Annotated in this window: 61 protein-coding genes (2 of these 61 cut by a window edge); 28 read left to right on the top strand and 33 right to left on the bottom strand. The window is 66.5% G+C overall.

Annotated features, from left to right (window positions below; all coding sequences use genetic code 11):
- The 3 genes from BLR57_RS11005 to BLR57_RS11015 all read right to left on the bottom strand — a co-directional run.
- Window positions 1–38: the 5' portion of a hypothetical protein gene (locus BLR57_RS11005; protein WP_089697557.1), read on the bottom strand. 880 nt of this gene lie to the left of the window's left edge; 38 of the gene's 918 nt are visible here — the first part of the coding sequence; its start codon is at window positions 36–38; its stop codon lies beyond the left edge, outside the window.
- A gap of 45 nt (window positions 39–83) precedes the next feature.
- Window positions 84–1220: a site-2 protease family protein gene (locus BLR57_RS11010; protein WP_089697558.1), complete on the bottom strand. Its 1137-nt coding sequence runs from the start codon at window positions 1218–1220 to the stop codon at window positions 84–86.
- 82 nt (window positions 1221–1302) lie between these two features.
- Entirely contained in the window at window positions 1303–1989 is a 687-nt protein-coding gene (locus BLR57_RS11015) for a YqjF family protein (RefSeq protein WP_089697559.1), read from the bottom strand.
- 148 nt (window positions 1990–2137) lie between these two features.
- On the opposite strand from BLR57_RS11015, the gene BLR57_RS11020 reads away from it, so the two are divergent.
- Window positions 2138–2947, top strand: a complete 810-nt coding sequence (locus tag BLR57_RS11020; protein WP_211603240.1) for a ZIP family metal transporter — start codon at window positions 2138–2140, stop codon at window positions 2945–2947.
- Window positions 2948–3044: 97 nt separating this feature from the next.
- Window positions 3045–3794 carry a UTP--glucose-1-phosphate uridylyltransferase AglF gene (gene aglF, locus BLR57_RS11025; RefSeq protein WP_089697561.1) on the top strand — a complete coding sequence of 250 codons (750 nt, stop codon included), beginning with the start codon at window positions 3045–3047 and terminating at the stop codon, window positions 3792–3794.
- A gap of 361 nt (window positions 3795–4155) precedes the next feature.
- Here aglF and glmM read toward each other — a convergent pair whose 3' ends face one another.
- Entirely contained in the window at window positions 4156–5472 is a 1317-nt protein-coding gene (gene glmM / locus BLR57_RS11030; protein WP_089697562.1) for a phosphoglucosamine mutase, read from the bottom strand.
- Window positions 5473–5549: 77 nt separating this feature from the next.
- Entirely contained in the window at window positions 5550–5879 is a 330-nt protein-coding gene (locus BLR57_RS11035; protein WP_089697563.1) for a DdfA family disk-determining factor, read from the bottom strand.
- A gap of 294 nt (window positions 5880–6173) precedes the next feature.
- On the opposite strand from BLR57_RS11035, the gene BLR57_RS19395 reads away from it, so the two are divergent.
- Window positions 6174–6335, top strand: a complete 162-nt coding sequence (locus BLR57_RS19395; RefSeq protein WP_170830614.1) for a hypothetical protein — start codon at window positions 6174–6176, stop codon at window positions 6333–6335.
- A gap of 4 nt (window positions 6336–6339) precedes the next feature.
- On the opposite strand, the gene aglM is transcribed toward BLR57_RS19395, so the two are convergent.
- Window positions 6340–7632, bottom strand: a complete 1293-nt coding sequence (gene aglM / locus BLR57_RS11040) for a UDP-glucose 6-dehydrogenase AglM (RefSeq protein ID WP_089697564.1) — start codon at window positions 7630–7632, stop codon at window positions 6340–6342.
- A 148-nt stretch (window positions 7633–7780) separates the two neighbouring features.
- Here aglM and BLR57_RS19400 point away from each other — a divergent pair, with 148 nt between their 5' ends.
- Window positions 7781–7942, top strand: coding sequence for a hypothetical protein (locus BLR57_RS19400; RefSeq protein ID WP_170830615.1), 162 nt, complete (start codon window positions 7781–7783; stop codon window positions 7940–7942).
- Window positions 7939–8160: a hypothetical protein gene (locus BLR57_RS19405; protein ID WP_089697565.1), complete on the top strand. Its 222-nt coding sequence runs from the start codon at window positions 7939–7941 to the stop codon at window positions 8158–8160. The genes BLR57_RS19400 and BLR57_RS19405 overlap by 4 nt, the downstream gene beginning before the upstream one ends.
- Here BLR57_RS19405 and BLR57_RS11050 read toward each other — a convergent pair.
- Entirely contained in the window at window positions 8147–9226 is a 1080-nt protein-coding gene (locus BLR57_RS11050) for a guanosine monophosphate reductase (protein WP_089697566.1), read from the bottom strand. The genes BLR57_RS19405 and BLR57_RS11050 overlap by 14 nt on opposite strands.
- Window positions 9227–9386: 160 nt before the next feature.
- Here BLR57_RS11050 and hpt point away from each other — a divergent pair, with 160 nt between their 5' ends.
- On the top strand, window positions 9387–9959 hold the full coding sequence (gene hpt / locus BLR57_RS11055; protein ID WP_089697567.1) for a hypoxanthine/guanine phosphoribosyltransferase: 573 nt from the start codon (window positions 9387–9389) through the stop codon (window positions 9957–9959).
- Between the two features lie 99 nt (window positions 9960–10058).
- Here the strand turns inward: hpt and BLR57_RS11060 are convergent, their stop codons facing one another.
- Window positions 10059–10580 carry a fasciclin domain-containing protein gene (locus tag BLR57_RS11060; RefSeq protein ID WP_244509986.1) on the bottom strand — a complete coding sequence of 174 codons (522 nt, stop codon included), beginning with the start codon at window positions 10578–10580 and terminating at the stop codon, window positions 10059–10061.
- A gap of 207 nt (window positions 10581–10787) precedes the next feature.
- On the opposite strand from BLR57_RS11060, the gene BLR57_RS11065 reads away from it, so the two are divergent.
- The 3 genes from BLR57_RS11065 to BLR57_RS11075 all read left to right on the top strand — a co-directional run bounded on the left by BLR57_RS11065 (window position 10788) and on the right by BLR57_RS11075 (window position 13671).
- Window positions 10788–12377 (top strand): bacterio-opsin activator domain-containing protein, encoded by a 1590-nt coding sequence (locus tag BLR57_RS11065; RefSeq protein WP_089697568.1) that lies wholly within the window; start codon window positions 10788–10790, stop codon window positions 12375–12377.
- A 97-nt stretch (window positions 12378–12474) separates the two neighbouring features.
- On the top strand, window positions 12475–12654 hold the full coding sequence (locus BLR57_RS20035) for a DUF7563 family protein (protein ID WP_089697569.1): 180 nt from the start codon (window positions 12475–12477) through the stop codon (window positions 12652–12654).
- A gap of 132 nt (window positions 12655–12786) precedes the next feature.
- The gene (locus BLR57_RS11075; RefSeq protein ID WP_089697570.1) at window positions 12787–13671 is read left to right on the top strand and encodes a universal stress protein; all 885 of its coding nucleotides are present in this window, start codon (window positions 12787–12789) and stop codon (window positions 13669–13671) included.
- 358 nt (window positions 13672–14029) lie between these two features.
- Here the strand turns inward: BLR57_RS11075 and BLR57_RS11080 are convergent, their stop codons facing one another.
- The 8 genes from BLR57_RS11080 to BLR57_RS11115 all read right to left on the bottom strand — a co-directional run bounded on the left by BLR57_RS11080 (window position 14030) and on the right by BLR57_RS11115 (window position 22339).
- Window positions 14030–14764 carry a DUF4386 family protein gene (locus BLR57_RS11080; RefSeq protein WP_089697571.1) on the bottom strand — a complete coding sequence of 245 codons (735 nt, stop codon included), beginning with the start codon at window positions 14762–14764 and terminating at the stop codon, window positions 14030–14032.
- 166 nt (window positions 14765–14930) lie between these two features.
- A complete protein-coding gene (locus BLR57_RS11085; RefSeq protein ID WP_170830616.1) occupies window positions 14931–15509 on the bottom strand; it encodes a cupin domain-containing protein in 579 nt (192 codons plus the stop codon).
- A 158-nt stretch (window positions 15510–15667) separates the two neighbouring features.
- Window positions 15668–18538, bottom strand: coding sequence for a cation-translocating P-type ATPase (locus BLR57_RS11090; RefSeq protein WP_089697573.1), 2871 nt, complete (start codon window positions 18536–18538; stop codon window positions 15668–15670).
- Between the two features lie 68 nt (window positions 18539–18606).
- Window positions 18607–19350, bottom strand: a complete 744-nt coding sequence (locus BLR57_RS11095) for a beta-ketoacyl-ACP reductase (protein WP_089697574.1) — start codon at window positions 19348–19350, stop codon at window positions 18607–18609.
- A gap of 154 nt (window positions 19351–19504) precedes the next feature.
- The gene (gene phaC, locus BLR57_RS11100) at window positions 19505–20959 is read right to left on the bottom strand and encodes a class III poly(R)-hydroxyalkanoic acid synthase subunit PhaC (protein WP_211603242.1); all 1455 of its coding nucleotides are present in this window, start codon (window positions 20957–20959) and stop codon (window positions 19505–19507) included.
- 2 nt (window positions 20960–20961) lie between these two features.
- Window positions 20962–21513 (bottom strand): poly(R)-hydroxyalkanoic acid synthase subunit PhaE, encoded by a 552-nt coding sequence (locus tag BLR57_RS11105; RefSeq protein WP_089697576.1) that lies wholly within the window; start codon window positions 21511–21513, stop codon window positions 20962–20964.
- Window positions 21514–21555: 42 nt separating this feature from the next.
- Window positions 21556–22020, bottom strand: a complete 465-nt coding sequence (locus BLR57_RS11110; RefSeq protein ID WP_139173333.1) for a hypothetical protein — start codon at window positions 22018–22020, stop codon at window positions 21556–21558.
- On the bottom strand, window positions 22013–22339 hold the full coding sequence (locus tag BLR57_RS11115) for an AbrB/MazE/SpoVT family DNA-binding domain-containing protein (protein ID WP_089697578.1): 327 nt from the start codon (window positions 22337–22339) through the stop codon (window positions 22013–22015). Before BLR57_RS11115 ends, BLR57_RS11110 begins: the two co-directional genes overlap by 8 nt.
- A 195-nt stretch (window positions 22340–22534) precedes the next feature.
- Here BLR57_RS11115 and BLR57_RS11120 point away from each other — a divergent pair, with 195 nt between their 5' ends.
- The 3 genes from BLR57_RS11120 (at window position 22535) to BLR57_RS11130 (ending at window position 24518) form a co-directional block, all read left to right on the top strand.
- The gene (locus BLR57_RS11120; protein ID WP_244509987.1) at window positions 22535–23164 is read left to right on the top strand and encodes a MaoC family dehydratase; all 630 of its coding nucleotides are present in this window, start codon (window positions 22535–22537) and stop codon (window positions 23162–23164) included.
- A gap of 314 nt (window positions 23165–23478) precedes the next feature.
- Complete coding sequence (locus tag BLR57_RS11125; protein WP_089697580.1) at window positions 23479–23748, top strand: TrmB family transcriptional regulator; 270 nt, start codon at window positions 23479–23481, stop codon at window positions 23746–23748.
- A gap of 152 nt (window positions 23749–23900) precedes the next feature.
- Complete coding sequence (locus BLR57_RS11130) at window positions 23901–24518, top strand: DUF6517 family protein (RefSeq protein ID WP_089697581.1); 618 nt, start codon at window positions 23901–23903, stop codon at window positions 24516–24518.
- A gap of 8 nt (window positions 24519–24526) precedes the next feature.
- On the opposite strand, the gene BLR57_RS11135 is transcribed toward BLR57_RS11130, so the two are convergent.
- On the bottom strand, window positions 24527–25480 hold the full coding sequence (locus BLR57_RS11135; protein WP_089697582.1) for an L-lactate dehydrogenase: 954 nt from the start codon (window positions 25478–25480) through the stop codon (window positions 24527–24529).
- A 108-nt stretch (window positions 25481–25588) separates the two neighbouring features.
- Here BLR57_RS11135 and BLR57_RS11140 point away from each other — a divergent pair, with 108 nt between their 5' ends.
- Together BLR57_RS11140 and BLR57_RS11145 are read left to right on the top strand one after the other, a co-directional pair.
- Complete coding sequence (locus tag BLR57_RS11140) at window positions 25589–25873, top strand: hypothetical protein (protein ID WP_089697583.1); 285 nt, start codon at window positions 25589–25591, stop codon at window positions 25871–25873.
- Window positions 25874–25877: 4 nt separating this feature from the next.
- A complete protein-coding gene (locus BLR57_RS11145; protein ID WP_089697584.1) occupies window positions 25878–26072 on the top strand; it encodes a hypothetical protein in 195 nt (64 codons plus the stop codon).
- A gap of 109 nt (window positions 26073–26181) precedes the next feature.
- Here BLR57_RS11145 and BLR57_RS11150 read toward each other — a convergent pair whose 3' ends face one another.
- On the bottom strand, window positions 26182–28326 hold the full coding sequence (locus BLR57_RS11150; protein WP_139173334.1) for a histidine kinase N-terminal 7TM domain-containing protein: 2145 nt from the start codon (window positions 28324–28326) through the stop codon (window positions 26182–26184).
- Between the two features lie 210 nt (window positions 28327–28536).
- Between BLR57_RS11150 and BLR57_RS11155 the strand changes: the two genes are divergently transcribed.
- Window positions 28537–29772 (top strand): ABC transporter substrate-binding protein, encoded by a 1236-nt coding sequence (locus BLR57_RS11155; RefSeq protein ID WP_089697586.1) that lies wholly within the window; start codon window positions 28537–28539, stop codon window positions 29770–29772.
- 29 nt (window positions 29773–29801) lie between these two features.
- The gene (locus BLR57_RS19615) at window positions 29802–30080 is read left to right on the top strand and encodes a hypothetical protein (RefSeq protein ID WP_211603220.1); all 279 of its coding nucleotides are present in this window, start codon (window positions 29802–29804) and stop codon (window positions 30078–30080) included.
- An 18-nt stretch (window positions 30081–30098) separates the two neighbouring features.
- Here BLR57_RS19615 and wecB read toward each other — a convergent pair whose 3' ends face one another.
- From wecB to BLR57_RS11185, 6 genes are all read right to left on the bottom strand, one after another.
- A complete protein-coding gene (wecB, locus tag BLR57_RS11160; RefSeq protein WP_089697587.1) occupies window positions 30099–31157 on the bottom strand; it encodes a non-hydrolyzing UDP-N-acetylglucosamine 2-epimerase in 1059 nt (352 codons plus the stop codon).
- Window positions 31154–32563: a nucleotide sugar dehydrogenase gene (locus BLR57_RS11165; RefSeq protein WP_244509988.1), complete on the bottom strand. Its 1410-nt coding sequence runs from the start codon at window positions 32561–32563 to the stop codon at window positions 31154–31156. The genes wecB and BLR57_RS11165 overlap by 4 nt, the downstream gene beginning before the upstream one ends.
- A complete protein-coding gene (locus BLR57_RS11170) occupies window positions 32560–33555 on the bottom strand; it encodes a Gfo/Idh/MocA family protein (protein WP_089697588.1) in 996 nt (331 codons plus the stop codon). The genes BLR57_RS11165 and BLR57_RS11170 overlap by 4 nt, the downstream gene beginning before the upstream one ends.
- Entirely contained in the window at window positions 33552–34727 is a 1176-nt protein-coding gene (locus BLR57_RS11175; RefSeq protein WP_089697589.1) for a DegT/DnrJ/EryC1/StrS family aminotransferase, read from the bottom strand. The genes BLR57_RS11170 and BLR57_RS11175 overlap by 4 nt, the downstream gene beginning before the upstream one ends.
- Window positions 34724–35308 carry an acyltransferase gene (locus BLR57_RS11180; RefSeq protein WP_089697590.1) on the bottom strand — a complete coding sequence of 195 codons (585 nt, stop codon included), beginning with the start codon at window positions 35306–35308 and terminating at the stop codon, window positions 34724–34726. The genes BLR57_RS11175 and BLR57_RS11180 overlap by 4 nt, the downstream gene beginning before the upstream one ends.
- A gap of 493 nt (window positions 35309–35801) precedes the next feature.
- Window positions 35802–36077 carry a PadR family transcriptional regulator gene (locus tag BLR57_RS11185; RefSeq protein WP_089697663.1) on the bottom strand — a complete coding sequence of 92 codons (276 nt, stop codon included), beginning with the start codon at window positions 36075–36077 and terminating at the stop codon, window positions 35802–35804.
- A gap of 295 nt (window positions 36078–36372) precedes the next feature.
- Between BLR57_RS11185 and BLR57_RS11190 the strand changes: the two genes are divergently transcribed.
- From BLR57_RS11190 to BLR57_RS11230, 9 genes are all read left to right on the top strand, one after another.
- Window positions 36373–36906, top strand: a complete 534-nt coding sequence (locus tag BLR57_RS11190) for a DUF7344 domain-containing protein (protein WP_089697591.1) — start codon at window positions 36373–36375, stop codon at window positions 36904–36906.
- A gap of 218 nt (window positions 36907–37124) precedes the next feature.
- On the top strand, window positions 37125–37547 hold the full coding sequence (locus BLR57_RS11195) for an NUDIX hydrolase (protein ID WP_089697592.1): 423 nt from the start codon (window positions 37125–37127) through the stop codon (window positions 37545–37547).
- A 316-nt stretch (window positions 37548–37863) separates the two neighbouring features.
- Complete coding sequence (locus BLR57_RS11200; RefSeq protein ID WP_089697593.1) at window positions 37864–38415, top strand: DUF7344 domain-containing protein; 552 nt, start codon at window positions 37864–37866, stop codon at window positions 38413–38415.
- A 318-nt stretch (window positions 38416–38733) separates the two neighbouring features.
- Complete coding sequence (locus BLR57_RS11205) at window positions 38734–39909, top strand: sugar phosphate nucleotidyltransferase (protein ID WP_089697594.1); 1176 nt, start codon at window positions 38734–38736, stop codon at window positions 39907–39909.
- A complete protein-coding gene (gene glmS, locus BLR57_RS11210; protein ID WP_089697664.1) occupies window positions 39909–41726 on the top strand; it encodes a glutamine--fructose-6-phosphate transaminase (isomerizing) in 1818 nt (605 codons plus the stop codon). The genes BLR57_RS11205 and glmS overlap by 1 nt, the downstream gene beginning before the upstream one ends.
- Window positions 41727–42023: 297 nt before the next feature.
- On the top strand, window positions 42024–42503 hold the full coding sequence (locus BLR57_RS11215) for an ArsR/SmtB family transcription factor (RefSeq protein ID WP_089697595.1): 480 nt from the start codon (window positions 42024–42026) through the stop codon (window positions 42501–42503).
- 54 nt (window positions 42504–42557) lie between these two features.
- Complete coding sequence (locus BLR57_RS11220) at window positions 42558–42809, top strand: hypothetical protein (RefSeq protein ID WP_089697596.1); 252 nt, start codon at window positions 42558–42560, stop codon at window positions 42807–42809.
- Between the two features lie 143 nt (window positions 42810–42952).
- On the top strand, window positions 42953–43885 hold the full coding sequence (locus BLR57_RS11225; RefSeq protein ID WP_089697597.1) for a calcium/sodium antiporter: 933 nt from the start codon (window positions 42953–42955) through the stop codon (window positions 43883–43885).
- A 126-nt stretch (window positions 43886–44011) separates the two neighbouring features.
- Window positions 44012–44722, top strand: coding sequence for a DUF998 domain-containing protein (locus BLR57_RS11230; protein WP_089697598.1), 711 nt, complete (start codon window positions 44012–44014; stop codon window positions 44720–44722).
- Between the two features lie 25 nt (window positions 44723–44747).
- Here BLR57_RS11230 and BLR57_RS11235 read toward each other — a convergent pair whose 3' ends face one another.
- The 6 genes from BLR57_RS11235 to BLR57_RS11260 all read right to left on the bottom strand — a co-directional run bounded on the left by BLR57_RS11235 (window position 44748) and on the right by BLR57_RS11260 (window position 50218).
- Window positions 44748–45206: a CopD family protein gene (locus tag BLR57_RS11235; RefSeq protein ID WP_089697599.1), complete on the bottom strand. Its 459-nt coding sequence runs from the start codon at window positions 45204–45206 to the stop codon at window positions 44748–44750.
- Window positions 45207–45320: 114 nt separating this feature from the next.
- Window positions 45321–46511 (bottom strand): bifunctional sugar-1-phosphate nucleotidylyltransferase/acetyltransferase, encoded by a 1191-nt coding sequence (gene glmU / locus BLR57_RS11240; RefSeq protein ID WP_089697600.1) that lies wholly within the window; start codon window positions 46509–46511, stop codon window positions 45321–45323.
- Window positions 46512–46576: 65 nt separating this feature from the next.
- A complete protein-coding gene (locus tag BLR57_RS11245; protein ID WP_089697601.1) occupies window positions 46577–48763 on the bottom strand; it encodes an alpha-L-rhamnosidase-related protein in 2187 nt (728 codons plus the stop codon).
- A gap of 273 nt (window positions 48764–49036) precedes the next feature.
- Complete coding sequence (locus BLR57_RS11250; RefSeq protein WP_211603222.1) at window positions 49037–49384, bottom strand: DUF1801 domain-containing protein; 348 nt, start codon at window positions 49382–49384, stop codon at window positions 49037–49039.
- 4 nt (window positions 49385–49388) lie between these two features.
- On the bottom strand, window positions 49389–49883 hold the full coding sequence (locus tag BLR57_RS11255) for an SRPBCC domain-containing protein (protein WP_170830617.1): 495 nt from the start codon (window positions 49881–49883) through the stop codon (window positions 49389–49391).
- The gene (locus BLR57_RS11260; RefSeq protein WP_089697603.1) at window positions 49880–50218 is read right to left on the bottom strand and encodes an ArsR/SmtB family transcription factor; all 339 of its coding nucleotides are present in this window, start codon (window positions 50216–50218) and stop codon (window positions 49880–49882) included. Before BLR57_RS11260 ends, BLR57_RS11255 begins: the two co-directional genes overlap by 4 nt.
- A gap of 361 nt (window positions 50219–50579) precedes the next feature.
- Between BLR57_RS11260 and lonB the strand changes: the two genes are divergently transcribed.
- Window positions 50580–52658, top strand: a complete 2079-nt coding sequence (lonB, locus tag BLR57_RS11265) for an ATP-dependent protease LonB (RefSeq protein WP_089697604.1) — start codon at window positions 50580–50582, stop codon at window positions 52656–52658.
- Between the two features lie 68 nt (window positions 52659–52726).
- Here lonB and BLR57_RS11270 read toward each other — a convergent pair whose 3' ends face one another.
- Window positions 52727–53296: a cupin domain-containing protein gene (locus BLR57_RS11270; protein ID WP_244509989.1), complete on the bottom strand. Its 570-nt coding sequence runs from the start codon at window positions 53294–53296 to the stop codon at window positions 52727–52729.
- A 160-nt stretch (window positions 53297–53456) separates the two neighbouring features.
- On the opposite strand from BLR57_RS11270, the gene BLR57_RS11275 reads away from it, so the two are divergent.
- A complete protein-coding gene (locus tag BLR57_RS11275) occupies window positions 53457–53798 on the top strand; it encodes a DUF7563 family protein (RefSeq protein WP_139173335.1) in 342 nt (113 codons plus the stop codon).
- A 53-nt stretch (window positions 53799–53851) separates the two neighbouring features.
- Here the strand turns inward: BLR57_RS11275 and BLR57_RS11280 are convergent, their stop codons facing one another.
- Window positions 53852–54715, bottom strand: coding sequence for a phosphatase PAP2 family protein (locus BLR57_RS11280; protein WP_089697607.1), 864 nt, complete (start codon window positions 54713–54715; stop codon window positions 53852–53854).
- A gap of 66 nt (window positions 54716–54781) precedes the next feature.
- Window positions 54782–55003: a hypothetical protein gene (locus BLR57_RS11285; protein WP_089697608.1), complete on the bottom strand. Its 222-nt coding sequence runs from the start codon at window positions 55001–55003 to the stop codon at window positions 54782–54784.
- A gap of 43 nt (window positions 55004–55046) precedes the next feature.
- On the opposite strand from BLR57_RS11285, the gene BLR57_RS11290 reads away from it, so the two are divergent.
- Window positions 55047–55152: the beginning of a toprim domain-containing protein gene (locus BLR57_RS11290; protein WP_244509990.1), read on the top strand. It continues 383 nt past the right edge of the window; 106 of the gene's 489 nt are visible here — the first part of the coding sequence; the start codon lies at window positions 55047–55049; the stop codon falls past the right edge of the window.

Here is a 55152-nt window from a genome sequence, read left to right on the forward strand (position 1 = left end):
GCCACGACACCGACCAGCCACTTGGTCGAACGGTTCATAGCCGTAGTGACGCTTCAAGAACACAAAAGCGGCACCGTCGTGGGTCACACCGACCGACGGAGTTCGCGCTGAATCTCGATTGCGGCGAAGAACGAGCCTTGCGAGACGGTGCCGACGACCTCGCCCCCCGACTCGACGAGCGCGTCGTCGACACCGCGCTGCCCGAGGTCGACGAGCGTCTCGAAGGCGTCGGCCGCGGCGTCGACGCGGACGGGGGGTTCGGCGACGACGAGGTCGTCGAGGCGGGTCGTCTCGTACGCGTCCCGCGGCAGGTCCCGGAGGTCCTCGAGGCGGACGACGCCGACGACCCCCGTGTCGTCGACGACTGGCACCGAGAGTCGGTGGCGGCTGAGCATCGTCGTCACGAGCGTCGCCACCGTGTCGTCGGGACCGAGCGTCGTCGTCACGGGGTCCATCACGTCGGCGACGGACAGCCCGTCGAGCAGGTCGTCGAGGACGGTCACCCGCGCCTCGCTCTTGGCCGCGCTGTAGACGAACAGCGCGACGAGGATGAGCACCGGATTGAACAGGAGGACGCCGAGGACGGCGAAGACGAGCGCGAAGGTGACGCCGAGGCTGGCGGCGATGCGGGTGGCGACGCCGTAGGGGCGGTTCCGGGCGAGGAGTGCCCGCAGCACCCGCCCGCCGTCCATCGGAAACGCGGGCAGGAGGTTGAACAGCGCGAGCGTCACGTTGACGACGGCGAGCCAGCCCGCGACGAAGACGGCCACCGGAAACCGCCCGGGGACGACCTGGACGAGACCGGCGCAAGCGACACCCACGAGGACGCTCGTGGCCGGGCCGGCCAGTGCGATCCAGAACTCGCGGTCCCACTCGCGGGGGATGCGGTCGAAGCGGGCCAACCCCCCGAATATCCAGAGCGTGATCGACTCGGTGTGGAGACCGTAGCGACGCGCGACCAGCGCGTGGCCGAGTTCGTGGACCGTGACGCCCGCGAAGAGACCGAGCGCGGCGAGCGAGCCGACGAGCCACGGTGTCCAGCCGACAGTGAGTGCCGCGACGTCGACGGGCTGGGGGGCGAACCGGTCGATGACACTCGCATAGAGGGCGATCTGCCCGCCACTGCCGACGAGCCACGCGAGGACCGGGAGGAAGACGACGAGCGAGAGGTTGACCCGGATGGGGATCCCCCACAGCCGCACGACCGTGAAACTCCGCATAGTCGACATAGGTACTCAGGGGAGATAACGGCAGAGGCGGTCGGCGGGCCTCTCGGGAGTGGTCAGGACCCCGAGACAGCCGCTACAGCCGCTTGCTCCGCGAGGTAACCACGTCGAGACCGGGGCTGTAGTGGTAGACCGGGTCGGCGTCCGGCGTGCGAAAGCCGTGGGAGGCGAGCAGCGTGTCCGTCGTCACGTCGGCGGCTGCCAGATACAGCGTCCACGGCTCGTGGTCGACGTCGGTGTACCGCATCGAACCGTCCTGTGCCTCCGTGTAGAAGCGGTAGCGTTCGACGAGAAACTCGGTGAAGGGGTCGTCGGGGGCGGCGACCGGCGCGCCTGTCGGCCAGTAGGTCGCCTCGTAGTGGGCGGGCCGCGAGCCGGGGTGGAGCCGTCGGCTGCGGAACCGGACGCGGTCCGCTTCGACTTGCAATGAGATGCGGGCGTAGTAGTACGGCAGATGGTGGAACAGCCGCGCGCCGACGACGCTCGACACGCCCTGGGCGTCGAGACTGAAGAAGTAGACGCTGGGGACGCCGTCGCGGGTGACGTACGTCCGGACGTTGAGTTCGGGGAGCCGGATACCGAACGCCTCGGGGACGCCCTTCGGCCGGACGGCGACGTTGGTGAAGGGGACGACCGAGAGCCACGCCGACCCGTCGTACGTGTCGGCGTCGAGTCCCGGCGGGAGATGGGCGTCCATCACGTCGGGGTCGACCGGCCAATTCTCGAACAGGAGGTGTCGCCACCCCATCTCCAGCGGGACCATGCAGAGGCTCCGTCGGTGAGCGGCAAAGCCCTTTGGTCGGTGTGGGAGGTCGCCAACTCAACATTGATACGGCTGGGTAGTGTCGGGATTCTGTACGACAGATGAGACGTGACCAGACGAGGTGGCTTCGGTGGTAGTCGAGGAGTTCATGCGACTGTTCGGCTCGAACCCGGTCGTCCACGGACTGGTCGGTGGGGTCGTCATCGCGCTGCTCAACCTCCTGGGCGCGTCGCTGGTCTTCGTCTGGCGGAATCCCTCGGCGCGGGCGATGGACGGGACGCTCGGCTTCGCCGCCGGGGTGATGCTCGCCGCGAGCTTCACGAGCCTCATCATCCCCGGCATCGAGACGTACTCCAACGGCAACCCGCTCCCGGTCCTCTTCGGGGTCGCACTCGGCGCGCTCTTCTTGGACCGCTCGGACAAGCTCGTGCCGCACGCGCACTATCTGCTCTCGGGACGGCGTCGGGCGGACGCCGCGAACCCCGATACCGACCTCCCGGTCGACGACGAGCGGCTCGCCGGCGTCGTGCTGTTCATCCTCGCCATCACGCTCCACAACATGCCCGAAGGGCTGGCCGTCGGCGTCGGCTTCGGCAGCGGCGACCTGGAGACGGCCATCCCGCTCATGCTCGCCATCGGTATCCAGAACATCCCTGAGGGATTGGCCGTCTCGGTGGCGGCCATCAACGCCGGACTGGACAAGCGGTTCTACGCCGCGTTCGCGGGCATCCGGTCGGGCGTCGTCGAGATTCCGCTCGCCGTGCTCGGCGCGTACGCGGTCCAGACCGTGTCGGCACTCCTGCCCTACGCGATGGGGTTCGCCGCGGGCGCGATGCTGTTCGTCATCAGCGACGAGATCGTCCCCGAGACCCACGCGAAGGGCCACGAACGCGTCGCGACGCTCGGGACCATCTTCGGCGTCATCGTGATGCTCTATCTCGACATCTCGCTCGGCTAATACCCGACGAGTGTCGCGACGAGGACGCTGCGGACGACCCGTTCGGCGGTTATCCACCGTGTAACGAAACCCGTGTCTCGCGTCCGCTAGGGCATCTATGAAAGCCGTCGTGCTCGCAGCAGGAGAGGGAACCCGACTCCGACCCCTGACAGAAGACAGACCGAAGGCACTCGTCGAAGTCGACGGCGACCCGCTTCTCACCCACTGTTTCGAGGAGCTTCGGGCACTCGGTGCCGAGGAGTTCGTCGTCGTCGTCGGCTACCGCGCCGAACAGATCATCGAACACTACGGTGACGAGTTCAGGGGAATCCCCATCACCTACACCCACCAGCGCGAGCAACTCGGTCTCGCGCACGCCCTGTTGACCGTCGAACCCCACATCGACGATGAGTTCATGCTGATGCTCGGCGACAACGTCTTCCGGGCGAACCTCGACGCCGTCGTCGCGGTCCAGACGGAGTCGGACGTCGACGCCGCCTTCCTCGTCGAGGAGGTCCCGTTCTCGGAGGCCTCGCGCTACGGCGTCTGCGTCACCAACGACGCGGGCGAAATCGTCGACGTGGTCGAGAAGCCCGAGGAGCCGCCGTCGAATCTCGTGATGACGGGGTTCTACACCTTCTCACCGGCTATCTTCCACGCCTGCCATCTCGTCCAGCCCTCCGACCGCGGCGAGTACGAACTGCCGGACGCCATCGACCTCCTGATTCGCAGTGGTCGGTCGATCCGCGCCATCCCGCTGGACGGCTGGCGGATCGACGTGGGCTACCCCGAGAACCGTGACGAGGCCGAACGCCGGGTTCGTGCCGAACGGCCCACAACGCGGCAGGCCGAAGCGATAGAGGACTGACGACGCCTGCGGGACAGCTGCTGCGACGACCCGACTCCTTCTCTCCCCACTAGTACGGTGGATTCGTATTTCTACGTGCGAGACCCGCTGCGTCCCCACGCACGAGACACAGTGGTCCCACACACGAGACACGCAGCATTCCCACGCACGAAGCACCCACACACGCCGCACAGGCCACGCTATCCGGGATACCCTTCTGGTGTCTCCGCTGTCCGGGGCACTAACGACAGCCGTGGCTCTGCGAGAAGTAAGGGTTCCGGGGTGACTGCCGTTCGTTATGGCACGCGAACCGGTCAGTCGCGGGGCCCGGAACAAGTAAGATTACCCATCGAAAGAATATAAAGTCTCTCCCGTCAGGGGGTTAGACTCGGACCCGCGCCGTGCTGACGAGCGAGCGCGCCTCCTCTAAGAGTTCCGTCGCCCGCTCCGGGTCTTGAGCCTCCGCAGTCAGTCGAATCAACGGCTCCGTCCCGCTGGCGCGGACGAGGAACCAGCCGTCGTCGGTGTCGACGCGGACGCCGTCGGTCGCCGTCACCGTGTCGTACTCCGAGAGCACGCGGCCGACGACGCCGTCCATCACACGGTCGGGGTTGTCGAGGCGGAGGTTCTCACGTTTCGTCGTGTAGCCGTCGAAGCCCGCCAGGAGCCCGGAGAGCGACCCCTCACAGGAGACGAGACTGGCGAGCTTGCAGGCCGCGTAGTGGCCGTCGGGGCAGAGCGTCTCGTGGGGCCAGATCCACGCGCCGCTGGGTTCGCCGCCGAAGACGACGTCCGGGTCGGTCGCACGCGCGGCGATGTGGACATCGCCGACGGGCGTGTAGACGACCTCGCCGCCGACGCCGCTGACGATGTCGCTGACGAGCAGGCTGGTGTCGATGGGGACGGCGACGAGGTCGCCCTCCGAGACCGCCTCGCGGCCGAACAGCGCGAGGAGCGCGTCGCCGGGGACGAACGTGCCGTCGTCGGTCACGGCGACCATCCGGTCGGAGTCGCCGTCGTGGGCGATGCCGAAGAGGGCGTCGGTGGCGGCGACTGTCTCGCGGAGCCGGTGGCAGGTCTCGGCGGTCGGCTCGCTCCTGCGGGAGGGGAACCGGCCGTCGGGCTGGGCGTTCAGCGTGTCGACGGTGCAGCCGAGTTCGTACAGCGCGTCGACCGTGACGCGGCCCGTGCCGTTACCGAGGTCGACGACCACTGGCACGTCCATCGGCTCGAAGCTGTCGACGAGATGGGCGACGTGGCGGTCGGCGGCGTCGTCGACGACGCGTTCGGTGCCGAAGGCGTCCCAGTCGGCGACGCGGTGGCCGTTTCCGATGACGTCGGTGACGATCTTTCGACTCTGTGCCCGGTCGAACGCCTGCCCGGAGGGGTTCCAGAACTTCAGCCCGTTGTCGGGCGCGGGGTTGTGCGAGGCGGTGACGGCGATGCCGAGGTCCGCGTCCAGCCAGCCGACGCTGCGGGCGATAGTGGGCGTGGAGGCGACACCGAGTCGAATCACGTCGACGCCGCACTCCCGCAGGCCGACGCTGACGGCGTCGGCGAGGAGGCCGCCGCTCGTCCGGACGTCCTGGCCGATGACGACGGTATCAGCACCGTTGGCGACGGCGCGGCCGATACGGAGGGCTAGCTCAGCGGTGACGGTCGTTCCGACGGGACCCCTGATCCCGCTCGTTCCAAACATGGCTCACGTAGCCGGGCAGAAGCGATTAGTATAGGCGGCATAACCGGACTGTCCGGGTCAGTCCGAGTCAATCCGGGTTAGTCCGTGTGGGCCACGCCCCGTACTTCTTCGACGAGTGTGATCGAGAGGCAGCCGTCGCCGCCGACGGTCACCGTACAGCCCGCATACCGGAAAGTCAGCAGACGGGGCGTCGTCCCGTCCGGCGGTGACCCGAAGAGCGCGTCAAGTGCGTCCGTCTCGATACAGTCCGCCAGCGGGGGCAGGGCGGTCGGTTGACGGCCCGTGACGGCCGCGACCGCGTCGACGACGGCGAGGCTCACCGACTCGCTCCACTCGTACGCCGTTTCGTGCGTTGAGCGGCTGCTCGTCGCGTCACCGTCGTCCCAGTCGTCGCTGAATCCTCCCATGAGTTCGTCTCGTCACCCCTCCGAGAGATGTCGCGATATCGACCGACGGAGGGTTGTAGGCATAAGTACGGGGTACCACGTTATCGTTCGGCACTCCCTATGATATAGCGTCTCCCCCGTCTCTCGGTTTTCACCGAACGTATATCCGGACGGTCGTGCCGAGAAACAGATCGCCGAAACCCGCAGACGAGAGCCAGTGCCGCGGGGAAACGTCGCGATGCGTCACCGGGAGGGTGTGGCTGCCGTCGTGAACGATCTCCCACTGGTATATCCTCTCGCTACGTGTAGTGCACAATGAGTACCGGCATCCGTGTTCCGCGACAGCCTCCCCGCCGGCAGTCGCTCTCGACTGTCTTTCCGGGGTTCGCCCCGAACGCCCCGAAGCGGAACGTTCTCGTCCTCCTCGGCTACCTCTTCGGCCTCTTGCTCGCCGTGAACCTCCTCGCGCTCTTGTAGCGGCTTACCAGGTCAACCCCTCGTACGTCAGTCCCTCGCGACGCCCGACAACGTGGCGGCCGTCGACGACCACGGGTCGCGCCATGGTGTCGAACTCCTCGTCCAACGCCGCGAACTCGTCCCAGTCGGTGACGACGACGGCCCCGTGGGCGTCCCGCAACGCCTCGGCCGCGCTGTCGGCGTACGTGATGTCGGGGAACCGCTCGCGCATCCGGTCGGCCGCGACGGGGTCGTAGCCGACGACGTCGGCACCGCGGTCGAGCAGTCCCTGGATGACCGGGATGGCTCGCGACTCGCGGATGTCGTCGGTGCCGGGCTTGAACGACAGGCCGAGCACCGCCACGCGCTGCCCCGCGACGTCGCCATGGTCGTCGAGCAGGGAGAGGAGCCGCTCGGGCTGGCGGTCGTTGACGGCGACGGCGGCCTTCAGCAGTTGGGCGTCGTAGCCGACCTCGTCTGCGGCGGCGATCAGTGCCGCGACGTCCTTCGGGAAGCACGACCCGCCCCAGCCCACACCGGAGTTCAGGAACTGCGAGCCGATGCGGTCGTCGAGTCCGATGGCGTCGGCGACCTCGTAGGCGTCGATGCCGTACTCCTTGCAGATGTTGCCCAACTCGTTCATCAGGCTGATCTTCGCCGCGAGGAAGGCGTTGTTGGCGTATTTGATGATCTCCGCTTCGTTCAAGCCTGTTTCGACGACGTGAGTGTCCGTCGTCTCCGTCAGCGGGCGGTAGAGTTCTCGGAGCGTGGCGAACGCCGCCTCGCGCTCCGCCCCGAAGACGATCTTGTCGGGATCGAGGAAGTCAGAGACGGCGTGGCCCTCTCGCAGAAATTCGGGGTTCATCGCGACATCGATTCCCTCGCCCAACTGCTTGCCGCTGGCTTCGACCAGGACGGGCGCGACCCGCTCGGCGGTCGTTCCGGGGACGACGGTACTCTTGACGACGACGAGATGTTCGCCGTCCTTCTCGCGGAGTGCCTCCCCGAGCGACTCCGTCCCCATCTCGACGAGGCTCGTGTCGATGCTGCCGTCCTTGCGGGAGGGCGTCGGCAGCGCGATGAACGTCACGTCGGTGTCGCGGACGGCCGCGTAGTCCGTCGTCGCGCGGAGCCGGTTGCCCGCGTGTTCGGCGACGAGGTCGGCGAGACCGGGTTCGTGGATGGGGGCCTCGCCGGCGTTGATTCGGTCGACGACCGACTCGTCGACGTCGATTGCGGTGACCGTGTGGCCGAGGTCCGCCAGACACGCCGCGAGCGTCGTGCCGACGTAGCCACTGCCGATGATGCTGACCTTCACTGTCGGAGAATGACACCGTCCGCTCGGTTGAAGCTTTCGTCAGTTCGGCGTCGCCGGCGGGCGGTAGTCACCGAATAACCCCCGACCACCGGCTTCTTTACCTCGCCGACCGCCGAGTGAACCGACGCGTCGGCGACACGAATCCACCATGAACCTCCTCGACCGCTACCCCGTCTTCCTCGCGACCGTCCTCGCGGGGGTGCTCTACGGTCTCGGCCAGCTGGCCGCCCGCGAGCTGGGGCTGGACCCGGTCGTCGGCTTCGTTCTGGCTGGACTCGCCATCCTCGTCGCGTGGCAGGTCAGCCAGTGACGTCGGCGCGCTTGAACAGTACCGCCTTCGTGGCCGTCGTCGCCAGCGTGACGTTCGAGGCGTTCGGGGTGTTCGAGGCGTTCGAAGCGTTCGGGGCGTTCGAGGCGTTCGGGGCGTTCGGAGGGGCTGATGGTGAATTCGACAGTAGGTGGCTGGCGAACCGCACACTCCCCCGTCAGGGGGAAGCAGGCGTCCGAGAGCGACTTACTGCAGAATAGGTGCTTCTTCTTGCTCGTCTGTCTCGACATCGTCGCCGCCGAGGAAGACCTGGTGTGCGCCCTCGCGTTCTTGGGCACTCGCGGCGACGCGGATGAACTCTGCCTTCTCGCGGGCCTCGGCGACCGTGTGGCCGCCGCAGTAGCTGACGCCCGAGCGGATGCCAGCGAGGAACTCCTCGACGAGCGGCGCGACGGGACCCTTGTACGGCGTCAGGCCTTCGACGCCCTCGTCGGCGTCGGGGGTGAGGTCCTTGTCCGTCCGGTTCTCGTTGGCCGCCGTGGAGGCCATGCCGCGCGAGTGCTTGAACTGCTCTTCGCCCACGTCGACGACCGCGCCGGGTGCCTCGTCGGTGCCGGCGAAGAAACTGCCCATCATCACGGTGTCGGCACCGGCCATCAGTGCCTTCGCGGCGTCGCCGGAGGTCCGAATCCCGCCGTCGGCGACGACGGTGATTCCGAGGTCGTGAGCGGTGGTCGAACAGTCGTCGACCGCCGTGAGTTGGGGCGTGCCCGCGCCAGCGACCTGCCGGGTCGTGCAGTGCGAGCCGGGACCGACGCCGACCTTGACGGCGTCAGCACCCGCCGCGTAGAGGTCTTCGACCGCCTGCGGTGTGACGACGTTGCCGACGACGAGATCCGTCGAAAACTCGCTGTCGAGCGTCTCGACGGCGTCGAGACAGGCCTCCATGTGGCCGTGGGCGACGTCGACGGTGAGCGCGTCGACACCCGCGTCGACGAGCGCGGCGGCTCGCTCGCGGTAGTCCTCGTTGATGCCGACGGCCGCGGTGACCTGCTCGCCCGCTTGCTCGACGCGACGGACCTGCGCGGCCTGTTCTTCGATGCTCAGAAAGCGGTGGATAGTGCCGATGCCGCCGAGTTCCGAGAGCGTGGTTGCCAACTCGGCCTCGGTCACGGTGTCCATCGCCGCGCTCACGAGCGGCGTGTCGAGTTCGACGCTCGGCGTGAGCTGGCTCGTCAGATCCACGTCGCTCCGGCTGTCGACCGGGGAGCGTTGCGGTATCAACAGTACGTCGCCGTACGAGAGTCCGGTTCTTACGTCCATGATGACCCCTTCTCTCGAAACTGGAGCGGAGACTTATCGCTACCGATTCGTTCCGACGCCACCGCGTCCCGTCTCTCGCGCTCGGTGTCTCGTTCTCCGTGGGCGGTGTTCGAAGCGACGGACGACCCCACGACGTTTTACTCACTCCTCGTGAACGGCCCACATGGAACGTCTCCGCCAGTCGTTCGCCGACGCGCCGGTCATCGAGAAGGCCGACGGCTACCAGTACGTCGTCCATCCGATGAGCAACGGCGTGCCGATGCTCGAACCCCAACTGTTGCGCGAGGTCGCCGTCGGCATCACGCGCGTCGCGGAGTTGGAGACCGTCGACAAGATCGTCACGCCGGAAGCGATGGGTATCCACATCTCCACGGCCGTCTCGCTCGTGACAGACATCCCGCTCGTCGTCGTCCGAAAACGCCAGTACGGTCTCGACGGCGAGGTGTCGCTCCACCAGGAGACGGGCTACTCCGAGTCCGAGATGTACATCAACGACGTCGAGGCGGGCGACCGCGTCCTCGTCCTCGACGACCTGCTGTCGACCGGCGGGACGCTCGCGGCCATCACCGAGGCACTGGACGCCATCGGTGCCGAGGTCGTCGACGTGGTTGTCGCGATTCGGAAGGCTGCGACCGACAGCGCGATGGACGAGTCGCCGCACGACGTGCAGTCGCTTGTCGACATCGAGATGCGCGACGGCGAGGTCGTCGTGGTCGGCGAGTACGGCGAGCAGTAGCTGACGAGAGCGCTCGCTGTTCGCTCGGAGTTCACGTTAAAATCGAAATCGGGTCGGGTCGGTTCGGAGAGACACAATCCGCTCTCCGGTCGGATATCCCTACGGGAGCAACACGCCGTTGATGACGTGGACGACGCCGTTCGACGCCTCGATGTCCACGAGGTCGAGGTCGAACAAGGTGGCCTGACCGCCGTTCAGGGAGGTCCCGTCGACGTCGACGAACTGGCCGTTCAACATGCGGATTTTCGGGGCGTTCACGACGGACGGCGAGTAGCGTCGCCCGGGCGTCACGTGGTAGAGGAGGACGTCGAGGAGGAACTCGTCGTCCAGCTCGTCGACGTTGTCGACGGTGATGCCTGCCTCGTTGAACGCCTCGTCCGTCGGTGCGAAGACGGTGAACTGTCTGTTACCGCTGAGCGTCTCGACGAGTCCTGCCTCGGTCACTGCAGCGGCAAGCACGTTGAAGCCGTTCGCGATGGCGATGTCGACGATGGTCATGTCGCCGGACGCTCCCGTATTCTTTCCTTCGCGGGCCGACGCCGTGCCGACGCCACCGACTGCCAGAATCGCGCCTGCTGCACCCGCAGTCCGTAAGAATTTCCGCCGCTGCTGGTCGATCATTGGATAACTCCGATATATTAGAAGAACGGTACAGTCATAGCCAGATTACCTTACCAGTCCGGTCGCCGTGGAACGCCTCGGGCTGCTGACCGTCCTGTTGACTGTCGCGAGGTGTAGCATTCGTGAGTCATCCCGCGACGTCGGGCGCAGGAGGACGTCAATCGGAGTCGGAGATATATAGCAGCCACTCGTCCTACTACCCGACTCATGGGCGAATCCGAGGGAGAACCCGGGGTGGACTTCGAGCTCAAGGAGCGTGCGATGGACAAGGCACCCGTCGGAATCACCATCTCCGATCCCAGCCGCGAAGACAACCCGATGATCTACGCCAACGAGGCCTTCGAACGGCTGACCGGCTACCCACGGACAGAGGTCCTCGGCCGCAACTGTCGGTTTCTCCAGGGTGCGGCGTCCGCACCAGAGGCCATCCGACAGATGTCCGAAGCGATTGCCGCGGACGAGGAGACGACGGCCGAGTTGGTGAACTACCGGGCGAACGGTGAGGCCTTCTGGAACGAGGTGACGATCGCTCCACTTCGTGACGAGGATGGGACGGTGACCCACTACGTCGGCTTCCAGAACGACGTCACGGCTCGCAAAGAGGCAGAGTTCGAGGTCATCCAACGCACCGAAGACCTCGAACATCTCGTCCGTCGCATCAACGGTCTGATGAAGGACGTCACGGAGCGGTTGATGCAATCGACCTCCACGGAGGAGGACCTACGGAAGGTGACCGAACGGATTGCTGCGGCCGACCCGTACGTGTTCGCCTGGTTCGGTGAGCCGGACCTGCTCTCGGAGACGGTCGTGCCGTCCTCGTGGGCGGGCGAGGGCGACTCACTCGAGGGTATCGAGGTCGCAATCACCGACGACGACCCGACAGCCCGAGCCTTCGACACGCGGTCGGTCCAGACCGCCCCCGTCGACGGGACGGTCTGCTCGGACTCGCTTCCCAGCGCACGGTCGCTGGCTGCCGTTCCAGTCACCTACCGGGAGACCGTCTACGGTGTTCTGACCGTCTACTCCGACACGGACGACGTGTTCGACGAGCGCGAGACGGTCGTCCTCGAGGCACTCGGTCGGACGATTGGGACGGCCATCAACGCCAGAGAGAGTCGACGGATTCTCACGGCCGACAACATCGTCGTCCTGGAGTTCGAGGTGAGCGACCCGGCACTGTTCGTCGTCGACCTCTCGGCCCGAGAGGACTGTCGACTCGAATATCACGGGTCGATCGACCCCGAGAACGACGCACTGTCGATGTTCTTCTCTACGGATGCACCGCGCACGAGACTCGTCGACCTCGCCGAGGAGGCCGCCGAGGTCGACCGTGCGACGGTAATCAGCGGCGACGACGAGGCGAACCTCGTCGAATTCCGGATGGCAGAGACCTCGGTCGTTGCCGAGCTGGCGGAACGCGGCGTCATCACACGTTCGATTGTGGCGGCCGACGGGCGGGCCCACATCACTCTGGAACTCCCGTCGGCGGTCGACGCGCGAACGATTGCGACACTACTCCGGGACCGCTATACCGGGACCGAACTCGTCGCGTCACGGACACGCGACCGCCCGGCGACGACGAAACAGGAGTTCATCGCCGGTGTGGAGGCGCAACTCACCGACCGTCAGGTGACGGCCCTTCAGAAGGCATATCTCAGTGGGTACTACGCCCCGAACCGTTCCACGACTGGCGACGAACTGGCCGAGTCGATGGGCATCTCGCGCGCAACGTTCCACCAACATCTCCGAGCGGCGGAACAGAAACTGATGGCAGAGTTCTTCGACGCGAGAACCTGACCAGTAAGGTATCGCCGTTTGGGCAGTGGGTCTCGTCGGTGTATGTACAAGGTCGCACTCACGGAGCAGAGAGAGTCGACGACCGACGAGAGAAAACATGACAGAGTGTAATTACTGTGGAAGTAACGTTTCGCACGACTTTGCCCGTGTCTTCGCCGATACGAACGGACGCATCCTCGCGTGTCCTTCCTGTTCGGCGAATGCAGGCATTGCGGATGTGGCGGTGCAGAGAGCCGAGCAGTTGGCGCAGGCAGGTCAGGAGCCGGCCGAACTGTAACTCGCACGTCCCACACAGGGGAGACAGCCACGAATCCGACCGACAGCCACTCCACCGCGAATCGACCTCGGACGAACAGGAGTCGAACGTTTCAGGCAAGCTGTCAAGCAGGTTGACTGCGTTCTAGGAGGTATGTACGACCGAATCCTGGTACCCACAGACGGCAGCGACTGGGCGATGGCAGCCGCGAACCACGCCTTCGCGCTGGCCAAATTGGGTGATGCGACGGTCCACGCGCTGTCGGTCGTCGACCTCAGGCATTTCGAGGACGACGTGGTCGGCTCGGCCAGCGAAGACCTCTCTATCGCCGAACAGGCCGCCAAGGCTGCCGTCGAGCGCGTCCAGCAGGTCGGCGAGGAGAGTGGCTGTCGCGTCCGGACCCACGTCGAACGTGGAATCCCCCACGAGACGGTGCTCCGGTTCGTCGCCGACCACGACGTCGACCTCGTCGTCATGGGCACCCACGGCCGGACGGGGCTGGAGCGGTTCCTGCTCGGCAGCGTCACCGAGCGCGTCCTCCGCGGGTCGCCCGTGCCGGTGCTCACTACGCATCTCGACGGCGACGGCGGGACGCTGCCGACCTACGAACATCTGCTCGTCCCGACCGACGGCAGCGAGGGCGCGCGCGACGCGCTGGACCGCGCCGTCGCGGTCGCCACGGCTGCCGGGGCACGGCTGACGGTGCTCTCGGTCGTCGATTCGCGGGCGTTCACCGGCGGCTTCGAAACCGGCCCGACGCTGCCGAACATCCGCGAACAGCTCCAGCAGTACGCCGAGGACGCCGCGGACGCACTCGTCAGGCGGGCGGCGGACGCTGGCGTCGACGCCGACAGCGTCGTCACGGTCGGGCTTCCGGCGACCGAGATCACGGCGTACGCCGAGAGCAACGACGTCGACCTCGTCGTCATGGGCACCCACGGCCGCAGTGGGCTGGAACGGCTCATCCTGGGGAGTGTCACCGAGCGAGTGGTCCGCACGTCGGAGACACCCGTCTTGGCCGTCACGCCGACCGAATAACCCCGTCCGGTGTGGTGGGATGGTCGATTTCTGATACGTGTGGCGTGCTGAATTTAGAGGGTGCGTTCACCATTCCCTCAGCCGTCGATAGTGCAATGAAGTTCCGGTTTCTCTGGTATCAATACGAGCGAAGAGCAGGCACGTGCTCTCGGCATCCTTGGCATCCTCTTGTCCGTTCTGACGTTGAGCGATACCGTTCTCTGGTTCGCTGGAATCGTTTGAACTCTCTGACCGACTCGCGCACTATATCCAGCACGACACTGAAACCCCACGACTCACTGTCAGGAGTCGCGTGTGGGACTTAGAGGATGTCTGTAGCACCCTCGTCCCGGTCTCGTCTATTCTGTCGTTCGCGGAGTCACTCGCCGTGAAGAGGGGCGGATGCCTTGCGGCGACTTGCGCGTAACAGGAGGATTCCGAGAGCGACGAACCAGACGATCTGGGTAAGGCCGAAGATACCACCGCCGATCTCACCGAACGCTGGAACGGCCGAGAGGATACCTGCCGCTCCCACGACGAATCCAAGGTAGTTGACTAATCTGTGGAGTGCCCCTGCACGGAGGGCTACTACACTCACAAGCAGCGTCCAGAGCCCACCGACGACCTCGTTGCCGCCGCCCAGTCCATCGACGACCGGACTGATGGCCAGCCAGACCGTCGTCGCCTGCGCCGGGTCGGTGTTGTAGAGGTCGACGACCACGCCCGTCGCGAGCGTGGCGACCATCCCGCTGGCGATGACGAGGCCAGCCCAGATCAGCCCGAAGGCAGTTGTCGCCCGCATCAACATCGGTGCGTCGGTCGCAAGCCGCTCGTGGAGTGCCAGCACGAGTCCCACCAGCACGATGCCGAACACCACGTAGATGAGCAGATACATCGCCGACAGACTGGCCTCGTTCGCGACGAACAGCTCGACCTGCTGGAGTGCCCCGCTGACGCTCGCGAAGTCGAGAATGACGAGGAAATAGACGATGCCAGCCACGTAGATAGCCGCCTCCGTCAGCGCGGCGAGTCCACCGACCAGCAGATAGTTCCAGTACCCCGTCGTGGGCGACTGCTCGATATCATCCACTGCTTGTCCGGTCGTTGTTGCCATACGGGATCAACCCACATACCTTGACGGCTGAGGAAATAATCGTTTCTAGAACGGCGTTATTCGGCCTCTAGATGTCGATATTCGGCTTTTGTGGAAATTACCTGCCGCTGTCCTCGGTGGCGGTAAGCGGATGTTTCACTGTAGCTGTGGCGCGACGAGACGGCGACTACTTGAGGGGGTCCCGACCCAGCCTCCTCGCGATGCCAGCGAGTGCGCGTAGGAGGGGCCGCTGAACTAACCACGGGAGGCCCGAGAGACGGATGTCTGCCCGAAACTGAAAGAGCACCGCCGCCACTGCGAGAACGTCCGGCCGTCCCCCTGCACCGGCTGCATAGAGTGCCCGAGTCGCGGCTTCGAACTCGCCGGGCGGGCGCAACGTCGTCCGAATACGTAGCGTGTCGTCGCCACCGTTCCGGATGCTGTGAGCCTCGCCGGCAGCGATGGTCAGCGAGTCGCCGGGACGCACGACACGGCGTTCACCACGAACCGTCACCTCGGCCTGGCCCGCGATCACCTCCGAGCGTGCTTCCGCCTGCGGGTGAAGCCGGGCGGGGCCACTGTTGATTCCGACCGGGAGGACACCGTCCATCAGCAGGTACGCACCTTGCTCGTCAACACCGCGTTCGAGGAATGTGATGGACGCCCCTGTTGACAGGTCTTCGATAGTGTTCGGGTAGCCACGTGTGTCGCCTCTCGGGGAGTGTCCCGCTCCCGTCGACAGACGCTCGTCCGGACCAGTATCCATTCGCGCCAGAAGCCTTCGAGTGACCATAACCATTCTGCACATCTTGTCCACGGTTGGACAAGAACGCAGCTCCCCCGGTCGCTTCGACGTTCGACATCTCGCTACGCTCCCTCAAAATCATCAACACCGCGAGGTCAAACGGAGCCTCGTCTCACCGTTCAGTGGGTGGCCGACCGTGGTGCGACCCGTCGGACGACGGCCGACAGCGTGAGGCTCAGGACGACGAACACGGCCGTCGCCGCGGCGAGGAGCCCCCAGTCAGCGAGGTCGAGCGCGACGACGCGGAAGACCGCCGCGAGCGGCGTGTAGAGCACCGCAAGCTGGAGTGCGAACGACGTGGCGACCGCGCCAGCCAGCCAGCGGTTCGAGGTGACCCGGAGACCGTGGTGGCGACGGACGAGATACGCCCGCGCCAGCTCCGCAAGCACGAGGAACGTAAAGAGGAGCGTCTGGGCGAACGGGAGACTGCCCGTCCGGTCCAGTGCCCCGAAGAAGAGCCACAGCCCGACGACGGTCATGAAGATACCCGTCGCCAGCACCGAGCCGACGAGTCGGGCGTCGATGACGGCGGCGTCGCGGTCCCGCGGCGGCCGGTCCAGCACGTCGTCGCGCTTGGGGTCGACACCGAGCGCGAGCGCGGGCAGGCCGTCGGTGACGAGGTTCATCCAGAGGATCATCGCCGGGGTGAGCACGAGCGCTTCTTCGGTCCCCGCGAAGGTCTCGGGGAAGAGCAGCGTCCCCAGCAGGACTCCGGCGAAGACGACGAGGACTTCTCCCATGTTCGCCGACAGCAGGAAGTTGACGAAGGTACGGATGTTGTCGAAGATGCCCCGACCCTCGGCGACGGCGTCGCGGATGGTCGCGAAGTTGTCGTCGCGGAGCACCATGTCGGAGGCCTGCTGGGCGACCTGCGTCCCCCTGATGCCCATCGAGACACCGACGTCGGCGTTTCTGAGCGCGGGCGCGTCGTTGACGCCGTCCCCGGTCATCGCGACGATGTTGCCGCGCGCCTGCAGAGCCTGGAGGACCGCGACCTTGTGGGCGGGGTCGACGCGGGCGAACACCTCCACGTCGGCGACGCTGTCTCGGAGTTCCTCGTCGCCCATCGCCGCCACGTCCGCCCCGGTCAGGACCTCGTCGGTGGCGAAGCCCAACTGCTCGCCGATTGCGGCCGCCGTCTTCGGGTTGTCGCCGGTCGCCATCACGACGCGAATCCCCGCTCGCCGACAGTCGGCCAGCGCGCCTTCGACCTCCGGCCGCGGCGGGTCGAGCATCCCCTGGAGACCGAGAAAGACCATCCCCGACTCGATCTCGTCCTCGTCGGCCTCGGCGGAGACGGCCTCGCGACGGGCAAAGCCCAGGACGCGGAGCGCGTCGGCCGCGAAGGCGTCGACCCGGTCGGCGAGTTCCGCACGCCGCTCGTCGGTCATTTCGACGACCTCGCCGTCGAGCAGGAGGCGGTCACAGCGGTCCAAGACGACTCGCGGCGCGCCCTTCATGTACGCCGTCGGTCCGTCGCCGCTGCTGCCGTCGACGTCGGCGTCGGTGGCAGAGCCGCTGTCGACGTCGCTCCCCACTGCCGCCTCGGCGTCAGCGACGCCGTCGACGACGACGGTCATCCGCTTGCGCTCGGCGTCGAAGGGAAGCTCGCGCAGCCGCTCTCCCGTCGGTTCGACCCCAGCCCGTCGGGCCGCGCGGAGGAGCGCCACCTCGGTCGGGTCGCCGCGGAAGCCGTCCTCGGTCTCTGTGTCCAACTCGGCGTTGTTGCAAAAGACCCCGCAGGTGAGCAGTGCCTCGACGGCCGCCCGGTCCGGTGTTCCCCGCTCCCCGCCGTCACTGGCCCCTTCGCCGTCACTCGACCCCTCACTGCCACTCCCCCCTTCACTGCCACTCGCTCCCTCGCCGTCGGCGACGAGGCTCTCCGCGTCGGCTGCGTCGGTCGCGTCGGCCCCGTCGCTCTCCATCTCGTGGACACGGCCACCGGCGAGGAGCCGCGTCACCGTCATGCGGTTCTCCGTGAGCGTGCCGGTCTTGTCGGTGACGATGGTGTCGACGGAGCCGAGGCTCTCGACGACCGGCAGCGTCCGCACGAGCGCGTTGCGCGCGAGCATCCGCTGGGAGCCGAGCGCGAGCGTCAGCGTCACGACCGCGGGCAACCCCTCGGGGACGGCGGCGACCGCGAGCGTGACGGCCACGAGAACCACGAGCGTCGGCGGGGTGGCGGTGAGGGCCAACTGGGCCGCCGCGACGACGGCGATGAGCACGACGATACCCAGCCCGACGCGCTTGCCGAGGCGACCGACCTCGCGCTGGAAGGGCGTGTCGGGCGACGTCCCCGTCGCCAGCTGGGTGGCGATGGCTCCGACTTCCGTGTCCATCCCGGTCTCGACGACGACGGCTCTGGCCCGTCCGCGGACGACCGTCGTGTTCATGAAGACCATGTTGTCCCGCTCGGCGAGCGGCGTCTCCGGGTCGAGTGGGTCGACCGACTTCGTGGCACTCACACTCTCGCCGGTCAGCGCCGACTCGTCGGTCTCGAAGCTGGCCGTCTCCAACAGCCGGGCGTCGGCGGGCACCGCGTCACCCGCTTCCAGTTCGACGATGTCGCCGGGGACGACCTCGGTGGAGGAGATTTCGACCGTCTTGCCGTCCCGGTGGACCGCGGCCGTCGGCGTCGCGAGCGACCGCAGAGCCTCGATGGAGCGTTCGGCGCGGTAGTCCTGGACGAAGCCGAAGACGCCGTTGGCGAGTAGGATTGCCAGGATGAGCGTCGCGTCGAGATACTCGGGTTCGCGCCCCGGCAGGAAGCCCACCGCGAGCGAGAGTGCCGCCGCGAAGACGAGTAAGTAGATGAGTGCGTCCTGAAACTGCGAGACGAAGAGCGTGAGCGGCGAGACGCTTCCGTCGCGTTCGAGCTCGTTCGGACCCTGCTCGTCGAGCCGACGGGCTGCCTCGGCCGCCGACAGCCCCGAACGGTCCGTCTCGAGGTCGTCGACGACCGCCTCGGCCGACTCGCTGTGCCAGTTCATGTTCGATGACCTACGACTTCGGGGGTCTTAGGCGTGCTCTCGGCTGCGGCCACCGAACGGCCGCCGTCTCACCACTCCATGCCGCCGTTGACGCCGAGGATCTGGCCGGTCATGTAGGCCGACTCCTCGCTGGCGACGAACCGGACGATGCCGGAGATGTCCTCGACGGTGGCGAAGCGGTCCAACGGGATGCGGCTGAGAATCTTCTCTTGGACGCGCTCGGGAACCTTTTCGAGCATGTCGGTCTTGACGAAGCCGGGCGAGACACAGTTGGCCGTGGTGTTGTGCCGCGCGAGTTCGAGCGCGACCGTCCGGGTGAAGCCGAAGAGACCGCTCTTGGTGGTGGCGTAGTTGGCCTGACCGTAGTTGCCCTGTTGGCCGACGACGCTGGAGATGTTGATGAGCCGACCGTGGTCGGCGTCCTTCAGGTCGTCGAAGAAGGCGTGCGTGCAGTTGTAGACGCCGCCGAGGTTGACGTCCATGACCTGATCCCAGTCCTCGCGGCTCATGTTCTCGAACTTCTTGTCGACAGTGATGCCCGCGTTGTTGACCAACACGTCCGTGCCCCCGAAGGCGTCGGCGACGCGGTCGGCCATCGCTTCGACCTCGTCCTCGTCGCAGACGTCGGCCTGGACGGCGATTGCCGTTCCACCGTCCTCCTCGATGGCGTCGACGACCTCGTGGGCCTCACCCTCCGAGGAGCGGTAGTTGACGACGACGTTCGCGCCGTGTGCGCCGAGGTCCTCTGCGATTCCGCGACCGATACCACGCGACGAGCCTGTAACGACACAGGTGCGATCTTGGAGATTCATTGGTTGGGGCTGGCCCACGGCGGATGCAACCGGGGAACCGACTGCCCGCTCCGGGTCCTGCTGGGCCAATTACATCTAGAAGCTCACGAATCCCTAATGAACGTTTCTCCGGAAATCTGCCACGACGGTGTCGGCCGACCGTCAGGATATCCAACTACTCCGAGAGCAGGTCGCGGGCCTGTGCTATCCAGTCCTCGACGCGCTCGGGCGAGACGTCGATGGCCTCAGCGACCGCCTCGACGTCGGCGTCGGCGAGGTCCGCGAGGCTGTCGATACCGCTCTCGTGCAGCCGCTCGGCGCGTTTCGGGCCGATACCGTTGACAGCTTCGACCGTCAGCTCGGTCTCGTCGGCCTCGACCGCCTCATCGGTGTCGGTAGCGTCGTCGGTGTCGGCTGCCTCGTCGCTCTCCATCTCTGCCTCAGCCTCGACGGACTCCTCAACCTCGACAGCCTCGTCTGCGACGGCTCCGTCGGCGTCGCTGTCGTCGCTTTCGGTCGACGGCAGCTCCGTCTGCTCGGATTCGTCGCTCACCTGCGACCGCTCCTCGAACCACTCACAGACCTGCGGCCACAGTTCGGCGTGGGACTTCGAGGAGACCGAGAGGCCGATGTGGCCCGTCGGGAACTCCATCGTCGTCACCTCGGTGTCGAGCACCTCGTTGAAGCCCTTGGAGGCCTCCGGCGGGATGAGATGGTCGTACTCGCCGATGATCTGGACGACCGGCATATCGATGTTCGCGAGGTCGACGTGTTTGCCGTCCAGATGGAGGTCGTTCGTCATCAGGTTGTTCTGCTGGTAGATCTCTTCGAGGAACTGCTTGTAGGTCGTCCCCGCGACGTCGATGCCGTCGCCGATCCACTGCTCCATGCGCGCGAAGTTCTCGACGAACTCCTCGCGTTCGAGGTTGTCGTAGAGCCTGAGATACTTCGTGACGAAGTTGTCGACGGGGTCCATCAGCGCGAAGCCGATGTCGAGGAAGTCCGCGGGCACGTTGCCGAAGGCGTCGACGACCGCACCGGGCGTGTAGTAGTCGTCGTCACCCCAGAGTTCCAAGACGCCGCCCTCGCCGGTGAAACAGAGGCCGGCGGCCATCAGCCCGAGGTTTCGGACCTTCTCGGGATGGAGCGCGCTGTACATAACGCTCATCGTCCCGCCCATGCAGTAGCCGAGCAGATTGATCGAGTCCTGGCCCGAACGGTCGCGGACGACGTCGACGCAGTTGTCGACGTAGCGGTTGACGTAGTCGTCGAGTGTCAGCGACTGGTCGAGGTTCGACGGCTCGCCCCAGTCGATGAGGTAGACGTCGAAGCCGTTCTCCAGCAGGGTGCGGACGACGCTGCGGTCCGGCTGGAGGTCGAGGATGTACGGCCGGTTGATGAGCGCGTAGACGATGAGGATGGGAACGCTGTGCTGTTCCTCCGTCATCGACTCGTAGTGGAGGAGTTTGAGCTTGTTCTCCTCGTAGACGACCTCGCTCGGGGTCTGGCCGACCTCGACTTCCGCCATCGTCTCCGCGCGGTCGGGAGCCGCCGAGGCCTTGTCGATGAGTTCCGTCGAGCGTTCCCACTGCTTGCGCTGCATGTCCAGCGCGCGGACGAACGGGTTCATGCTCATTCTTCTATCGCCGCGAGGACACGGTCGAGCTTCTGCTCGACGGCGTGCTGGCGGCGTTCGAGTTCGACGAGCCGTTCGCCCACCTCGACGACGTCGCCCTCGGTGGCGAAGCCGAGCTGGTGGAGCGTGTCTTCGGCCTGTTTGTCGACCTCCTGTTGGAGTTCGAGGACGTCCTCGACGGTCTGGCCGGTCGCGGCAGCGAACGCGGAGGTGCTCATGACCTCCTTGAACGACTCGTTGGCGGCGTTGAGCCAGATGTCACGGAACTCCTCCGGCGAGACGTCCTCGCCCTCGATGACGTCGCTCGCGCGCTCGAACTGGGTCTCGGCGGCGTTCATCCACACCTCGTAGGCGCGGGCGTAGCCCTCGAGTCCCTCGGTGAGCCGCTCTTCGTCCGCCGATTCGTCGACGGCGTCCATCCACGACTCGACGAACTTCGCCTGTGCCTCGACGTTCTGTTCCAACTGGTCGAGGAACGTCTCGTTCATGTTCTCCATGAACGCACTCCACTTCTCGGGGGCGTACATCTCTGACGGATAGTTTGACATATCTGGAGCCTCGCGGGAGGGGTACAAAAGATTACTCGGGGGTTACTCGTCGAGTTCGATGGTCGCCGCCTCGGTCTGGTCTTCGACCTGACCGAGCGTCTCCAGGTAGGCGTCGATGGAGTCGTCGAAGTACTCGCCGTACTGGTCGACGAAGTCATCGAAGGCGTGACCGTTCTCTTCGAGGGTCTCCTCGAAGGCGGCCCACGTCTCCTCGTTGGCACCGTGGAGTGCCTCGAACTGGTCGGCGACGGCCTCGTGCATACTGTCGTAGGCGGTCTCGTCGCCGGGGACGGTCGCCTCGAACATGTCGAGGTAGGCCTCGACAGCAGTCTGGGAGACGTCCATGCTCGTCTCTTGGACCGCCTTCCCGGAGTGGAGGCTGTCGCGGACGGTCTTGGCCATCTGCTTCTGGAAGTTCAGGCTCTGATGGACAGCCTTCTGGGACTGTTCCATCGAACGGCGTTGCATCTCGAACATTGCTGCGAAGGGGTTGGAAGTCTCACTCATTGGAATCACCACGGGTCCGCTTGATCGGGATGACGAACGTCTGGACGAGATCGCCCTCGTCGATGTCGAGCGCCTCGCGCTCGGCGTCTGGGATGCTGATACGACCCCCGCTCTGCACGCGGGTCTTGAACACGGCGGCGTTCATGGGGTCGACGTCGCCGACGCTCTGTTTCGTCGAACGGCCGGCCCCGTTGGCCATCCCGCCCGCCGAGAGCATCTGTTCGAACAACTCCATCTGCTGGTCGCTGAACTCCTCGCTCGCGCGTTGGAACTGGCTCGCGAAGGCGGCGGGCGACCACGGCATCTCGTCGTTCGTCATCTCGACTAGGTGTAACCGCCGCCACATACAAATATCTTCCTCTCGTTACCATCTATTGGTGAGAGATGGTAGTGAATGGTTTCGGGCGGTTGGAACGGTGGTCTCCCGGCAGCTCGCGACGACATCGAACAAAAATGTATCGCAAGCCATATTACGTGATGTTACCGAGGGACATGGGTACGAGATCCTTCAACGATGAGTAACCGACAATCGAGTGCGACAGAGGGTGTATCGAACGTGACGCAGGCGTGGCTTCGGGCGTCGAGTCATCTGATGAACAGTGCCGTCGAGGCGAACCGGGCGACACTCGCCGCCTTCGGTCTCGTCGACCGCGACGGCGAGGAAGACACTCGGGCCGACGCCGGGACGCCCTCGGTCGCCTACAACCGCGAGGACTGGGTGACAGAGCGGACCGTCGACCGGCCCGAACACATCACCGTCGGCGACCACGTCGCGTTTACGAAGACCATCTCGCAGGACGACGTGGCGGTCTTCGCGGAGGCGAGCGGCGACACCAACCGCCTGCATCTGGACCCCGAGTTCGCCGAGGACACGCGGTTCGGCCGCAACATCGCCCACGGGACGCTCGTCTCGGGACTCATCAGTGCCGCGCTCGCACGGCTCCCCGGCCTGACCATCTATCTCTCGCAGGACGTCGAGTTCACCGGACCCGTCGACATCGGCGACCGGCTGACGGCCACCGTCGAGATCGTCGAAGACCTCGGCAACAACCGGTATCTGCTCTCGACCGACGTCCACAAGGAGGACGGGAAACAGATCATCGAAGGTGAGGCCGTCGTCCTCATCGACGACGTGCCGGAGTAGTCTTACCCCGGGCGCGCTCGACCCACAGTCGGTGTCGACTCTATAGCCGTAGAACCCCGTTCGTACCGATATATACCGCCCCTAGCAACGCTTTTCGCTGTTCTCCACGTCACTGTGAACTGAGACGTTCACGACGAGAGACATTTTTGTTTTAGGTACCTTATATTCGTAAATCTGCGTAATAGGTGAGTTATATATGTTATCGGCAAGATGTTCCTGGTAACGCGAGGAGGTACAGACCGACGCCGTGTCGTGCGGCCCGCGAGGGTCGCTCCGACGTGTCCCCGCCGTGGCCTCACTCGCCGGACAAAACCATGAAGCCCCAGACCATCAACACCAGCCCGGAACAGAGTACCGAGACGCCGACCGCTCCCAGCTTCGCCGACTTCACGCTCCCGTCGAGTCTCGACTCGACGGGGACGAAGCTCGTCTACCTGTATCTCGACGCGACCAACGGCGGCGACATCGCCGACCTCCGCGCGTCGCTCGGCATGAAGACCATCACGCTGTACCCCATCCTCCAGACGCTAGAGACGAACGGTCTCGTCAAGCGCGACGGCGACGAATACCACATCGCATCGTAGACGGATTCTCCTGCTATTTTCACCGACCGCCAGCCGCAGCTCCACCCGGCGATTTCCGGATTGTGGTGCCGCCTCGTCCGTCCGGGTCGTGGCTGCCGCGCGTGGTGCTCCACCGGCGGTAAGGTCATTCCACTCCCGACCCAACCACGGCCATGGACGGACAGTTTCCGTCGCTCCCCGCGACGCTCGACGACGAGTGGACCCTGTACGAACGGACCTCCGGTGTCGTGTTCAGCCTCCCGAATGCCGAAATCAGCGAACACACGCTCGTCTACGAGGACGCGACGCTCCGGGGCGACATCTGCACAGCCACCGACGGCGCGCTCGACCGCGTCTGGCGGTTCTTCTTCGCGACGCGGCTGACCGTCTCGCCGCCGCCACCCCCCGGCGTCGGCACGGCGAGTTGGTATCCCACCGTCGCCTCGGAGGCGCGCGACGCCTTCGCCGACGACCTCCGCGAGCGCGGCTTCCGAAACGTCGAGCGTCACCGCGGCCAGCGGATGCGGACCCGAGGTGGAAAACGTGCCCGACTGACGAAGTTCACCGCAGACTATCCGGTCGCCCGCGATGGCGACGAGACCGAGGAGACGAGCCTGCCGACGGAGGGGTTTCTCGCGATCTGGGCCGACGGCAGGGAGTTTCGGCTCGCGGGCGGCGCGCATCCCACGAGCTTCGACGGCGCGCTCGACGCGGCCGAACGCGACGCGCTCGGCGTCCATCCGTCGGGCTACCGCAACGAACTGCTGGAACTGATCCGCGAGGTCGAGTGAGGCTACTCCTACTCCTCCAGTGCCGCCCGGCTCTCCCGTAGCACCGCCGCGGACTCCTCCAGTGCATCCCGCTCGGACGCGGACAGCGTCGGCTCGATGACTTCACGCACGCCGCCGCGGTCGAGCACGCACGGCAGGCTCAAGAAGACGTCTTCGAGCCCGTACTGGCCGGTCATGCGCGTCGACACGGGTAGCACTACCTCCTCGTCGCGGACGACCGCCTCCACGATGTCGGTCGCGGCGAGCGCGATGGCGTAGTTGGTCGCGCCCTTCCGGTCGATGACTTCGTAGGCCGCGTTGCGGACCGTCTCGGCGATGTCGGCCTTCTCGCCCTCGGCGAACGGCTCGCCGTGCTGTGCGAGATAGTCGTCGACCGGCAGCCCGGCGACGGTGGTCGAACTCCACAGTGGGACCTCGCTGTCACCGTGTTCGCCGACGACGTAGCCGTGGATGTGGTTCGCGTCGACGTCACACCGCTCGCCGAGGACGTGCCGGAACCGCGAGGTGTCCAGTGTCGTCCCCGAGCCGATGACCTGCTCGGCCGGCAGTTCCGACAGCTCCCACGTCAGCTGTGTGAGTACGTCGACCGGGTTGGTGACGACGAGGAGCACGCCGTCGTCGGCCATCCCCTCCGTAATCGCGGGGATCATCTCTTCGAAGATGTCGGCGTTTCGTTCGAGGAGATCGAGCCGCGTCTCGCCGTCTTGCTGTGACGCTCCGGCGGTGACGACGACGACGTCGGCGTCCCAACAGTCCTCGTAGTCGCCCGTCCGAACGTCGACGGGCGGCGCGAAGTACGCGCCGTGGTTCAGATCCATCGCCTCGCCGGTCGCACGTGCCTCGTCGACGTCGACGAGAATCAGCTCGGAGGCGACGCCGTGGGTCACGAGTGAGAACGCGGTGGTCGACCCGACCGCACCGACACCGACGACGGCGACGGTCGTGTGGTCGTTGGCTGGCATCGTCCGTCGGTTCGGGCGGCGGGAGCATAACAGTTCGACTGCGCGCAACGGGGTCGAGCCGCCAAAACCGCCACAAGCGACTTATTATCCGCGTGTTAACACCGGACAATGCCTTCCAAGAACGCCCTCGGAATCGCCCCCCTGGTCTGCGGGGCCGTCCTGCTCTCGGGGACGATGGCACGTCTCGGCGGGGATCCCGTCGGGACGGTTTCGTCCGTCGCGCTCGCTGCACAGTTCCTCGGCGGTGTTGCCGCCATCGTCGTCGGTGTCGGTATCCTCAGCGGCTGGCGGTCCTTCGGGAGCGACGACACGGACGCCTCGACCGAAACCGCCCTCGCCACCGTCACCGCCGTCGCGCTCGCGCTCGGCGTGGTCGGGGTCGTCTTCGGCTGAGTCGATGATCTCGCGCCAAAAGCTTCGGAACGCCGTCGCGGCTGACCGCGGCGCGCTGGTCGTCGTCGCGGTCGTCGTCGCCGTCACGACGTGGTTCGCCGCCCCCGCTCCCGACGCGACGACGCGGGCCGCAAACACGGTGTTGGGCGGGACGCTCGCGTTCCTCGCCGCCGCCGTCGGTCTCGCAGTCTTCGAGTAGCACTCGCAGGGACCCGTTTCTACTGTCACCACCGCCCCCAGCCGTGGCACTGTCGCGCGCGACGTCGCCCGGACGCGCGTCAGTCCTCCGAGTCGGCACCACTGGTCGGCTAGGGTCGCCGCCACTGGTCGGCCATGGCCGACGGCTCCGACGCGGTCGGCGGATGGTGGTCTCCCTCGGCCGTCGTCGACCGCCGGAGCCGGACCGTGACGACGCTGCCGCGTGGGTCGTTCTCGTCGATGTGGAGTTCGCCGTCGGCCGCGGAGACGATCCAGTGGACCAGCCACAGTCCGAGACCGTTGGCGTGTTCCAGTTGGGACTCGCCGCCGCGCTGGAAGATGTGCCTGTCGTAGTCGGGGATGCCGGGACCGTTGTCGACGATGCGTATCTCGACGGCGTCGGTGGGGTCGTCCGCGACGGTCGCGACCGAGACAGTCACTGTGGGGTCGTCGGCGTCGTTGTGTTCGACGGCGTTCGTCACCAGCTGTTCGATGGCGACTTCGAGCAGGTTGGTGGCGTCCGCCCACGCGTCGTCTTGCACGTCGAGGTCGACCGTGGCGTCCGGACGCTCTTCGGTGACGGTGCGAACCGCGGCGTCGACACAGTCTGCGATCCGCTGGGGGCGGAGGTCGGCCTCGCGGTCGAGTCCGGCGTCGACGTACCGGGATTTTTGACTCGCAGCGAGGAGCTTCTCGCCGGAGCGGTGTGCCGTCTCGAGCCAGCCTCGAACCTCGTCGTCGTCGGTCGCGTCGATGGCCATCGACACGAAGCCCTGGACGGCGGTCATCTTGTTGCGGACGTCGTGGCGGAGGACGCGGTTGAGCACCTGGAGCCGCTGTTCGTACTGGCGGTGTTCGGTCACGTCGTGGGCGGTCCAGAGGACGCCGTCGAGAGCCGGATTGTCGAGGAGCCGTTCGCTCTTCGCCTCGAAGACGTGCCACGAGCCGTCGACGTGTTCGACGCGGACGTCGGCCCAATCGGTGGAGCCGCCCCCGTCGGTGGCGTCGAACGCCTCACGCGCCGCCTCGCGGTCGTCGGGGTGAACGAGTTCGAACAGCGGCTCCCCGTGGAGCGCGTCGGGCGAATAGCCGAGCGTGCGCTCGAACGACGGCGTCGCATACTGCAGACTGCCGTCGGTGTCGACGAGCGCGACGATGGTCGACGCCTGTTCGACGATGGTCCGGTAGCGCTGTTCGACCTGGCGGCGGTCGGTGATGTCGCGAAGGCTGAGAACGAGACCGCTCGTTGCCCCTGACGGCTCGTCGAGCCGGGTGACGGTGACGTCGTAGTACTTCCGGCTCCCGTCGCAGTCGACGACGAGGTCCTCGGAACTGTCGGTCCCCGTGAGGTGAGCGAGCAGCGTGGGGTAGTCCGCGAGTGCCGTCTCGGCGGGCTGGCCGACGAGCCGGTTCGCGTCCTCGAAGAGGGTTCGGGCGGTCGAGTTGAGGTCGGCGACCTGCTCGTCGCCGTCGAGGATGATGACTCCGTCCGTCATCTCGTCGATGAGCTGGGTGCGGGCGACGGGGACGACGTCCAGCATCTGATACCGAGAGAGCACGTACGCGACGACCAGAATGGTCACGCCGAACGTGATCGGCGTCAGGTCGAGATACGGCATCGGGAGCAGCTGTGCGACGCTGAGGAGGCTTCCGGTCAGGGGAATCGTTCCGGCGACGGCCAGAAGCGTGCTCTGTCGCCGCCGGACCCCGTGGTGGCTGTAAGCGTCGTACGCCAGCACGCCCAGCGTGACGAGGTCGACGAGATACGTGTAGAGCAGGAAGACCAAGAACAGTATTCCCGGCTCGATAGCGAGCATGACGCCCTGCGAGACGGTCACGAGTCCGTCGGGCGTGGCGACGAGACCGCGGTACTGGGGGGTCAAGACGGCGAGAAGCGTCAGCAGCGGGACCGCTCCGAGCGCGAGAATCCCGGCAGGCCCGGTCCAACGGTGTCGTTCCGCGTAGGTGAAGACGAAGACCGGCCACGCGACCGCCATCAGCGTGACGCCGACCCAGACAAAGCGGTTCCAGAACAGCTTGCCCGCCAGCGTCGTCGACGAGAGCTGGAACCAGTAGGCCGTCGACCAGAGGACGACGGCGGAGGAGGTCGCCACGAACGCCCACGTCCGCTTCCGGTCGAGTCGGTCGCGGTGACCCAAGACGTAGACAGTGGTGAGTAAGGCGATACCGCTGGCAAGCAACAAGGGGAGCGTGTACGGAATCGCCTGCCAGCCCATCTCTGTATCCCTCCTCACTGGCGCGTTATAATATCATGGTACTGATACGTGCAGACGAATTGACACGAACACGCCGCCCGCGTCGGGACGAGAGTCGCCAACCGACGTGTTCGTCCCGCCTCGACGGCCGATACACGGAGACGCGCGTCACCTGCGCGGTCCGCCGGCGAGGCTTTAGGCACACCTAACTTTCGAAACGCTCTTCACTGTTTAGGCGAGCCAAAACCCATGGAACGCGATTCGCAGCCGACACCGACGCGCAGACGACTTCTGGCAGCCAGCGCGGGTCTCACCGCTGGCGGGCTGCTCGCTGGCTGTGCGGGCCAGTCGCCGGAGTCGACAGCCGAGTCGACATCGGACGGGACGACGACTGCCGAGCCGACGACCGAGTCGACCGATACCGAGACGACACCGGAACCGGGCTACACGGCGGAGCTGTCGCCGGTCGGAACCGTGAGCCTCGACGAGCCGCCGACGGACGTCTTCGCGCATTTCCCGTGGTTCGCGGACATGGCGAGCGCGCTCGGCCACGGCGAGAGCATCAACAACGTCTGGTGGGACGGGACCGCCTCGACGCTGGACTACTTCACGGCCGGATTCGACGACTTCGACATCCCCTGGCGCGACAAGACGGGGTCGTACGGCTTCTCGAAGGAGCAGCTGTACGAACTCGATAGCGACCTCCATCTCGTCGACCCGGCGTGGGTGACGACGCAGGACAACTGGGACCGCTCCGACATCGACGAGATCGCGGACACTCTCGGCCCGTGGCTCGGCAACTACTACAGCAACTTCAACGCGACGCCGCCCGAGACGTGGGCCGACGGCTACCAGTATTACACGCTCTGGGAACTGTTCGAGCAGGTCGCCGCGCTGTACGGCGAGCGAGAACGGTACGAGGCACTCGCGTCGGTCCACGACGACCTCCTCGGGACGGTCGAGGAGGGACTCCCCGCGGAGTCCGAGCGGCCGACCGTGGCCTATCTCTCGGTCTCGACGGATCTCTCGGCCATCTATCTGCTCCGGCTGAACGCCCCCGGCTACTTCAACGCCCACACCCGACCGCTCGGCGCGGTCGACGCCTTCGGCGGCGAGGAGTGGGACGGTGCGTTCAAACAGGTCGACATGGAGGCACTGCTGGAGGCCGACCCGGACGCCATCCTCGCGCTGTGGACGGTCACGGACGCCGTCGACTTCGAGGCGATGACGCAGAACCTCCGCGACGACCCCGTCGGGAGCGAGCTCACCGCCGTCCAAAACGACCGCGTGTACGCTCAGGGAACGCGCTGGCAGGGACCGCTGATGAACCTCTTTCAGACCGAGATGACGGCGAAGCAGCTCTATCCCGACGAGTTCGGCGCGTGGCCGGGCTACGAGAACGGCGACGTCTATCCCGAGTTCGAGTCCGACGAGCAGCTGTTCGACCACGGGCAGGTCGCGGACATCATCGCGGGAGAGTTCTGACCTGCGGTTCGTCTCTGCCGTGCGGTATCGTGGCTGCCGATGAACGGCCGCTCCGACGGTGGCGACGAGACGCCACCGACGGGGCGGGGCACGCTTGTCGCTCTTCTCGCGTTCGCTCGACGAGTTCGAGACTGCCGAGCGCGAAGAATGCGAAGAACGCGAAGAATGCGAAGAATGCGAAGAACGCGAAGAATGCGAAGAAAGCGAAGAATGCGAAGAATGCGAAGAACGCGAAGAACGCGAAGAATGCGAAGAATGCGAAGAATGCGAAGAATGCGAAGGACGTGAAGAGCGTGTTTCCGTTGTAACTGTCGTCGCCCAGCGGACTACCCGCGAAGTGCCTCCGCGATCCGCTCCGCGGCGTGGCCGTCGCCGTACAGCGACGGCTTCGGCGGGAGCGGCTCGTCGTCGCGGAGTGCCCGTGCGATGGCGTCGGCGTCGGCACCGACGAGGACGTTCCAGCCAGCCTCGACCGTCTCGACCCATTCGGTCTCCTCTCGGAGCGTCACGCACCGGCGGTCGAGATAGAGTGCCTCCTTCTGGACGCCCCCGGAGTCGGTAGCGACGCGCTCGGCTCCGTCGAGCAGGCAGACGAAGTCGAGATAGCCCACCGGGTCGACGACGTGGAGCGCGTCGGTCGCGCGGTCCCACAGCCCGTGGGTCTTCAACGCGGCTTCGGTCCGCGGATGGAGCGGCAGGACGACCGGCAGCGGCGACTCGGCGAGCCCGTCGATGACGGCGGCCAGCCGGGCCGGGTCGTCGGTGTTGCCCGCGCGGTGGACCGTCGCCAGCACGTACTCGCCCGCATCGAGTTCGAGGCGGTCCAGCACCGTCGACCCCTCGACCGCCCGGTCGCGGACCCGCAGGATTGCGTCGAAGCCGACGTCGCCCGTGACGTGGACGCCCGACGTGATTCCTTCCCTGCGGAGGGTCTCGGCCGCGCTCTCGGCGGGTGCAAAGAGGAAGTCCGAGCAGTGGTCGGTCAGGACTCTGTTGACCTCCTCGGGCATCGACCAGTTGCCGCTGCGGAGACCGGCCTCGACGTGCGCCAACGCGGGGTCGCGCTTGGCGGCGACGAGCGCGGCCGCGAGCGTCGAGTTCGTGTCGCCGTAGACGAGCACGAGATCCGGAGCCTCGGCCTCGACGACCTCGTCCAGCCGGACCAGCATCTCGGCGGTCTGTGCCGCGTGGCCGCCGGAGCCGACGCCGAGGTTGTAGTCCGGTTCCGGAATCCCGAGTTCGGTGAAGAAGACGTCCGACAGCTCGGCGTCGTAGTGTTGTCCCGTGTGGACGAGCACCTCCTCGTGTTCGCGACGGAGGGCGTCCGAGACGGGGAACGCCTTGATGAACTGCGGCCGCGCACCGACGACGGAGAGGATCTTCATCGGTCGCCTCCGGCAACCGTGTTCGCGTCCCCGCCGTCGGTCGCGGCGGTCCGCTCTACCGACCCGACGCGCCGCCCGCCGCCGATGCGGTAGACCGGGTGGCGCGTCTCGCCGACGCTGCCGCGGCCGTCGACGACGACCACGTCCTCGAAGGCGTCCCAGTCGATAGCGTCGAACTCGGCGTGGGGTGTGACGACGACGACCGCGTCCGGGTCCGTCGTGAGCAGGTCGTCCACGTCGACGCGCTCGCCCGCGAAGTCGCTCGTGTCGTCGAGCACCGGGTCACAGACGAGGACGCGCGCGCCGAGTTCGGCCAGCCGCTCGACGAGCGGCTTTGCGGGCGTCGCGCGAATCTCGGCCACGCCGGGGCGGTAAGTCAGCCCGAGGACGAGCACGGTCGCGTCGGCGACGTGTTTCCCCACCGCGGCGAGTTCGTCCTCGACCTTCTCGGCGGTGAACCGCGGCATCGAGTCGTTGACCTGCCGTGCGGTCCGGAGGAGTGGGGTGTCCCGCTCCACACGGTCCATGACGAAGTACGGATAGTACGGGATGCAGTGGCCGCCGACGCCCGGTCCGGGCGTGTGGATGTCACAGAAGGGCTGGCTGTTGGCCGCGTCGATGGTCTCGACGACGTCGATGCCGAGTTCGTCGGTCAGCGTCGCCAGCTCGTTCGCGAGTGCGATGTTGACGTCGCGGTACAGCCCCTCGAACAGCTTGACGCACTCGGCGGTCGTCGCGTCCGCGACGGGGATGACGTCGTTCGTCGTCAGCGACTCGTAGACCAGCCGCGCGACGCGGGTGCTCTCGGCGTCGACGCCGCCGACGATCTTCGGATGGCCGCCGCGGACGTCCGACAGTGCCCGACCGCTCAGGGTGCGCTCGGGGCAGACCGCGACGCCGAACGCCGCCTCGTCCAGCCCGCTCACTTCGGCGACGAGCGGCCGGACGAGGTCGCGTGCGGTGCCCGGCGGGACCGTACACTCGACGACGACAAGGTCGCCCGCGGTGACGTTCGCGCCGAGCGCGCGGCACGCCGACTCCAGTATCGAGAGGTCGGTCCGGTGGTCGTCGGTGACGAGCGTCGGCACGATGACGACGTGGACGGTCGCCGCCGCATCGCTCGCATCAACCGTCGCACGGAACGCCCCGCGAGTGACCTGCTCGGCGACCGCCTCGGGGAGTCCGGGTTCGCCCGTGACGTGACACTCGCCGGCGTTGAGCGTGTCGACGACTCCCTGGTCGACGTCGACGCCGACGACGTTCCCCGTCGTCTCGGCGTAGACCATCGCCAGCGGCAGCCCCATCTTCCCGAGTCCGTAGACGGCGACCGGCACGTCGCCGCCCTCGAACGCCCGACGCTGTGCGGCGGGCGAGAGCGACGAACCGTAGAGCGAGACGGGGGTCACTCGGCCACCTCCGAGAGCGGCGTCCCTCCGACTGCCCCCGTCGGGCCGTCCCCGACCCGCTCGGTGACGAGCATCGCGAGCGCGAGTGCTCGGAGGCCGTCGTCGATGCCGACCACGGGTTCCGAGCCGGTGGTCGCCGCCTTGACGAACGCCGCGAGTTCGAGCTTCAGCGGTTCGCCCGCCGAGAGCATCGGCTGTTCGATGACGCTCTCGTTGCGGTAGCTGACCTCGCCGCCCTGCCGACGGTACTCGGGGTGGGAGTGGCGGTGGATGCGCAGCGACTGGTCGATGTAGTCGACGGTGACGAAACACTCCTCGGCCGTGACTTCAAGGGTTCGGACCTTCTTCTGGGTGCGGCGGCTGGCGGTCAGCGTCGCGAGCGTCCCGTCGGCGAAGCCGAGATGGGCCGTCGCGTGCTGGCCGTCGGCCGTCCCGAAGCCGTGGACCGACTCGACGCCGCTCCCGGCGAGCGCGCAGACGACGTCGAGGTCGTGAATCATCAGGTCGAGGACGACGCCGTCGTCGATGCGACGCGCTGGCGGCGGCCCGAGCCGGTGGGCTTCGAACGCGACCGGGGTGAGGTCGGCCATCACGTCGAACAGTGCCGTGACCGCCGGGTTGAACCGCTCGACGTGGCCGACCTGGACGACGACGTCGTGGGCGTCGGCGAGGGCAGCCAACTCGCGTCCCTCTTCGACGGTCGCCGTGACGGGCTTCTCGACGAGGACGTGGACGCCAGCCTCGATGGCCTGGCGGGCGACGTCGAAGTGAAAGCGGGTCGGCACGGCGATAGAGACCACGTCGGCGCGAGCGAGCAGTTCGGCGAGGTCGTAGGCGACCGTGTCGAACTCGTCGGCGACCTCACGGGCGAGCGCGTCGTCGACGTCACTGACGCCGACGAGGTCGACGCCGGGGAGTTCCGCGTAGACGCGTGCGTGGTTCCGCCCCATCGCGCCGACGCCGATGACACCCGCTGCAACAGTCGCGCTCATCGGTTCGCCTCCACGTACGCGTGAATCGCGTCGGCGACGCGCTCGACGTCGACCGGTGAGACGCCCGGATGCACGGGCAGCGAGAGCACTTCGTCGGCTGCGCGTTCGGCGATGGGTGCGCGGACGTCGAGTCCGGCGTAGGGTCGCTGGCGGTGGATGGGGATGGGATAGTAGACGCCCGTCCCGATCTCTTCGGCGGCGAGATGGGCGGCTAGGCCGTCGCGGTCGGCGGAGCGCACCGTATACTGGTGGTAGACGTGGCGGAAGCCGTCCGGCTCCATCGGCGTGACGAGCGGCGTGTCGGCGAGCAGGTCGTCGTAGCGCGCGGCGTTCTCGCGGCGGCGGTCGTTGAACCCGGGGAGTCGCGTCAGCTGCACTCGGCCGATGGCCGCCGCGAGGTCGGTCAGCCGGTAGTTGTGGCCGACGGTCGCGTGCTCGTAGCCCGAGACGCGGCCGTGGTCGATGAACCGGCCTGCAGCTTCGGTCAGTTCGGCGGAGTCGGTCGTGATCATCCCGCCCTCGCCCGTGGTCATGTTCTTCGTCGGGTAGAACGAGAAGCAGGCGACGTCGCCGAAGCTCCCGACTCGCTGGCCGTCGACGGCCGCGCCGTGGGCCTGTGCGGCGTCCTCGACGAGCGCGAAGTCGAACTCGTCTGCGAGTTCCTGGAGATGGGCCACGTCGGCCGGGAGACCGAAGAGATGGACCGCGACGACCGCGTCGACCTGCTCGCCCGCGCGGAGCGCGGCTTCGAGCGCGTCGACGTCGAGGTTGTAGGTGAGGGGGTCGATGTCGACGAAGCCCACCTCGGCCCCGCAGAGCGCGGCGGCGTTCGCGCTGGCGACGAACGAGAAGGGCGTCGTCACGACGCGCGAGCCGGGACCGACGCCGAGTGCGACGAGCGCGGCGTGGAGTGCCGTGGTGCCGTTGGAGGTGGCGACGGCGTGGTCGACGCCGCAGAACTCGGCGAACTCGCTCTCGAAGGCCTCGACCTCCGTGCCGTGGGCGAGCTGGCCGCTGCGGACGACGGCGTCGACGCGGGCGCGCTCCTCGTCGCCGAGCGCGGGCGCGGCGATGGCGATGGGTCGGGTGCGGCGGGTGACCGCCTGTGGTCGGCTCGGGCTATCGACGGCCGCGGTGTCGACGCCGCCGTCGGTCGGGATGTCCGAGCTCATCGGATGTGGTTCCCCCCTTTGAGCGACTCGGGCAGCGGTCGGTGGACCGCGGGCGAGCCGACCGCGAGCGTCCGCGGTGGGACGTCGCGCGTGACGACCGCGCCCGCGGCGACGAACGCGCCTTCACCGATGGTGACACCGGGAAGAATGGTCGCGTTCGCGCCGATGGAGACGTGGTCCTCGATGGTCGCGCCGACGAGACCGACGTCCTGTCTGACTGGGTAGGGGTCGTTCGTCAGGACCGCCCCCGGTCCGACGAAGACGTCGTCGCCGATGACCGTCTCGGGCGGGATGTAGACGCCCGTCTGGAGACTGACGCCGGAGCCGACGACGACGCGGCCGTCGACGACGGTGTTCGTGCCGACGAGCACGTCGTCGCCGATGACCGTCTCCGCGCGGATCAGGACGTTGTGGCCGGTGGTGAAGTCGTCGCCGACGACGACGTCGCCGTAGAGGATCGACCCCGAACGGATGGTCGCGCGGTCGCCGACGACCGTCGGGTGCTCCCCGCCGCCGACGCCGAGTTGGACGTCGGGGTCGACAGCCGGGTCGTCGCCGAGTTGATGAAGTATCGTTGTCATAATCGTCTCGTGGTGGTCCCCCACGACGGGGGAGTAGCCTCGACCCAGAGGAGGTGTCTGTGTGGCTTTGTTAGTCGGCCCCTGTGAGCCTCGTAGGGCGGTTCAGCCGACGAAGAATGTGGGTCGCGTGTGGCCCGCGGTCTCGCAAACGGACGGACTCGCGGACGAACGAGTTCAGGTAGTGGGAGTGTCGGGCACGTGCGTCGAGTGCGGATGGGAGAGTGGCAGTAGTGAGTGGCGGGTCCGTGCGTTGGGTCCAGATGGGAGCGCGGCGGGTCCAGGTGCGAGAGCCGCAGAGAGTGACGGACGCATGCGTGAGGTCCAAGTGAAAGCGGCGGATTCGCCCGAAGTGACGGGTGCGTGTTGGGGTAACGGGCAAGAAAAACGGCGGCGGAGTCGTCGGCTACCGACCGGCTGCGACCGGTCTGTGTTCACCGACGCGGGGTCTGTCGGACCGGGATGGGCATCGGGCTGCGTTTATCCGAGCAGTCGTTCACTCGGCGTCGAGAAACTGGCTCTCCCACGCCTGCCGCTGTTGGAGCGCTTGAATCCCTGCTTCCGAGATCTGGTAGTAGTTCGTTCGGCGGTCGTGCTGCCCCTTGGTGACGAAACCGCGGTCGACGAGCGTATCCAGGTTTGGATACAGCCGTCCGTGTTTGACTTCGCCGATATCTCGCTCGATGCGCTCTTTCACCATCTGCCCAGAGGGTTTGTCCAGGCCAGCGATGACGTACAAGAGGTCACGCTGGAAGCCGGTCAGTTCGAACAGACTCATCGTGGCTCCAGATTACACGCCATTGGATATTGTTAGCCACCGACGAACGGGGGAGAGAGCCGCTGTCACCGTACTTCGCTCGCGGGAACACATCGGTAACCGGGAAGACCGGCCTACGACGGGGGTCGCGCCGGGGCGGTACGGCCAGCCAACCGGGTACATTCAGTCCTACCGAACCGTCCGATAGTCCGGGAATAACCAAGTCACTAGGTGGTTTTCACAGGTGTATGAGATACCAGGCGTACCGGCAGTGGCCGCAACAGTCTACCGCCCGACTGTACGGTGCCGGATGACCCCGGACGGTGGGCAACTCTCGACGGACGCGCTGTTTCAGATTCTGGGCAACTCTCGGCGGCGCTTCATCATCCGCCAGCTCTACCGGACGGACCGCGACCTCGACTTGAAGGAACTCGCCGCCCAGATCGCGGCGGTCGAGGAGGGGATCGCGCCCGAGGCGGTCACGAACGAGGAACGGCAACGCGTGTACGTCTCGCTCTACCAGACGCATCTGCCGACGCTCACCGAGAGTGGACTCATCGACTACGACGAGGACCGACGGACGCTCTCGCTCAGACGCAACGCGCTCGAAGGCCACTGCGTGACGCCGTCGTCGACGCCGTGGCTGACGGGCTACGCGGTCGTCGCCGCCGCTGGTCTGCTGGTCGGTCTCGCGTTCTCGTTCGGACTGCTCGGCCTGCCACCGTCGGCCGCCGGGACCGCCCTGACCGGGTTGGGAGTCGTCCTCGGCGCGCTCGTCGCCGCCCAGTACGCCCGAGAGCGACGGCTCGCCGCGAAAGAGTGTCTCCTGTCGCTGGTGGAGTAACGTGAGCGACGGCGAGTGTCTGGCGTCGGTCGAGTAGCGTGAGCGACGGCGTGCGTCTGGCGTCGGTCGAGTAGCGTGACCGACGGCGAGTGTCTGGCGTCGGTCGAGTAGCGTGACCGACGGCGCGCCCCCCTGCCACCCCTTGCGTTCCTCCGGTGTCCCACAGTATCCGGTAGTCCGAGGATAACTTTGCAGGCAGACGGGCTAGAACAACACGTATGTCCCTCCAGCAACCCACACTCGTGCCGAAGGCCTGTGCCTACATCACGCGCAACGGCGGCCGGGAGCTGCTGGTGTTCCACGGGCCGGGACACGACGGCTTGCAGATACCGAAGGGCACAGTCGAGCCGGACGAGTCGCCGCGGCGGGCGGTCTACCGCGAGGTCACAGAGGAGTCGGGCTTGACCGACCTCGGCCGACCCGAACCGGTCGCTGCCGACGTATGGAAACGGCGCCGCGCTCGGCTGTATCTCCGGCACTTCTATCACTTCGCCGTCGAGGAACCCCGCGACACGTGGACGCACGTCGTGACGGGGACGGGCGAGGAGGTCGGCGACCGGTTTCACTTCTTCTGGGTCGACCTCCCGACCGACGAACCATTCGCGCTCGGACTCGACGACTATCTCTCGCGGTTAGACTGACCGACGCGACACCGTCGAAGGGCGTGTCGGCTACCGAATATTCACCCTTACACTGACAGTCAACCACGGCCCACAGTCTTTCAGACGAACTTGATAGTTGCAAAATTTGCGCCTACTAAATTGAGAAAATCACGCTGTGCGACTAACAGTCAATGATTTAATTATGTATGTCGAATAGAGAAGGTAGCTGTTGGGAGACGACCCAGGCATCCGATGCGACCCCCGCAAAACAGGATGTTAATACGGTCTCTCGCCGGTTATCGGCGACGAAACCCACATCAGACAGCACTGCGGCTACGGCCCAGGGGAAGGGAACATGGAACTTCAAACGCTCCACACAGATACCGTCAGCGGACGCACTAAACAGCGTCCCACAGAACCGCTCCTCTCGAAAGACGAACTCTTCGAGATCCTAAAGAACCAGCGTCGTCGCGACGCGCTTCGCTACCTGAAAGCGAACGACGGAACGGCGAAGCTCAGCGACATGGCAGAGTATATCGCGGCTAAGGAGAACGGCATCGACGTCGCCGCGCTCTCCTCCAGCCAGCGGAAACGCGTCTACATCGGGCTGTACCAGTGCCATCTGCCGAAGATGGCGAGCTTCGGTGTCATCGACTTCGACAAGGACCGCGGCACCATCGCCCTCTTACCGACGGCGTCGGTGCTCGACAGCTACCTCGAAGACGAGATCCCGACCGTCGGCTCGGTGTCGAGACTCCCAATCGCGGCCGCGGCCGCTGTCGCCGCCGTCGTCGGCGCGGGTCTCCTCGGCGTGCCGGTGCTCTCGGCCCTTCCTGCGACCGGTTGGGCCGTCGTCAGCACCATCGCCCTGCTCGTCCTCGCAGTGAGCGAGACGCTCTCCGAGTGACTTTGGCCAACAGGTCGGTAGTTCTTCTTCGATTTCTTCGATTATTGTGACCCACACCCAGCGACCGCCACTGCCGAGCAGGGTGACAGGCAGGTCCGACGCCAGAACACGAAGCACCGGGGAGGTCACCGTGGGTGACTGTGGAAGTCGCCGCCTGCCGCTGTTGAATTCGACCGACGGAGTGGCTGACTACCGCCGGTTTGGCACACCCTGACACGCCGCAAGCCGCCCTATAACAAAGCGACTTGCCGACCTGCGGTGCGATATGACTGTTCGACTCTTTCACAGGTCGACTGACGTCGTCGGCGGAGGCCGCCGATGACCGTCGACGACGCAGTTGTCATCAGCGACGCAGTGGTTCTCGCCGGCGGCGAAGGGCGACGGCTCAGACCGCTGACGACCTACCAGCCGAAACCGATGCTGCCCGTAGCGAACCGGCCGGTGCTATCGTACGTCCTCGACGCGCTCGTCGAGAACGGTATCGAGCGCGCGACGGTCGTCGTCGGCCACGGCAGCGACCGCATCCAAACGCAGTTCGCCGACGACTACCGCGGTCTCGCGCTCTCGTACGTCCACCAACGGCTGCGCCTCGGCAGCGGCCACGCGCTGGCGCAGGCCGTCGGCCGTGTCGACGGGCCGTTCCTCGTAGTCAACGGCGATACCGTCGTCGACGCCGCCGTCGTCCGGCAGACGATCGAACGCTACCGCGCCACCGACGCGGTCGCCACGCTCGCGGTGGCACACTCCGATACGCCCGAGGAGTACGGCGTCGTCATCACCGACCACGGGGTCATCGCCGACATCGACGAACATCCGACGGAGACGCGCGGCTACCTCGTCAACGTCGGCGTCTACGTCTTCTCGCCCGCCATCTTCGAGGCGTTGGACCAGCTGTCGCCGCGGAACGGCGAACTCCAGTTGACCGACGCCGTGGAGAAACTCGGCGGGCCGGTCACCAGCGTCCTCGTCACCGAGGGCTGGCTCGACCCGACGACGCCCTGGCAGCTCCTGGCCGTGACGGAGGCGTTGCTCGCGGGCGATGAGGTCGTCGTCGCCGACTCCGCGAACGTCCACGAGTCGGTCGTCATCGACGGTCCCGCGCTCATCGGCCCGGGCTGTGAACTCGCCGCGGGCGTCGTCGTCTGCGGCGGCACCTGTCTGCAGGCGAACGTCCACGTCGGTCCCGGAACGGTGCTCGACCGGACGCTCGTCTTCACCGACGCCCGCATCGGCGGCGGCGCGTGTCTCCGCGACTCCGTCGTCGGCACGGGCTGTGAGATCGGCGCGGGCACCGTCTCGCCCGGCGGCCGGGCGGACGTCGCTGGCGACGCTGGCTCACAGGACCGCCGGACCGGCGGCGTCGTCGCCGACCGCGCGGTCGTCGGCCCGAACGCGACGCTGTTGCCCGGCAGCAGCGTCGGTGCGTACGCCCGGGTGGGTCCGGCTGTGGTCGTCGACGGGGCGGTCAGCCAGGGAATGGAGGTGGCGTGCTGATGTGCGGCATCACCGCCTGTCTCCGCGCGGAAGGGAGCTTGGAGCCGATTCTCACCGGACTCAAGCGGCTGGAGTACCGCGGCTACGACTCCGCGGGACTCGCGGTCGTCAACGACAACCGTATCGGCCTGGTCAAACAGGCCGGCGAGGTCGACCTGCTCTCTAAACTCGTCGAATCGAAGGACATCGAGGGGACCGTCGGCATCGGCCACACCCGCTGGAGCACCCACGGGCCGCCGACGGATCTCAACGCCCACCCCCACACCGACGAACGCGGCTCGGTCGCCGTCGTCCACAACGGCATCATCGACAACTACGCCGCGCTGAAGTCGCATCTCGAACGCCGCGGCCACCGCTTCGCCAGCGACACCGATACCGAGGTCATCCCGCATCTCATCGAGGAGGAGCTGGACCAGGGGGCGTCCAATATGGAGGCGTTCCGGGCCGCCATCTCGGTGCTCGACGGCACCTACGCCGTCGCCGCGGTCTTCAGCGACGAACACGCCATCTACGCGACGCGCCACGGCTCGCCGCTGGTGTTCGGCGAGGGCGACGACGAGTGGTTCGTCGCCAGCGACGTGCCCGCCTTCGTCGAGTACACCAACCGCGTCCGCTATCTCCACGACGGCGACTACATCTACATCTCGGCCGACGGGTTCGAGATCACCGACGCCGACGGCGACGCCGTCGACCGACCCCTCGAAGAGATCGACTGGGACCCCGAGACAGCGGGGAAGTCGGGCTACGCCCACTTCATGCACAAGGAGATCCACGAGCAGCCCGAGTCGCTGCGCCGGACCATCCAGGGGCGGGTCAACAGTCTCACGGGCACCGTCGCGCTCGACGAGTTCCCGACCGATGCCTTCGCCGACGTCGAGCAGGTCCATCTCGTCGCGATGGGAACGTCTCATCACGCGGCGATGTACGCGGCGACGCTGTTGGCGGCACGGGGCATCCCGGCCTACGCCTTCATGGCCGGTGAGTACAGCCTCGCCCGGCCGCCGGTGACCGACCGGACGCTCGTCGTCGCCGTCTCCCAGAGCGGCGAGACGGCCGACACGCTCGACGCCGTCCGCCGGGCGCGGAGTGCGGGCGCGCGGACGCTGGCACTGACAAACGTCGTCGCCTCGTCGCTGACGCGGGAGTGTGACGACACGCTCCTCATCCGGGCCGGACCCGAGATCGGCGTCGCCGCGACGAAGACGTTCACCTCGCAGGTGACCGCGCTCGTACTCCTCTGTGAGCGGATCGTCGCCGACGCGACCGGGGCGTCGAGCCGCGAGAGCCGCGACCTCCTGGAGTCGCTGTCGCGGCTCCCCGGCGACGTGCAGGCCGTCCTCGACACCTCGACGGCCGAGGCGGTCGCCCGCGCCTACGCCGGGAGCGATGCGTACTTCTTCATCGGCCGGGGAATCGCCCACTCGGTTGCACTGGAAGGCGCGCTGAAGTTCAAGGAGATCTCCTACGAACACGCCGAGGGCTTTGCGGCCTCCGAGCTGAAACACGGGCCGCTCGCGCTCGTCACCGAACAGACGCCAGTCTTCGTGGTCTTCAGCGGCCGCCACGACGAGATGACGCTCAACAACGCGAAGGAGGTGCAGGCCCGCGGCGCGCCCGTCGTCGCGGTCACGAGCCGTACCGACGGCGAGATCGCCGAACTCGCCGACCACGTGCTCTCGATTCCGGAGACGCATCCGGATCTCGCGGGCGTCGCGGCCAACGTCCAGCTCCAACTCGTCGCGTACCACGCGGCGAACCTGCTCGGACGACCCATCGACAAGCCACGGAACCTCGCGAAGTGCGTGACCGTCGAGTGACGGCTGAACGTACCGTCACGCACCCTTGTCGAGCGATGACAGAGGTGCCATCACTCACTCTTGGCGAGTGACAGCCAAGTGTGCCGTCACGCACCGCTGTCGAGTGACGGCTGAACGTGCCGTCATTCACCCCCTATCGAGGGGAAAAATGTCACTGGGTTGCCTGGTATGGTGTGTAGACTCCTCGTTGAGCGCGGTTGTGACGTTCTTTAAAAATGACAAGCGTTCAAAATAAACGTCGTGTTAATGCAGAATAGGCAGTGATTGCCTAAGGACCTCGAAGCAGTAACTGGGTGTATGTTTACGACTTCCGGCCCGAGCGACAACAAGGGGTCGGAGGCTGATAGGACCGCACCCCTCCTCGACGTCCTCGGTGACGACGTTGCGCGGGAAATCCTACGGCTCGGTAACGGCCAGGTGATGACCGTCGAAACCCTCGCCGAGCACTGCAACGTCTCGGAGGCGACGGTCTACCGACGGCTCCGACAGCTCCACGACCTCGGCTTGGTCGAGAAATGCGCACAGTTCGAGGCAGGCGTCGTCACGCAAGGTGCGTACCGGACCACGATGGACAGCCTCGCAATCCGGATGACCGAGAACGGCCTCAGCGTCGAAACCGGCCCGCAGGACGAACTCGCCGAGGCGGTCGAGACCGTCCGCAACGCGATCGACATCGACGCCGTCAACTACGACCCGAAGGCGGACACCGTCCAGATCACCATCCGGCTCGACGGTGACGACCGCCTCAAGGCCTGCCTCGGCCGCTATCTCAAGTAACACGACGAACACGAGAACACGACGAACGCCACGAATACGACGAATACGACAAACATGACGAAGAGACCCCCACAGAAAGCGGACCAGTATCGATACGACAACGGGACCGTCGAGGTCGTCTTCGCGGTCGAAGACGGCCGCGTCCTCACCTTCCGAGAGTATCCCGACACCGACAGCTTCCAAGCCGCCGTCGGCGACGGCGAGTTCGACGGCGTCCATCCGGGCGTCGAGGAACTGCCGGGCGTCGAGGCGTTCCGTGACGACGACCCGGCCGAGGACGGCGAGTTCGCGAACGACAACGAGTGAGCCGCTCGGAGCGAGGGCGGTCACGACCCTCCGAGCGACGACAGGTGCGACACTCCGAACGATAGCGGTCGCTCCCGTCGAGCCGGTCCCCCGCGCGGTTCGGCAGAAACCGTGATAAGGCAGGGGTTCCTTTTTGAAACGAATTGACCGACCTGTTCGTCCCTGCACTGCTGTTCGCCGTCAGCATCCTCGGTCTCTGGCTCGGCGCGGAGTGGCTCGTGAGCGGTGCTGCGGCCATCGCTCGTCGCTTCGGGATCTCGGAACTGGTCATCGGTCTCACGGTCGTCGCCTTCGGGACCGGTCTGCCCGAGGCCGTCGTGACCATCGACGCGGCCATCACGGGTCGCCCGGACATCGCCGTCGGCAACGTCGTCGGGAGCAACATCGTCAACATCGCGGTCGTTCTCGGCGTCGTCGCGATCATCCGCGCCGCACCCGTCTCGCGTTCGCTCGTCCGCCGTGACGGGACCGCGCTCGTCGCGACGACCGTCCTCGCCGTCATCGCCGCGGCCGACGGCAGCTTCTCGCGGCTGGAGGGCGGTCTCCTCCTCACGCTGTGGCTGGGCTATCTCTGGTGGCTCTTCCGCAACCACGGCGGAAGCTCGGCACGCAAACGGGGGCCGAGCGACACCCGCGCACTCGCGCTCGCCGCCGCCAAGCTCGTCGTCGGTCTCGTCGTCGTCGTCGGCAGCGGCGCGGTCCTCGTCGACGCCGCGACGACGCTCGCGCGGAGCTTCGGAATCTCCGAGTGGACCATCGGCGCGACGGTCGTCGCCGTCGGCACGTCGACGCCGGAACTCGTCGTCTCGTTGCTCGCGCTGTACCGCGGCCGTACCGGTCTCTCGCTCGGCAACGTCATCGGGAGTAACATCGTCAACCTCTTCGGCGTCCTCGGCGTCGCCGCCGCCATCCAGCCCATCACGGTCAACCCGGCCGCCTTCAGCGGGATGCTGTGGCTGCTCGCGCTCGTCGGCGTCTTCGTCGTCGCGCTGTGGACCGGCCACCGACTCTCGCGAGTCGAGGGGGGCGCGCTGTTGAGTTCCGAGGTCGTCCGATGGGTGCTCGGCTTCGGGTGACTGGCGTCGGTTCCACGTCGGCTCCCGCCGTTGGCGACGCCGAGTTCGACGGCTACTTCTTACCGTGTGAGAACCGTCTGTGGCCGTTATCGCCGATGCGAGCCAACTGATACTGAGGTGTTTACCATGTCTACGACCACTCGTCGACGCGGAGAGTACAGCCTCCGAACACGGCTCGCGGGAGTCGACAGCAGCTTCGTTGCGGGCGCGTTGTTCTTCGGTTTCGCCGTCGTCGCCATGATGGGAATCATCACCGCCGAGGCGTTCTATCCGGGATACAACGCCGGTGTGCAGGAGATCAGCGACCTCGGTGCGACGCGGCCGCCGGACAGCGTCATCCTCCAGCCCTCGGCGACCATCTTCAACACGACGATGCTCGTTTCGGGGCTGCTCGTGGTCGGTGGGACCTACTTCGTCCACCGGGCGTTCGGTGACCGAGCGATGACCGCGGTTCTCGCGCTCCTCGGTATCGGTCTCCTCGGTGTCGGCGTCTTCGACGGCAGTGAGGCCCCGATGCACGGGCTGGCCGCCATGCTCACGTTCGTCGCCGGAGGAGCCTCCGCCATCATCGCCGCGCGTCTCATCCGGACGCCGTTCCGGTACGTCTCGGTCGCCATCGGCGCGTTCGTCCTGCTACTCATCGCGAGTCTCATCGGCTTCGGCGTCGCGGGCGTCGTCCATCCGATGGCACCGCTCGGCGCGGGTGGAATCGAACGCTACGTCGCGTATCCGACGCTCCTGTGGTTCCTCGGCTTCGCTGGCTACCTGATGGCTCCGTCGGCCGAGTTGGAGCCAGCGACGGCCGAACCGACGTCGGCGACGGCCGACGGAGAGTGAGAAGTCGGCTGGAAGCGGGCCGCAGCTAGAACGGCAGGCCGCCGAGCAGCAGTCCGGCGTCGACGAGCAGCAAGAGCGCGACGACGGCCGCGGCGGTGAAGAAGGGCTTGGCGTCGTGGGCGGGCGTGCGGACCTTGTTCTGGTCGAGACCGTCGGTCAGCTTGCTCGACCCGATCTCGACGAGCGCGGCGAGGACGAACCACAGCGCGACCATCGCGAGGACGAGATAGCCGCGCGGCGTGCCGAACAGCGACTCGGCGGTGTAGCGCGTCCCGGCGAGATGGCCGCCCGAGAGGAGCAAGAACAGCGCGCTGGCTCGTGAGACAATCGTGAGTTTACCGACGATGGCACCCAGTGGACCGGCGTTGACCTCCCCGGAGACGGCCGTCGGGAGGACGGCGTAGGCGGTGAACAACACGCTTCCGGTCCAGAGTCCCGCGAAGAGCAGGTGGGCACTGGCCATGACCGAGTCGATGACTGACATACGCTGGCTTCGGATGGCCGTGACTTAGAAGGGGCGATACCGGCCCACGGCGTGGTGGTCCGCGCCAGCGCGACCCGGATTCGATCTCGCTCCAACGCGCCCGGTACGGTCGCCCTACCGGTCGCGTGTGACGACTTCGCCCGGCGCGACGCGAGCGTCCGTCGAGAGGACGACCCCGGCGTTGAGACTCACGTTGATCCCGGTTTTCGCGCCGTCGCCGACGACGACGCCGAACTTCCGGCGACCCGTCGAGACGCGCTCGCCCTTCACGGTCAGCTTCACCGGCTGGTCGTCGTGCCGGAGGTTCGCGACCTTCGTGCCCGCGCCGAAGTTGACGTCCCGACCGAGGATGCTGTCGCCAACGTAGCCGAGATGGCCGACCGTCGCGCCCTCCATGAGGACGCTGTTCTTGACCTCGACGGCGTGGCCGACTTTCGCGCCCGCGCCGACGACGGTCGCCCCTCGGACGTAGGCGTTCGGGCCGACCGAGGCCCCCTCGCGAATCAGGGCCGGGCCTTCGACGACGACGCCCGCGTCGACCGTCGCGCCCTCCTCGACGACGACATCCCCTCGGAGGTCGGCGTCCGCGTGGACGTCGCCGCTAATGTCGCGCTCCAGTTCCTCGACCTTCCACTCGTTGGCTTCGAGGAGTTCCCACGGACGGCCGACGTCCAGCCAGCGCGAGAAGGGGACGGACTCGACGCTGTACTCGTTGCAGGTGCGTTCGAGGACGTCCGTCAGTTCGAGTTCGCCGCGCTCGCTCTCGCCGACGGCGAGCCAGTCCTGTGCCTCGGCGGGGAAGACGTACGCGCCGGTGTTGATGAGGTTCGACGGCGGATCCGGGGGTTTCTCGACGACGCCCGTGACGCGTCCCGACTCCGTGGTCTCCAAGACGCCGTAGTTCGAGGGGTTGTCGACGCGGTAGGAGCCGACGGCGGCGTCCGCGTCGTAGAGCGTCGACAGCGACTCGTGGTCGTAGAGCGCGTCGCCGTTGAGGACGACGAACGGTTCGTCGCTCGCGAGGTCGTCGGCCGCGGCGCGGACCGCGTCGGCCGTCCCGCGCTGTTCCGCTTGGACGGCGTAGCTGATGGCGGTGTCCTCGAACTCGTCGCCGAAGTAGTCGCGCACGTCATCGGCCTCGTAGCCGACGACGAGGGCGATGGAGGACGCGCCTGCCGCGATGGCGGCCGAGACGGTGTGGCCGACGAGCGGCCGGTCGGCGACCGGCAACATCGGTTTCGGACGACGCGCGGTCAGCGGCCGCATCCGGGTTCCCTCTCCTGCGGCGAGGACGACTGTCTGCATAGGCGAGAGAAGACGAGGTGGTCGAATAGTGTTTCCGCTGTCCGGTCGGCCGCACGTGGCGTCTCTCAGGCGGGGGTCGGCTGCTCGAACTCCGCCGGTGGGAACGCCAGCAGGCTAGCGTAGTAGAACAGCAGTTGTGTGAACGTGTGCGGCTGGGAGACGGCCGTCAGCACCCGTCCGTCCTCGCGAATCCACGCCTCGCCGAGGACGTGCGTGTCGGGCGTGGCGTGGTTGTGGGCGATCCACCGGACGCCGTCGCGGACGCGGGTCATCTTCTCGGGGTCGTCGGCCCAGCCCGTCGCCAGCGCGATGAGCGCGCGGGACTCGTACATCCCGAAGCGTCGCTCGCCTGCTTCGGGTTCCCGGAACGACGGCTCGATTGCGTCCCAGAGATGGTCGAGATGTCGTCGCATCCGCGGATGGTCCGTCGGCGCGAACCGCGCGGGCCACGCGACGGTGGTGTTGCCGCCGGTGCCGGGGAGGATGGGCAACGCACGGAAGATGTCGGGGACGTAGTGGTGTTCGAGGACGTGGTCGAGCGGCGACTTGCCGCGGCTGTAGGCACCTGCCTCGGGGTCCCAGAGATGGGCGTCGATGGCCGTCTTGAGTTCGTCGCGGCGACGACGGTAGCGGGCGGCGTCCTCGACCGCGTCGAGCGCGCGGGCAGCCTTCAGCGCGGAGTTGAGCGCGAGCCAGACGGTGCTCGCGCCGTGGATGGTGCGGGAGGGGACGATGTTGTCGTCCTCGTGGGCCGCGCGGTGCAGGCCCGTCGCGGCGTCGCGGTAGCCCGCGAGGAAGTCCGCGCCGCGCTTGATTGCCGGATAGACCTCTCGCAGGTAGCCTTCGTCGCCCGTCGCACGGTAATGGTCCCAGAGCGTCCAGACGGCGAGTCCGGTCTGGTCGATCTCCCACGGGATGGGCCCGCCCGCGATGCCGTCGGCGTAGTAGTTCATCAGCCAGTTGCCCTTCGGGACGAGCGCGTGGCCGAAGAACCGCCGCTCCTCGGACCGCTGGAGCGAGGCGTACCAGCGGTTGCGCTTGTCGACCCACTCGGGCAACCCGACGAGATTGAGGACGTGGTTACAGAACGCGCCGTCGCGCGGCCAGTCCTGCGCGTAGGGGCTCTGCGTGGCGATGGAGGCGACGATGGCTCCCGACTCGCGGTCGTAGTTGGTCACGAGCGTGACGAGCGCGCGCATGGCCGTCGCCCGGACGGCTGCGTCGTCGGTCTCGGGCAGCGGCGCGTCGCCGAGGAGCTCGTCGAACCACGCCGCCTTATCCCGGCGGATGGTCGCCGGGTCCCACTCGCGGGCTGTTTCGAGGAGGTCCGAAACCCCACCACGGCTCTCGTCGGCTGCGACGAGGAGCGTCGCAGTGGCGGTATCGTCATCTCCGAACCCCAGCCGCGTCGAGAGCGCGGCCGTCGGCTTGCCGCTGTGGGCGTCGTGGTTCGGCAGGTCGCCGTCGCTGGCGCGCTCGTAGGCGTCGTGGGCGTCGCGAGCGTCGGGACCGACGCGCTCACGGCGGGCCGCGAAGGCGTCCGCGCCGACCTGGTGACGCTCGCTCGGCCGGTCGAAGCCCATCGCGAGCGCGACCTGTCGGCGGTCACACGTCGACTCGTCGACGCCGCGTTTGGTGGCGACGACGGCGTCGACGTCGGGGCGGTACCGGGCGTGCGTCCGGTCTCCGGGATGCCGACGGAGGTCGTGAATCGGGTTCTTCGGCTTCTTCGACACCCCGAGATGGAAGTGCGCGAAGGCGACGAGGTCGGCGGCGACGACCGGCGAGTCGGCGTCGCGGTGGACGGTCACCTCGCGGACCAACACGTCGGCGTCGGCGGCGACGGTGTCGACGACGCGGACGGTCAGGCCATAGTGTCCAGAACGGTGTTCCGTGACGACGGTGTCGCTTCCCTCCGTCTCGTACCACTGTGTCGTCCCCCAGTCGCGGAGCCACGTCGTCTCACGCGTGTCGCCGAGGTCGAGGCGGAGTCCGAGAAACGCCCCCTCGTTCGGATGCGCGCCGAAGCGCGGGGCGTCGCGGCGGGTGGTGTGGTACTTGACGTGGTTGAAGAAGGAGGGGCGGGGCCATCGGAGGACGGTGACGGTCCCCTCTCGGTTGAGCGCGACCGAGAGCCGGCCATTGCCGGACTGGGCGTTGATGTCGGTCGGGCCGAAGAACTCCGGCGCGTCGCCGAGGCTGAGCGGTGGGACGAGGGAGGTGAGTCGCTGACGGAGGGAACCGGTAACCATTGCGAGACGTAGGGGTGTGAGAGGGATAACGTCGCTGGCAGATACCCTCGAGACGGGCGATAGCTGCGTTCTCCCCGGTGTTTGTTCCACGCCGAAATGGCAAGGAGGTGGAAAGTGACTCTGTTGAAGCCCATTGAAGCGGACACAAACGGCGTGCTGGAGATAGTGGGTGAGTTTTGCACGGCCCGCTCGTTCAATTCAGAAATGTCCGTCTGGATCAACCGGTACGTCGGACTGCATACAGTACAAATATGTCGTATAGACAGCGTGAGCTTAGGTTACGGCCTTTCGCACGATCTCTGAGAGCTTCTCCTCGGTCGCATCATCTAATTCAGTGAAGTACCACGAGGCTTCGATGAGTTGATGTGACGCGTCCTCGTTGACGGAGAGGTTCGCGTCTTCTGTCAACGCGAACGACATATACCCTTTCTCGGCATTGAAGAAGCATACGACCTTGCCGTCCTTTGCGTACGCTGGCATACCGTACCACGTTCTGGGTGTGAGACCCGGCCCACTATCCATGATGAGCTCGTGGAAACGTTCGCCCACTTCGGGGAAGGGTGCTTCCATCTCCGCGATTGCCTCACGTACTTCTGCTTCTCCATCAGTCGTATCGGCCATACAATCAGCCCTCCACTTGGCCAGCGAGCTTTTTGAGGGAATCTTCCCAGGCATCCGCGACCCCGTACTCCTCGATATCGACATCCTGGGAGATACCTTCTAAACGAAGAGTGACCTCGGTCCCGTCAGGAACACTATCCAGAGTAATCGTCACGGTACTGTGATCACCACCCTCATCTGTCTCCTCGATCCAGACGATCTTCTCACCGCGTACCAGTTCCCGATAAGTGCCTTCGAACGTGTGAGAGTACTGCTCCATCCCCTCTGCTTCGCCGACATTCTCGATACGGAAGGATCCTCCCTCCTCAGCCTCGACCTCTTGAACATCGGCGCGGAATCCTTCTGGAGCTGCCCACATAGCCATGTCCACAGGATTCAGGAAGGCCTCGTAGACTCGTTCACGGGGTGCTTTGATCACACGGTTTACAGTGATACTCTGTCCCCGGCCCACTGGATACTCCGTCGTCGATGCATCGCCTTCGTTGGGATTGTTTGTCATTGATTTTCGTTCTCCAGATGATTGGCCAGCGCGTCCAAGCGGTCCTCCCAGAAGACCCGGTACTGGGTTAACCATCCGAACGCCGCGGAAAGCGGCACGGCATCGAGGTGGCAGCGACGAACGGTACCATCCTTCGTGACGTCGATTAAACCAGCGTCTTCTAGCACACGCAAGTGCTTGGAGATGGCAGGGAGGGAAACGTCGTGAGGCTCGGCTAGGTCACTCACGCTCTCGGGACCGTCGGTTAACTGTTCGAGGATAGACCGACGGATCGGGTGTGAGAGTGCCTGGAAGACCGCATCGAGATCCAGGTCGTCTGGCTCCTGTTCAACCATCCGGTCGAGAATACGGTATCAGACTATTTAACCATCTAGTTAAATTGCGGCTATACCATTCTCAACAGTGATCAAACCCGATTTCGAGAATAGAACCGAAACCGTCTGGCGGACAGCCTGGATGCAGCTAGTGAATGGGTACATCTCTCAGCACACGTCACTGTGGACAGGTATCGGTAACTGCAACTTTCAGCTCGGTAACTGCCTTATCTGTACGTAGTAATTCCATCATTACGATTTGATAACTGTTGGTGTGACCGACTGGTGCGTTCTATTCACCACGACCCGAACAGACTATCAGAGGGAGTTTCAATGGAGCCTGGAAAGTATATATTCTCACGGCGCGTAATGTTGACGTTCTATGCCTGCCGATTCACCCAGTGACAGCACTTCACACGATGGAGTGCGAGAGGATCACTCACACGCCGACGCGGTCCCCGGCCCCGAGCCGACGGCCACCGACACCGACAGCGGTGCCGTGGCGGTCGACGACGGCCACGACCGCGGGCTGTCGCCGCCGGGCGTCGCCGAGACCGACGCCGAGTTGGACCCCGAAGTACTCGACCTCCTCGGTGGCGTCCCCATCGCGACGACCGCCGACGTCGAGGTCCCCGAGCGGCTCATCGACCAGGTCATCGGCCAGGAGCGCGCCCGCGACGTCGTCACGAAGGCGGCCAGCCAGCGTCGCCACGTGATGATGATCGGCTCGCCCGGCACGGGCAAGTCGATGCTCTCGAAGGCGATGACCGAGCTGTTGCCCAAGGAGTCGCTTCAGGACGTGCTCGTCTACCACAACCCCGAGGACGGCAACCAGCCGAAGGTTCGGACGGTCCCGATGGGCAAGGGGAAACAGATCATCGAGGCTCACAAGGAGGAGGCCCGGAAGGCCGGACAGTTCCGCAACCTCATCATGTGGGGACTCATCGCCGTCGTGCTCATGTACTCGCTACTCATCGCGGGCGAGTTCCTCCTCGGCATCCTCGCGGCGGGGATCGTCTTCCTGCTGTTCCGCTACGGCTCGCGCCGCGGCTCGGCGGCGATTCCGAACCTCATCGTCACGACGGACGACGACGCGACCGCCCCGTTCATCGACGCGACGGGTGCCCACGCTGGGGCGTTGCTCGGCGACGTTCGCCACGACCCATACCAGTCCGGCGGTCTCGAAACGCCGAGTCACGACCGCGTCGAACCCGGCGCGATTCACAAGGCCAACAAGGGCGTGCTGTTCATCGACGAGATCAACACGCTCGACATCCGCTCCCAGCAGCATCTGCTGACGGCGATGCAGGAGCGGGAGTTCTCCATCACCGGCCAGTCCGAGCGCTCCTCGGGCGCGATGGTCAAGACCGAACCCGTCCCGACGGACTTCGTGCTCGTCGCCGCTGGCAACCTCGATGCGATGTCGCATATGCACCCGGCACTCCGGTCGCGCATCAAGGGCTACGGCTACGAGGTCTACATGGACGACACCATCGAGGACAGCGCCGAGATGCGCCAGAAGTACGTCCGGTTCGTCGCCCAGGAGGTGGCCAAGGACGGCCGTCTGCCGCCCTTCACCAACGATGCGGTCGCCGAGGTCATCCTCGAAGCCCGCCGCCGCGCGGGACGGAAGGGCCATCTGACCCTCGAATTCCGTAACCTCGGCGGACTGGTGCGCGTCGCTGGCGACATGGCCCGCGGCGAGGACTCGCCCGTGACGACCCGTGAGCACGTCCTCGACGCGAAACGCCGCGCGCGCAGCATCGAACAGCAGATCGCCGACGAGTACATCGAGCGGCGCAAGGACTACAACATCTCGATGACCGAGGGCTCGGTCGTCGGCCGGGTCAACGGGCTGGCGGTCATGGGCGAGGACTCCGGTATCGTCCTGCCCGTCATGGCCGAGGTGACGCCCTCACAGGGTCCCGGCTCGGTCATCGCGACCGGCAAACTCCAAGAGATCGCCCAGGAGGCCGTCCAGAACGTCTCGGCTATCATCAAGAAACTCTCCGGGACGGGTCTCAACGGCAAGGACGTCCACATCCAGTTCGTCCAGGCCGGACAGGGCGGCGTCGACGGCGACTCCGCATCGGTCACCATCGCGACGGCGGTCATCAGCGCGCTGGAGGACCTCGGCGTCGACCAGTCGACGGCGATGACCGGCTCGCTCTCGGTGCGTGGCGACGTGCTTCCCGTCGGCGGCATCACCCACAAGATCGAGGCCGCGGCGAAGGCCGGAATGAAGACGGTCATCATCCCAGCAGCCAATCTGCAGGACGTGATGATCGAAGACGAGTACAAGGAACTCGTCGACATCGTCCCCGTCACCCACATCAGCGAGGTGCTGAAACACTCGCTGGAAGGCTCGCCGGACATGGATTCGCTCGCCTCGCGGGTCGCGGAGTTCACCGACACCGTCCTCGACGGCGTCGGCCGCGGCGGCAGCCCGAACCCGCAGTAGGCGGGCTGCGCGACGACCGACTACGAATACCGAATACGGACTTTTTTGGCCGAGAGCGACACGGACAGCTAAGCCGACACCGGCGGCGCGTCGAACGTCGCCCCACAGCCGTCGCAGGCGACGACCGGACGGCCAGCGTCGCCGACGGTCGCCCGTAACTCCTCGCTCGCACACTCGGGGCACGGGTCGGGGTCGTGGTCGACACCGCAGGCCGGACAGCCGAAGGTCAGGCCGTCCTCGGTGTCGAGTCGCAGGGTCGAATCGTCGCAGGTCGGGCACGGAAACGGAATCCTGACGTCGTCGGTCGCCCGCGGCGCGCCGACGGCGAGGACGACGAGGGTCTCGTCGCCCGCGTTCCGCCCGGACTGGAACGTGCCGGGCGCGAACCGCACGGCCTCGCCCGTGGTGACCGTGACGACGCCGTCGAGCGTCTCGAACGTGGCCTCGCCCTCGACGACGTAGAACAGTTCCTCCTGGTCGACGTGGGCGTGCAGGCCGCCTGGAAGGCTCTCCTCGGGCGCGATTCGGTACCAGTTGCACGCGACGGCCGTCGTCGCCAGCGACTCCCCGAGGTCGACTCGCTCGACACCCGGCCCGAGCGTGGCGCGTTCGGCGTCGTCGAGTGTGCAGCGGTTCACGCCGACGGCTGCGACCGGCGGTAGCAAAAGGGTTTGGCCGAGCACTGCTCGCTCGCCCCGTTCGGCCCGGTCGACCCGGTCGGTATGTGGCCCATACCACGGCGTACGGTACGGATACTTAGGACCCATGCGACCGTCCCACATGGCGGTGGGAAGAGAGATGCCAGAATGTGCAACCTGTGAGGAATACGTTTCGCCCGACTTCGTCCGCGTGTTCGGAGACAACAACCGCGTCGTCACCGCCTGTCTGTCGTGTCGGGGGGCCAAGCCCGAGCCTGACCAATCGGCCGGGCCAGCCGAGACAGCCGAGTACAACGCGTCGGAGACAGAGCAGGCCGACGACACCGAGTACGAACCGGAGCCGTACAGCCACGAGGCGGACCCGGCAGAGCCAGCCAGTGCGTCCCAGCGCGTGGACGTGACCGAACCCGAGACGGCGGCGACAGCGACGGGAGGCGGCTCCTCGCCGATGTCGTTCCTCCGGTCCGTGTTCCTCCGGTAGTCCGACGACCACGAGACTGTTTTACTGACCCGATACACCCCAGAGCGACCGCACTACGTCCGTGCGGGGAGCGCGGTACGCCACTGCCACTCGGTCGCCAGCGGGAGGAGGAGAATCCCGGCGACGAGGACGAGGTTGGCGAGGACGTGGACCGCCGCCGTCCCCACGAAGCCGGTCACGAGACCGTCGAGGAGAAGCTCCTGACCCGTCTGGAGCGCGACGACGAAGCCGACGCCGACGACGGCGAGGACGCCGCGTTCGAGCCGGGAGCCGGGTGACGGTAGGTCGTCGAGTTTGTAGCTCCCGAGAACACCGCCGAGCGAGCCGCCGAGTGCGACGAGCGTCTCCGCACCGACGCCGACGACGGCGAGTGCCGGAAGCGACGCGACGGCCGCGATAGCGAACCCGCGCCGCGGGTCGCCCCGTGTGACGCGCCACATGACGAGGAGGAGCGCGAGACCGACACCGAAGCCGACGAGCACGTCGCCGAGATAGTGGACGCCGATGACGACGCGAGAGAGACCGATCAGCAGTGCGATGGCGGTGGCGGCGGCGACGCCGCGCCACGACCGGAACCGCTCCGTCGCGAGCACGAGTCCGCCGTAGACGACGACGCTGGCGACGGCGTGGCCGCTCGGGAAACCGTAGGGGTCGGCGTCGTGGGCGACGAACTGGACCGAGGCGGGCGGTCGCGGGAGACCGAGTCCCGCCTTGAGCGCGAGCGTGACCGCGAGGGCGGTCAGCGTGAAGCTGACCACCAGTGCAGTGGGTCGGCGGTCGCCCACCCAGTAGAGCACGGAGAGGAGGAACACGAGCCCCGTCGCGCCGCCGAAGGCGGTGATTACGGCGAAAACCGCGGCCAACTCCGGTGGAACTGCCTCCCTGATGAGCGCGCTGACCTCGACGAGCCGGACCATAGGGGGCGATTGGGACAGGAGTGCATGAAACTGTCCGTCTTCGAGACTGTCGGCGACGCGGGACGGTCAGGGCAACAGCGGGAGCAGATCCAAGAGCGTCTGTTTCACTCGCTCGCTGTCCAGTCGCAACACGAGAAGGAGGACGAGAAAGACCACGAGACCAGCGACCAGCGACGACGCCAAGTTCGTGCCAGCCGGCTCGGTGAAGTACCATGTCACTACTACGACGCCGGTAGTGAGCAGTACGAACGCCGACTTTCGGGGCGTGTATCCGGCGATAGCGGGCATACGTTTCTCGGTGTTCTATTCGGAGTGAGAGACAAACAAATTTGTGGGCGAACGTGCGGCCCTGCAGCGATTTTCGACCGAACCCGACGAGGTTCCGACCGACCGCGACGACGGCCACCGTGAACTACACCCGTCCACGGACCCAACCA

The organism is Halogranum gelatinilyticum, from assembly GCF_900103715.1.
In the GTDB taxonomy this organism is placed as follows: domain Archaea; phylum Halobacteriota; class Halobacteria; order Halobacteriales; family Haloferacaceae; genus Halogranum; species Halogranum gelatinilyticum.

Bases quoted from the DNA above. Each gene is read 5' to 3' on its own strand.
- BLR57_RS11195 (WP_089697592.1), top strand. From the start codon at position 37,125: ATGTCCCTCCAGCAACCCACACTCGTGCCGAAGGCCTGTGCCTACATC.
- BLR57_RS11245 (WP_089697601.1), bottom strand. From the start codon at position 48,763: ATGGTTACCGGTTCCCTCCGTCAGCGACTCACCTCCCTCGTCCCACCG.
- wecB (WP_089697587.1), bottom strand. From the start codon at position 31,157: ATGAAGATCCTCTCCGTCGTCGGTGCGCGGCCGCAGTTCATCAAGGCG.
- BLR57_RS11285 (WP_089697608.1), bottom strand. From the start codon at position 55,003: ATGCCCGCTATCGCCGGATACACGCCCCGAAAGTCGGCGTTCGTACTG.
- BLR57_RS11145 (WP_089697584.1), top strand. From the start codon at position 25,878: ATGATCTCGCGCCAAAAGCTTCGGAACGCCGTCGCGGCTGACCGCGGC.
- BLR57_RS11140 (WP_089697583.1), top strand. From the start codon at position 25,589: ATGCCTTCCAAGAACGCCCTCGGAATCGCCCCCCTGGTCTGCGGGGCC.
- BLR57_RS11075 (WP_089697570.1), top strand. From the start codon at position 12,787: ATGTACGACCGAATCCTGGTACCCACAGACGGCAGCGACTGGGCGATG.
- BLR57_RS11280 (WP_089697607.1), bottom strand. From the start codon at position 54,715: ATGGTCCGGCTCGTCGAGGTCAGCGCGCTCATCAGGGAGGCAGTTCCA.
- BLR57_RS11220 (WP_089697596.1), top strand. From the start codon at position 42,558: ATGACGAAGAGACCCCCACAGAAAGCGGACCAGTATCGATACGACAAC.
- glmM (WP_089697562.1), bottom strand. From the start codon at position 5,472: ATGTTTGGAACGAGCGGGATCAGGGGTCCCGTCGGAACGACCGTCACC.
- glmS (WP_089697664.1), top strand. From the start codon at position 39,909: ATGTGCGGCATCACCGCCTGTCTCCGCGCGGAAGGGAGCTTGGAGCCG.
- BLR57_RS11180 (WP_089697590.1), bottom strand. From the start codon at position 35,308: ATGACAACGATACTTCATCAACTCGGCGACGACCCGGCTGTCGACCCC.
- BLR57_RS11080 (WP_089697571.1), bottom strand. From the start codon at position 14,764: ATGGCAACAACGACCGGACAAGCAGTGGATGATATCGAGCAGTCGCCC.
- BLR57_RS11155 (WP_089697586.1), top strand. From the start codon at position 28,537: ATGGAACGCGATTCGCAGCCGACACCGACGCGCAGACGACTTCTGGCA.
- BLR57_RS11205 (WP_089697594.1), top strand. From the start codon at position 38,734: ATGACCGTCGACGACGCAGTTGTCATCAGCGACGCAGTGGTTCTCGCC.
- BLR57_RS11115 (WP_089697578.1), bottom strand. From the start codon at position 22,339: ATGACGAACGACGAGATGCCGTGGTCGCCCGCCGCCTTCGCGAGCCAG.
- BLR57_RS11200 (WP_089697593.1), top strand. From the start codon at position 37,864: ATGGAACTTCAAACGCTCCACACAGATACCGTCAGCGGACGCACTAAA.
- BLR57_RS11170 (WP_089697588.1), bottom strand. From the start codon at position 33,555: ATGAGCGCGACTGTTGCAGCGGGTGTCATCGGCGTCGGCGCGATGGGG.
- BLR57_RS11065 (WP_089697568.1), top strand. From the start codon at position 10,788: ATGGGCGAATCCGAGGGAGAACCCGGGGTGGACTTCGAGCTCAAGGAG.
- BLR57_RS11230 (WP_089697598.1), top strand. From the start codon at position 44,012: ATGTCTACGACCACTCGTCGACGCGGAGAGTACAGCCTCCGAACACGG.
- BLR57_RS11035 (WP_089697563.1), bottom strand. From the start codon at position 5,879: ATGGGAGGATTCAGCGACGACTGGGACGACGGTGACGCGACGAGCAGC.
- lonB (WP_089697604.1), top strand. From the start codon at position 50,580: ATGCCTGCCGATTCACCCAGTGACAGCACTTCACACGATGGAGTGCGA.
- hpt (WP_089697567.1), top strand. From the start codon at position 9,387: ATGGAACGTCTCCGCCAGTCGTTCGCCGACGCGCCGGTCATCGAGAAG.
- BLR57_RS11090 (WP_089697573.1), bottom strand. From the start codon at position 18,538: ATGAACTGGCACAGCGAGTCGGCCGAGGCGGTCGTCGACGACCTCGAG.
- phaC (WP_211603242.1), bottom strand. From the start codon at position 20,959: ATGAACCCGTTCGTCCGCGCGCTGGACATGCAGCGCAAGCAGTGGGAA.
- BLR57_RS11110 (WP_139173333.1), bottom strand. From the start codon at position 22,020: ATGAGTGAGACTTCCAACCCCTTCGCAGCAATGTTCGAGATGCAACGC.
- BLR57_RS11105 (WP_089697576.1), bottom strand. From the start codon at position 21,513: ATGTCAAACTATCCGTCAGAGATGTACGCCCCCGAGAAGTGGAGTGCG.
- aglF (WP_089697561.1), top strand. From the start codon at position 3,045: ATGAAAGCCGTCGTGCTCGCAGCAGGAGAGGGAACCCGACTCCGACCC.
- BLR57_RS11175 (WP_089697589.1), bottom strand. From the start codon at position 34,727: ATGAGCTCGGACATCCCGACCGACGGCGGCGTCGACACCGCGGCCGTC.
- BLR57_RS11250 (WP_211603222.1), bottom strand. From the start codon at position 49,384: ATGGCCGATACGACTGATGGAGAAGCAGAAGTACGTGAGGCAATCGCG.
- BLR57_RS11120 (WP_244509987.1), top strand. From the start codon at position 22,535: ATGAGTAACCGACAATCGAGTGCGACAGAGGGTGTATCGAACGTGACG.
- BLR57_RS20035 (WP_089697569.1), top strand. From the start codon at position 12,475: ATGACAGAGTGTAATTACTGTGGAAGTAACGTTTCGCACGACTTTGCC.
- BLR57_RS11095 (WP_089697574.1), bottom strand. From the start codon at position 19,350: ATGAATCTCCAAGATCGCACCTGTGTCGTTACAGGCTCGTCGCGTGGT.
- BLR57_RS19395 (WP_170830614.1), top strand. From the start codon at position 6,174: ATGAGTACCGGCATCCGTGTTCCGCGACAGCCTCCCCGCCGGCAGTCG.
- BLR57_RS11130 (WP_089697581.1), top strand. From the start codon at position 23,901: ATGGACGGACAGTTTCCGTCGCTCCCCGCGACGCTCGACGACGAGTGG.
- BLR57_RS11135 (WP_089697582.1), bottom strand. From the start codon at position 25,480: ATGCCAGCCAACGACCACACGACCGTCGCCGTCGTCGGTGTCGGTGCG.
- BLR57_RS11255 (WP_170830617.1), bottom strand. From the start codon at position 49,883: ATGACAAACAATCCCAACGAAGGCGATGCATCGACGACGGAGTATCCA.
- BLR57_RS11190 (WP_089697591.1), top strand. From the start codon at position 36,373: ATGACCCCGGACGGTGGGCAACTCTCGACGGACGCGCTGTTTCAGATT.
- glmU (WP_089697600.1), bottom strand. From the start codon at position 46,511: ATGCAGACAGTCGTCCTCGCCGCAGGAGAGGGAACCCGGATGCGGCCG.
- BLR57_RS11010 (WP_089697558.1), bottom strand. From the start codon at position 1,220: ATGCGGAGTTTCACGGTCGTGCGGCTGTGGGGGATCCCCATCCGGGTC.
- BLR57_RS11060 (WP_244509986.1), bottom strand. From the start codon at position 10,580: ATGATCGACCAGCAGCGGCGGAAATTCTTACGGACTGCGGGTGCAGCA.
- BLR57_RS11015 (WP_089697559.1), bottom strand. From the start codon at position 1,989: ATGGTCCCGCTGGAGATGGGGTGGCGACACCTCCTGTTCGAGAATTGG.
- BLR57_RS11020 (WP_211603240.1), top strand. From the start codon at position 2,138: ATGCGACTGTTCGGCTCGAACCCGGTCGTCCACGGACTGGTCGGTGGG.
- BLR57_RS11125 (WP_089697580.1), top strand. From the start codon at position 23,479: ATGAAGCCCCAGACCATCAACACCAGCCCGGAACAGAGTACCGAGACG.
- BLR57_RS11275 (WP_139173335.1), top strand. From the start codon at position 53,457: ATGCCAGAATGTGCAACCTGTGAGGAATACGTTTCGCCCGACTTCGTC.
- BLR57_RS11215 (WP_089697595.1), top strand. From the start codon at position 42,024: ATGTTTACGACTTCCGGCCCGAGCGACAACAAGGGGTCGGAGGCTGAT.
- BLR57_RS11085 (WP_170830616.1), bottom strand. From the start codon at position 15,509: ATGGATACTGGTCCGGACGAGCGTCTGTCGACGGGAGCGGGACACTCC.
- BLR57_RS19400 (WP_170830615.1), top strand. From the start codon at position 7,781: ATGAACCTCCTCGACCGCTACCCCGTCTTCCTCGCGACCGTCCTCGCG.
- BLR57_RS11235 (WP_089697599.1), bottom strand. From the start codon at position 45,206: ATGTCAGTCATCGACTCGGTCATGGCCAGTGCCCACCTGCTCTTCGCG.
- BLR57_RS11260 (WP_089697603.1), bottom strand. From the start codon at position 50,218: ATGGTTGAACAGGAGCCAGACGACCTGGATCTCGATGCGGTCTTCCAG.